This window comes from Sorangium sp. So ce590 (assembly GCF_051521365.1).
Taxonomy (GTDB): Bacteria; Myxococcota_A; Polyangia; order Polyangiales; family Polyangiaceae; genus Sorangium.
Genome location: NZ_CP150346.1, coordinates 9,755,001 through 9,812,671 on the forward strand (window position 1 = coordinate 9,755,001; position 57,671 = coordinate 9,812,671).

Annotated in this window: 45 protein-coding genes (1 of these 45 only partly in view); 25 read left to right on the plus strand and 20 right to left on the minus strand. The window is 71.6% G+C overall.

Annotated features, from left to right (window positions below; translation table 11 throughout):
- Positions 1-514 precede the first annotated feature (514 nt).
- Positions 515-1,060, minus strand: coding sequence for a DUF4920 domain-containing protein (locus WMF28_RS36965; RefSeq protein ID WP_437598240.1), 546 nt, complete (start codon positions 1,058-1,060; stop codon positions 515-517).
- A gap of 153 nt (positions 1,061-1,213) precedes the next feature.
- Between WMF28_RS36965 and WMF28_RS36970 the strand changes: the two genes are divergently transcribed.
- Positions 1,214-2,047, plus strand: a complete 834-nt coding sequence (locus WMF28_RS36970; RefSeq protein WP_437598242.1) for a hypothetical protein — start codon at positions 1,214-1,216, stop codon at positions 2,045-2,047.
- Positions 2,044-2,649 (plus strand): hypothetical protein, encoded by a 606-nt coding sequence (locus WMF28_RS36975; RefSeq protein WP_437598243.1) that lies wholly within the window; start codon positions 2,044-2,046, stop codon positions 2,647-2,649. The genes WMF28_RS36970 and WMF28_RS36975 overlap by 4 nt, the downstream gene beginning before the upstream one ends.
- A 19-nt stretch (positions 2,650-2,668) precedes the next feature.
- Here WMF28_RS36975 and nadA read toward each other — a convergent pair whose 3' ends face one another.
- Complete coding sequence (gene nadA / locus WMF28_RS36980) at positions 2,669-3,628, minus strand: quinolinate synthase NadA (RefSeq protein WP_437598244.1); 960 nt, start codon at positions 3,626-3,628, stop codon at positions 2,669-2,671.
- Between the two features lie 160 nt (positions 3,629-3,788).
- Between nadA and WMF28_RS36985 the strand changes: the two genes are divergently transcribed.
- The 4 genes from WMF28_RS36985 (at position 3,789) to WMF28_RS37000 (ending at position 9,647) form a co-directional block, all read left to right on the plus strand.
- On the plus strand, positions 3,789-4,142 hold the full coding sequence (locus WMF28_RS36985) for a DUF3634 family protein (RefSeq protein WP_437598246.1): 354 nt from the start codon (positions 3,789-3,791) through the stop codon (positions 4,140-4,142).
- Positions 4,143-4,185: 43 nt separating this feature from the next.
- Positions 4,186-5,577, plus strand: coding sequence for an ABC1 kinase family protein (locus WMF28_RS36990; protein ID WP_437598247.1), 1,392 nt, complete (start codon positions 4,186-4,188; stop codon positions 5,575-5,577).
- A 108-nt stretch (positions 5,578-5,685) separates the two neighbouring features.
- Complete coding sequence (locus tag WMF28_RS36995) at positions 5,686-7,743, plus strand: protein kinase domain-containing protein (protein WP_437598249.1); 2,058 nt, start codon at positions 5,686-5,688, stop codon at positions 7,741-7,743.
- A gap of 17 nt (positions 7,744-7,760) precedes the next feature.
- Positions 7,761-9,647 (plus strand): hypothetical protein, encoded by a 1,887-nt coding sequence (locus tag WMF28_RS37000; RefSeq protein WP_437598250.1) that lies wholly within the window; start codon positions 7,761-7,763, stop codon positions 9,645-9,647.
- Positions 9,648-9,731: 84 nt separating this feature from the next.
- On the opposite strand, the gene WMF28_RS37005 is transcribed toward WMF28_RS37000, so the two are convergent.
- The gene (locus WMF28_RS37005; RefSeq protein WP_437598251.1) at positions 9,732-11,678 is read right to left on the minus strand and encodes a ribonuclease R family protein; all 1,947 of its coding nucleotides are present in this window, start codon (positions 11,676-11,678) and stop codon (positions 9,732-9,734) included.
- A 358-nt stretch (positions 11,679-12,036) separates the two neighbouring features.
- On the opposite strand from WMF28_RS37005, the gene WMF28_RS37010 reads away from it, so the two are divergent.
- Positions 12,037-12,531 carry an FHA domain-containing protein gene (locus WMF28_RS37010; protein WP_437604349.1) on the plus strand — a complete coding sequence of 165 codons (495 nt, stop codon included), beginning with the start codon at positions 12,037-12,039 and terminating at the stop codon, positions 12,529-12,531.
- Positions 12,532-12,550: 19 nt separating this feature from the next.
- On the opposite strand, the gene WMF28_RS37015 is transcribed toward WMF28_RS37010, so the two are convergent.
- Together WMF28_RS37015 and WMF28_RS37020 are read right to left on the minus strand one after the other, a co-directional pair.
- A complete protein-coding gene (locus tag WMF28_RS37015) occupies positions 12,551-14,239 on the minus strand; it encodes a PEGA domain-containing protein (protein ID WP_437598252.1) in 1,689 nt (562 codons plus the stop codon).
- A gap of 161 nt (positions 14,240-14,400) precedes the next feature.
- Positions 14,401-17,169, minus strand: a complete 2,769-nt coding sequence (locus tag WMF28_RS37020; protein WP_437598253.1) for a serine/threonine-protein kinase — start codon at positions 17,167-17,169, stop codon at positions 14,401-14,403.
- Positions 17,170-17,541: 372 nt separating this feature from the next.
- On the opposite strand from WMF28_RS37020, the gene WMF28_RS37025 reads away from it, so the two are divergent.
- Entirely contained in the window at positions 17,542-18,939 is a 1,398-nt protein-coding gene (locus WMF28_RS37025) for a cytochrome-c peroxidase (RefSeq protein WP_437598254.1), read from the plus strand.
- A gap of 54 nt (positions 18,940-18,993) precedes the next feature.
- Here WMF28_RS37025 and WMF28_RS37030 read toward each other — a convergent pair whose 3' ends face one another.
- Entirely contained in the window at positions 18,994-19,311 is a 318-nt protein-coding gene (locus WMF28_RS37030) for a hypothetical protein (RefSeq protein ID WP_437598255.1), read from the minus strand.
- 116 nt (positions 19,312-19,427) lie between these two features.
- The gene (locus WMF28_RS37035) at positions 19,428-19,982 is read right to left on the minus strand and encodes a hypothetical protein (RefSeq protein WP_437598256.1); all 555 of its coding nucleotides are present in this window, start codon (positions 19,980-19,982) and stop codon (positions 19,428-19,430) included.
- Positions 19,983-20,271: 289 nt separating this feature from the next.
- Here WMF28_RS37035 and WMF28_RS37040 point away from each other — a divergent pair, with 289 nt between their 5' ends.
- Positions 20,272-20,982, plus strand: a complete 711-nt coding sequence (locus tag WMF28_RS37040; RefSeq protein ID WP_437598257.1) for a caleosin family protein — start codon at positions 20,272-20,274, stop codon at positions 20,980-20,982.
- Positions 20,983-21,494: 512 nt separating this feature from the next.
- Here WMF28_RS37040 and WMF28_RS37045 read toward each other — a convergent pair.
- Positions 21,495-21,992 (minus strand): M23 family metallopeptidase, encoded by a 498-nt coding sequence (locus WMF28_RS37045; protein WP_437598259.1) that lies wholly within the window; start codon positions 21,990-21,992, stop codon positions 21,495-21,497.
- Positions 21,958-22,416 carry a hypothetical protein gene (locus WMF28_RS37050; protein WP_437598260.1) on the minus strand — a complete coding sequence of 153 codons (459 nt, stop codon included), beginning with the start codon at positions 22,414-22,416 and terminating at the stop codon, positions 21,958-21,960. Before WMF28_RS37050 ends, WMF28_RS37045 begins: the two co-directional genes overlap by 35 nt.
- 361 nt (positions 22,417-22,777) lie before the next feature.
- Here WMF28_RS37050 and WMF28_RS37055 point away from each other — a divergent pair, with 361 nt between their 5' ends.
- Positions 22,778-22,984 (plus strand): caleosin family protein, encoded by a 207-nt coding sequence (locus WMF28_RS37055; RefSeq protein WP_437598262.1) that lies wholly within the window; start codon positions 22,778-22,780, stop codon positions 22,982-22,984.
- A gap of 76 nt (positions 22,985-23,060) precedes the next feature.
- Positions 23,061-24,428 (plus strand): glycosyltransferase family 87 protein, encoded by a 1,368-nt coding sequence (locus WMF28_RS37060; RefSeq protein ID WP_437598263.1) that lies wholly within the window; start codon positions 23,061-23,063, stop codon positions 24,426-24,428.
- Here WMF28_RS37060 and WMF28_RS37065 read toward each other — a convergent pair.
- Entirely contained in the window at positions 24,391-25,749 is a 1,359-nt protein-coding gene (locus WMF28_RS37065) for a hypothetical protein (protein ID WP_437598264.1), read from the minus strand. The two genes, WMF28_RS37060 and WMF28_RS37065, sit on opposite strands and share 38 nt — an antisense overlap.
- Positions 25,750-25,838: 89 nt before the next feature.
- On the opposite strand from WMF28_RS37065, the gene WMF28_RS37070 reads away from it, so the two are divergent.
- From WMF28_RS37070 to WMF28_RS37080, 3 genes are all read left to right on the plus strand, one after another.
- On the plus strand, positions 25,839-26,294 hold the full coding sequence (locus WMF28_RS37070) for a PIN domain-containing protein (RefSeq protein ID WP_437598265.1): 456 nt from the start codon (positions 25,839-25,841) through the stop codon (positions 26,292-26,294).
- A gap of 218 nt (positions 26,295-26,512) precedes the next feature.
- Complete coding sequence (locus tag WMF28_RS37075; protein WP_437598266.1) at positions 26,513-27,811, plus strand: putative metal-binding motif-containing protein; 1,299 nt, start codon at positions 26,513-26,515, stop codon at positions 27,809-27,811.
- A gap of 227 nt (positions 27,812-28,038) precedes the next feature.
- The gene (locus WMF28_RS37080; RefSeq protein ID WP_437598267.1) at positions 28,039-30,285 is read left to right on the plus strand and encodes a glycoside hydrolase family 2 protein; all 2,247 of its coding nucleotides are present in this window, start codon (positions 28,039-28,041) and stop codon (positions 30,283-30,285) included.
- A gap of 22 nt (positions 30,286-30,307) precedes the next feature.
- Here the strand turns inward: WMF28_RS37080 and WMF28_RS37085 are convergent, their stop codons facing one another.
- Entirely contained in the window at positions 30,308-31,162 is an 855-nt protein-coding gene (locus WMF28_RS37085; RefSeq protein WP_437598268.1) for a hypothetical protein, read from the minus strand.
- Positions 31,163-31,528: 366 nt separating this feature from the next.
- Here WMF28_RS37085 and WMF28_RS37090 point away from each other — a divergent pair, with 366 nt between their 5' ends.
- Together WMF28_RS37090 and WMF28_RS37095 are read left to right on the plus strand one after the other, a co-directional pair.
- Positions 31,529-32,296 carry an SDR family NAD(P)-dependent oxidoreductase gene (locus WMF28_RS37090; RefSeq protein WP_437598269.1) on the plus strand — a complete coding sequence of 256 codons (768 nt, stop codon included), beginning with the start codon at positions 31,529-31,531 and terminating at the stop codon, positions 32,294-32,296.
- Positions 32,297-32,514: 218 nt separating this feature from the next.
- A complete protein-coding gene (locus WMF28_RS37095) occupies positions 32,515-32,877 on the plus strand; it encodes a GFA family protein (protein ID WP_437598270.1) in 363 nt (120 codons plus the stop codon).
- Positions 32,878-33,653: 776 nt separating this feature from the next.
- Here the strand turns inward: WMF28_RS37095 and WMF28_RS37100 are convergent.
- Entirely contained in the window at positions 33,654-34,925 is a 1,272-nt protein-coding gene (locus WMF28_RS37100; RefSeq protein WP_437598272.1) for a ferritin-like domain-containing protein, read from the minus strand.
- Between the two features lie 490 nt (positions 34,926-35,415).
- On the opposite strand from WMF28_RS37100, the gene WMF28_RS37105 reads away from it, so the two are divergent.
- Entirely contained in the window at positions 35,416-36,195 is a 780-nt protein-coding gene (locus WMF28_RS37105) for a DUF4328 domain-containing protein (RefSeq protein ID WP_437598273.1), read from the plus strand.
- 54 nt (positions 36,196-36,249) lie between these two features.
- Here WMF28_RS37105 and WMF28_RS37110 read toward each other — a convergent pair whose 3' ends face one another.
- The gene (locus WMF28_RS37110) at positions 36,250-36,852 is read right to left on the minus strand and encodes a hypothetical protein (protein WP_437598274.1); all 603 of its coding nucleotides are present in this window, start codon (positions 36,850-36,852) and stop codon (positions 36,250-36,252) included.
- An 816-nt stretch (positions 36,853-37,668) separates the two neighbouring features.
- Between WMF28_RS37110 and WMF28_RS37115 the strand changes: the two genes are divergently transcribed.
- A complete protein-coding gene (locus WMF28_RS37115) occupies positions 37,669-37,791 on the plus strand; it encodes a hypothetical protein (protein ID WP_437598276.1) in 123 nt (40 codons plus the stop codon).
- A gap of 126 nt (positions 37,792-37,917) precedes the next feature.
- On the opposite strand, the gene WMF28_RS37120 is transcribed toward WMF28_RS37115, so the two are convergent.
- Positions 37,918-38,253, minus strand: coding sequence for a hypothetical protein (locus WMF28_RS37120; RefSeq protein ID WP_437598277.1), 336 nt, complete (start codon positions 38,251-38,253; stop codon positions 37,918-37,920).
- A 601-nt stretch (positions 38,254-38,854) separates the two neighbouring features.
- Here WMF28_RS37120 and WMF28_RS37125 point away from each other — a divergent pair.
- Entirely contained in the window at positions 38,855-40,474 is a 1,620-nt protein-coding gene (locus tag WMF28_RS37125; RefSeq protein ID WP_437598279.1) for a DUF4041 domain-containing protein, read from the plus strand.
- Positions 40,475-40,529: 55 nt separating this feature from the next.
- On the opposite strand, the gene WMF28_RS37130 is transcribed toward WMF28_RS37125, so the two are convergent.
- The gene (locus tag WMF28_RS37130; protein ID WP_437598280.1) at positions 40,530-41,375 is read right to left on the minus strand and encodes an AraC family transcriptional regulator; all 846 of its coding nucleotides are present in this window, start codon (positions 41,373-41,375) and stop codon (positions 40,530-40,532) included.
- Between the two features lie 148 nt (positions 41,376-41,523).
- On the opposite strand from WMF28_RS37130, the gene WMF28_RS37135 reads away from it, so the two are divergent.
- The 5 genes from WMF28_RS37135 to WMF28_RS37155 all read left to right on the plus strand — a co-directional run bounded on the left by WMF28_RS37135 (position 41,524) and on the right by WMF28_RS37155 (position 45,776).
- Positions 41,524-42,273 (plus strand): siderophore-interacting protein, encoded by a 750-nt coding sequence (locus WMF28_RS37135; RefSeq protein ID WP_437598281.1) that lies wholly within the window; start codon positions 41,524-41,526, stop codon positions 42,271-42,273.
- 66 nt (positions 42,274-42,339) lie between these two features.
- On the plus strand, positions 42,340-43,038 hold the full coding sequence (locus WMF28_RS37140) for an O-methyltransferase (RefSeq protein WP_437598282.1): 699 nt from the start codon (positions 42,340-42,342) through the stop codon (positions 43,036-43,038).
- Positions 43,039-43,634: 596 nt separating this feature from the next.
- Positions 43,635-44,708 carry a bifunctional DNA-binding transcriptional regulator/O6-methylguanine-DNA methyltransferase Ada gene (ada, locus tag WMF28_RS37145; RefSeq protein ID WP_437604350.1) on the plus strand — a complete coding sequence of 358 codons (1,074 nt, stop codon included), beginning with the start codon at positions 43,635-43,637 and terminating at the stop codon, positions 44,706-44,708.
- A complete protein-coding gene (locus tag WMF28_RS37150) occupies positions 44,612-44,860 on the plus strand; it encodes a 2OG-Fe(II) oxygenase (RefSeq protein WP_437598283.1) in 249 nt (82 codons plus the stop codon). Before ada ends, WMF28_RS37150 begins: the two co-directional genes overlap by 97 nt.
- Positions 44,861-45,008: 148 nt before the next feature.
- Positions 45,009-45,776: a hypothetical protein gene (locus WMF28_RS37155; RefSeq protein ID WP_437598284.1), complete on the plus strand. Its 768-nt coding sequence runs from the start codon at positions 45,009-45,011 to the stop codon at positions 45,774-45,776.
- Between the two features lie 36 nt (positions 45,777-45,812).
- Here WMF28_RS37155 and WMF28_RS37160 read toward each other — a convergent pair whose 3' ends face one another.
- The 3 genes from WMF28_RS37160 to ypfJ form a co-directional block, all read right to left on the minus strand.
- On the minus strand, positions 45,813-46,400 hold the full coding sequence (locus WMF28_RS37160) for a Uma2 family endonuclease (protein WP_437598285.1): 588 nt from the start codon (positions 46,398-46,400) through the stop codon (positions 45,813-45,815).
- 240 nt (positions 46,401-46,640) lie between these two features.
- A complete protein-coding gene (locus WMF28_RS37165) occupies positions 46,641-51,278 on the minus strand; it encodes a capsule biosynthesis protein CapB (protein WP_437598287.1) in 4,638 nt (1,545 codons plus the stop codon).
- A 336-nt stretch (positions 51,279-51,614) separates the two neighbouring features.
- Positions 51,615-52,451 carry a KPN_02809 family neutral zinc metallopeptidase gene (gene ypfJ / locus WMF28_RS37170; RefSeq protein ID WP_437598289.1) on the minus strand — a complete coding sequence of 279 codons (837 nt, stop codon included), beginning with the start codon at positions 52,449-52,451 and terminating at the stop codon, positions 51,615-51,617.
- Positions 52,452-52,872: 421 nt separating this feature from the next.
- Here ypfJ and WMF28_RS37175 point away from each other — a divergent pair, with 421 nt between their 5' ends.
- Positions 52,873-53,454, plus strand: coding sequence for a peroxiredoxin (locus tag WMF28_RS37175; RefSeq protein ID WP_437598290.1), 582 nt, complete (start codon positions 52,873-52,875; stop codon positions 53,452-53,454).
- A gap of 19 nt (positions 53,455-53,473) precedes the next feature.
- Here WMF28_RS37175 and WMF28_RS37180 read toward each other — a convergent pair whose 3' ends face one another.
- Entirely contained in the window at positions 53,474-54,487 is a 1,014-nt protein-coding gene (locus WMF28_RS37180) for an ADYC domain-containing protein (protein WP_437598291.1), read from the minus strand.
- A 136-nt stretch (positions 54,488-54,623) separates the two neighbouring features.
- A protein-coding gene (locus tag WMF28_RS37185; RefSeq protein ID WP_437598293.1) for an nSTAND1 domain-containing NTPase crosses the window boundary here: on the minus strand, positions 54,624-57,671 show its 3' portion. It continues 705 nt past the right edge of the window; 3,048 of the gene's 3,753 nt are visible here — the last part of the coding sequence; its start codon lies beyond the right edge, outside the window — the gene reads right to left on this strand; its stop codon occupies positions 54,624-54,626.

The window sequence follows — 57,671 nt, forward strand, 5'->3', positions numbered from 1 at the left end:
CGCCTGATTTGCTCGTCATTTTTGACGTGCGAGGTCGAGCTTACGCTCGCCTTTGGGACCCACGTCACTTCGTAGGCATACAACCCAGTTTTCAAGGACCGAGCCCGTTCGGCGTCCGGTATTCGCTACCGGCTTCCTTCGGGAGAACGGGGCGGTATATGCTACCACTTCCGTCCTTAGTCAACCCGTCATCGAAGTTTCTTTGAAGCGTCGCTTCGCTGAAACTGCCCGCCTGGCAAAAATCGCCGGTGGCGGGGTGACGGACAGCTCCGGTCGCTCGGCTCGCATGACGAGCCGCTCTCCCGAAGCTTTCCCGCCGGGCCGCCGCCGAAGCAGCGTGTCCCGAACAGGGCGCGCTTTCTACGTCTCCCCGCCGAGATGCGCAAGCACTTTTTTTGAGGCAGCGACCGACCTCTCCGGAGGGTCCCCTCGAGAGCCCGTTTCTGCTGCGATTTCAGCGAGCTCGGCCGGGCGGCCGGAGCTCGGCGCCGAGCAGCCGCGCTCGCCCGCGCCGTCAGTCCAGGAACTGCACGCCGGTCGCCTCGAGCTCGACCTTCGCGATCCGCCCCGTCTGCTTCTCCGCCTCGCCCCGGCAGTTGTCCTTCGCGCCGCACGCGGCGCCCTCCTCGGCCTCGGCGGCGACCAGGTTGCCCTGGACGACCGCCCGGTGGCCGGCGGCGTCCTTCGGGACGAAGAAGCTGTGCCCCGCCATCTTGATGTGGGCGCTGCCGGACTCGTCGGCGATTTCCATCCAGCAGCCCATCGACTTGCACACGGCCGAGACGACCCCCTCGGTCCGGACGGTCTTGCCGCTGAATTTGCTCGGGTCCTGGAGGAGCGCCGGCAGCGGCGTGGTGGAGGTCTCCGTGATGGGCGCGCCGAACTGCTTCTTCTCGAGCGGCGCGATCCCGGACGCCGACGCCTGCATCGGCGAGGGGCCCTCGGCGGCAGGAGCAGGCGCAGCCCCGGGTGCCGACTCGCTGTCGGGCTTGCGATCGGCGGAACAGCCGAGCTGCGCGAAGATCAGGACAGACAGGGAGGCGATGTGCTTTGCACGCATGCGCACGAGTTTGCCCGACAGGGCGGGCCCCTGCCACCCGCCCGAGGGGAACGACGCCGGGGCCGAGCGCGCCCGCAGCCCGGCGGCAGCGGGCGGGTCGCGCGAGCACAGCTCGGGGCTCGGCCGCCGCCAAAGCCTGCTACAAGGGCGGGCATGCGAACCGCTCGCGCCCTCGTGGGACGAGGCATGGCAGCGGGCGCGGTCGCGCTCGCCTGCGCCGCGACCGCGCGCGCCGAGGAGCCGACAGCCGCCGCGCCCGCCCAGGGCGCCGCTGGCGCCGAGGAGCCCGCGAAACCGCCGCGGCCGCCGCTGCCGCCCGCGTCCCCGCCACCGCGCTTGCCGTGGGACCGGCACATCGAGATCGGCGCGGACGCGGCCTTCGTCAGCTGGCTCGGGACGCGCGACGACGCGGGCCGTCTGACGCGCGTCCGCCTGGAGCCCGCGATCGGCCTCGGCATCCACGCGCGCTGGGAAATCCTCGAGCTCCTGCGCTTCTCCGCCTTCGTCGTGCTTTCCCGGCACGAGCTCGCCCTGCAGCAAGGCGCGCTGGGGCAGCCCGGCGCCATCACGGCAGAGCCGCGCGAGGACGGCGCGCCCGGGGTGCGCGCCCTCGCGCTCGGCGCGCGCCTCGCGCCGACGCTGTCGCTCGGCGAGCGCGCCCGCGCATGGGCGTCGGTCGGCATCGGCTACGACCGGTTCGACTTCGGCCGCATGCGCGTCTCCGACCCGGGGGGCGAGTTCACCATCCGCGAGCGCGGGGCCTCGTATGTCGCCGTCCCGCTGGGGCTCGGGGTGTCGTTCGACCTCATCCGCGACTGGCTCACGATCGAGCTGGAGACCTCGGGGGCCTTCGTGCTCGGCCGGGGCGGCGACGCCACGCGGGAAGGCCGGGCCATCGACGGCCTGGGGCTGCGGCGCACCATCGGCGCGCTGCCGCAGGTTCGAGGCTCGTTCACGCAGACCCTCGGCCTGTCCCTGGTGCTGTGATCACCCGCGCGCGCGGCAGGCGGGTGGTCCTCACCGCCGCGGTCGCTCTGGCGGCCACGGCGTGCGGCGGGTCGGCTCCGAGGGGACGCCCGCCAGCGCCGCCGCGATCGCCCGCTCTCACGGCGTCGTCGGCGCGCTCGCAGCACGGCGCCGGCGGGACATCGCACGCGGGAGGCCAGGGCGATGCCCCGGCCCGAGGCCAGGGCGACGAGCCGGCGGGTTCCAGGAAAGACGCCGCCGCAGCGCAGCCGCGGGAGCGGCCATTCCCGGCCGCCTGCGCGGGCGACGCGGACTGCGGTTACGATCCCGCGAGCGAGCGCTGCGGCGCCGATCCCCGGCTGAACCGGCAGCCGCCCGTCACGGATCAGGGGATCGTCTGCTACTGCGACGCGGGCGCGTGCGCGCGGCTCCGCGTGCTGCCCGTGCCGTGCGAGGGGGACCACGACTGCGCCGTGGCCCACGAGCCGCGCGCCCACCCTGTCCGCGCGACCCGGGAGCGGCCGCACGAGAAGGGGCGCCCCTGCCGCGACCTCACGCTGTCGACGACGTGCGAGCGGACCAATATCTGCACCCTGCACCGCCACGCGTGCCCGGGGCGGTGAGCCGCGTCGCCAGGCGAGCTCAGCTGAGGGCCAGCATGCGATCGATCGGGACGCGCGCGCGCTCGCGCAGCTCGGGCGCCATCTCGAGGCGCGGGGCGAGGTCGCGCAGCGCGAGATAGATCTTCTCGAGCGTGTTGAGCCGCATGAAGGGGCACTCGTTGCAGGCGCAGTTGCCCTCGGGCGGCCCCTCGATGAACTCCTTCTGCGGCGACGCCTTGCGCATCTGGTGCACGATGCCGCTCTCCGTCGCGACGATGTACTTCGTGGCGTCGTCCGCGATCGTGTACTTGAGCAGCGCGGTCGTCGAGCCGATGTAGTCGGCCATCCGCAGGATCGGCTCCTCGCACTCGGGGTGCGCGATGAGCTTCGCGTCCGGGTGGCGCTCGCGCAGCCCGATGATCTTGCGCAGGCTGAACGTCTCGTGCACGACGCAGCTGCCCTGCCACAGGCGCATCGGGCGGCCCGTCCTCTCCACGAGCCAGCGCCCGAGGTTCTTGTCGGGCGCAAAGAGGATCTCCTGCCCCTCGGGGATCGCGCGGACGATCTTCTCGGCGTTCGACGACGTGCAGATGTAGTCGCTCTCCGCCTTCACCTCGGCGGAGCAGTTGATGTAGGAGATCGCGACCGCGCCGGGGTACCGGGCGCGCCACGCGCGGAAGCGGTCGGCGGGGCAGCCGTCGGCGAGCGAGCAGCCAGCCTGCATGTCGGGCACCACGACGATGCGCTCCGGGTTCAGGATCTTCGCCGTCTCGGCCATGAAATGCACGCCGGCGAACAGGATGACGTCCGCGGTGGTCTTCTTGGCCTGCTGGGCCAGCTGCAACGAGTCGCCGAGGAAGTCCGCGAGATCCTGGATCTCTCCATCCTGGTAGTAGTGGGCCAGGAGGACGGCGTTCCTCTCCCGCTTCAGGCGGCTGATCTCGTCGTGCAGATCCAGGCGCGGATCGATGGCGGCAGGCTGGGGCGCGGCGCTCGTCATGGGGTCCTAGGGTAGGCACCGCGCGCCGCGCTGACCAGGCCCCGCGGTCCGGGCCGCGCTCGCAGGCGCCCCGGAGCCCGCCGCGTCCAGCGTTGACAACGGCCGGCACCGGTTCACGATCCTGGCCCGCGGTGAGCCTCTGGGGGGAGGCGCGCTCGTCGTGGGCGGCCCCCTCATGTCCTTCCTGATCCCCCTCGCCCTGCTCGCCGTCGTCGTGCCGCTCATCGTGGCCCTCCTCCGCGCGAATGAGCTCTTTTACGTGCGCGTCGAGGGGCGTAACGTCCGGCTGCTCCGCGGCCGGCTGCCGCAACGCCTGCTCGACGACATCACGGACGTCCTCCGCGCTGCGCCGGTCGGGCGGGGCGCGGTGCGGGTGGTGGTCGAGGACCGGCGGGCCCGGGTCCATGTGCAAGGGGACATCTCCCCGGAGCAGGCTCAGCAGCTGAGGAACACCGTCTCCCTCTGGCCGGTTCCGAAGATCCGCGCGGCCCCGAAGCGCCGCGTCGGCGCCTGACCTCTCCGCGCCGACCCACGCTACCCTAACGAGTCAGTCCCGCATGGCCGACGACAAGCCCAGAGACAAACCGCCGACCTCCAAGCTGGGGCGCCTCGCGCGCCTCGCCGGCCTCGCGCCCCGCACCATCCCGTTCGCCATCGAGGGCGCGCGGCGCGCCCTCGGCGCGACGCGGACCGAGGAGGAGGAGGCCGAGGCGCGGCGGAAGATGACCCGGGAGGTGAAGAAGACCGCCGAGGCGATGCTGAAGACGCTCGGCGAGATGAAGGGCCTGCCGCTCAAATTCGGCCAGATGGCGAGCTACATCGACGGGCTCGCGCCGCCGGGGTACGAGGAGAAGTTCCAGGCCACGCTGAAGAAGCTGCTCGACAAGGCGCCGCCCCTGTCGCCCGAGGCCGCGGAGCAGATGGTGCTCCAGGAGCTCGGCACCCCGCCGCACGAGGTGTTCGCGGCGTGGGAGCGCGAGCCGTTCGCCGCGGCGAGCATCGGACAGGTGCACCGGGCCACGACGAAGACGGGGGACCGGGTCGCCGTCAAGGTGCAGTACCCCGGCATGGACAGGGCCATCGAGAACGACCTGAAGAGCGTCTCGATGCTCGAGGCGATGATGGCGCCCATCGCCAAGAAGCTGCACGCCCGGCAGACCGTCGACGAGCTCCGCAAGGTCTTCCTGTCCGAGCTCGACTACGCCCGCGAGGCCGAGATGGCGGACCTGTTCCGCCGCATGAACGCCGGGGACGAGGACATCTACATCCCCCGGATCCACCACAGCCTCACGACGAGACGGGTCATCACGCTCGAGTTCGTCGACGGCATGAGCTACGCCGAGTTCTGCGAGCGCGGCAGCCAGGAGGCGAAGAACCGCGCGGGCCTCTCCATCTGGCGCTTCACCTTTCGCTCGATGCTCCGGTACGGCTGGCTCTACGCCGATCCGCACCCCGGCAACTACCGATTCCACGAGGACGGCCGGGTCGCGATCCTCGATTTCGGCTGCGTGAAGCAGCTCCCGCCCGACCTCGTGGAGGGCATGAAGCGCTACATGCGCGCCGCCATGGACGCGGACTGGAAGGAGTTCGACCGCGCCTGCGTGGAGGTGCTCGGCTACGACCCGAACGACGAGAGCTGGGATCTCTACCGGAGCTACACGATGGAGCTCATGGTCCCGCTGTGCGCGCAAGGGACATGGAAGTGCTCCCCGGAGAAGGCGCGCGAGACCGTGGCGTACCTGACCCGCGGCATCCGGGGGCTCGCCTTCAAGGAGGGAGAGAAGATGCCCACCATCCCCCACGTGCCGAAGATGCCGCAGGACTTCACGTTCGTGAATCGGCTGCAGTGGGGGCTCGCGTCCGTGCTGGCGGGGCTCCGGACCGAGGCGGCGTTCCGGCCGACCATCGATCCCTGGGTGCGCGACGGGGTGTACCCGATCCCCGATTGAGCCGGGGACGCTGGCAGGCTCGTCGGCACGGGGAAGCAAGACGATGTCGCCCTCGCCGCGGCTCTCACCTTGACCTTGATCCCGCGCGCTGTGACATTCGATCGGGGCATGGACGACGAGAGGGCGACCTGCGAGAGGCGCGTGGGGACGACCCTGCGGGGCAAATGGACGATCGATCGCCTCCTCGGGATCGGCGGGATGGCCGCCGTCTATGCCGCGACCCACAAGATCGGGCGGCGCGAGGCGATCAAGATCCTCCACCCCGAGGTCGCGCGCTCGAAGGACCTGCGCGCCCGGTTCGAGCGGGAGGCCCAGGCGGTCAATCGCTTCCGCCACCCCGGCGTGGTCGAGATCCGCGACATCGACATGGCCGAGGACGGCGCGCCGTTCCTCGTGATGGAGCTCCTCGACGGCGAGTCGCTCGCCGACCGGCTCCAGCGGCTCGGCCACGTCGAGACGGGCGAGATGCTGCGCCTGATGGACGAGCTGCTCGACGTGCTCGGAGAGGCGCACGATCAGGGGATCATCCACCGCGACATCAAGCTCGACAACCTGTTCGTCGAGCGGACCGGGCGCCTCAAGGTGCTCGACTTCGGCATCGCCCGCATGCGCGACGGCGTGAAGACGGCGATGCGGACCCGGACGGGCGCGACGCTCGGGACCGTGTCGTACATGGCCCCGGAGCAGGTGCGCGGCATCTCGGTCGACCACCGGGCGGACCTCTTCGCCGCCGGCGCGACGATGTTCCGGCTGATCGCGAAGCGGCGCATCCACGAGGCGCGCACGGAGTCCGAGCTGCTCGTGAAGATGGCGACCATGGCGGCGCCGCCGCTCGCGAGCGTCGCGCCGGAGACGCCGCCGGGGCTGTGCGCCCTCGTGGACAGGGCGCTCGCCTTCGATCGCGACCGGCGCTACCCGGACGCCCGCACGATGCAGGCGGACATGCGCGCGCTCCTGCGCGGAGAGCCGCCGCCGTTCGCGTCGGCGCGCCTCGCGGCGGGGGACTCGCCGTCGGCGGGCGCGCCGCAGGTCTCGCCGATGCTCGCGGCGGCTGCCGCCTCGATGGAGGCGGCCGAGCCGCCGCCGCGGGCGGCGGCCCCCTCGGGCGCGAGGTGGAGCGAGAGGGGCTCGGCGCCCGCGCTCGGACCGGAGTCCGGCTCCGGCGGAGCGACCGCGTGGGAGGCCCCCACGATGGCGGCGCCCGGGGCCCGGGGCGGGAGCGTCATGGATGCCGCCCAGGCGCACGGAAGCCACCCGAGCATGGCGCAGGCCGGCCCCGGAGCGCCGAACGGACCGCCGTCGTCCCTGCACAGCACGGAAGCAGGCCACGCCGGAATGCACGGCCCGCCCGCCTCACATCACGGCGCCAGCATGCCCCACAGCGCGCCCGCCTCGCTCCACAACACCGGCGCGTCCTACGGCGCGCCCGCCTCGCTCCACAACACCGGCGCGTCCTACGGCGCGCCCGCCTCGCTCCACAACACCGGCGCGTCCTACGGCGCGCCCGCCTCGCTCCACAACACCGGCGCGCCCTACGGCGCGCCCGCCTCGCTCCACAACACCGGCGCGTCCTACGGCGCGCCCGCCTCGCTCCACAACACCGGCGCGTCCTACGGCGCGCCCGCCTCGCTCCACAACACCGGCGCGTCCTACGGCGCGCCCGCCGCGCCGCACGCCGCCAGCGTGCCGCACGGCGCGCCCGCCTCGCTCCACAACACCGGCGCGCCCCTGCACAACAGCGGCTCGTCCTACGCCGCACCCTCGTCGCCGCACGCCGCCAGCGCCCCCTACGGCGAGCCGTCGGCTGCCGGCTGGGCGCCGCGCCGCGCGCAGCCGAAGCAGCCGTTGACGCTCATGATCCTGCTCGCGATCGGCGGCGTGGCCCTCGTGATCGCGAGCGTGGTCGCGGTGTGGGTGGCGCTCCGCGACGAACCCCAGAGCGACGCGGTTCGCCACGATCTGCTGCCAGCGCAGAGCGCAAGCGCCGGGCCGACCCAGCTGTCCCCCTCCGAGAGCACCGACGAGCCGCCGCGCGACCCGGGTGAGCCGGAGACGATACGCCCGAACCCACCGAAAGCCTCGGCGAGCGCGCCGCCGCCCGTCAACACCATCATCATCGATTTGCCCAAAAAAAAGCGCAAGACGAGAAAATCACATCAGGATTGAAGTCAGAACCGCCGAACATGGAGCTCCGCCCCCTGATGGTCACGAGGACAACCCTGCGCGCTCGATCGATGCTCGTCGGGTCTGCGCTCGTGCTCGCGGGCGCGTGCTCGGAGCCGGCGCCATTCAACCCGGGGCCCGGTGGCGGTGGCGGCGGCGGTGGCGGCGGTGGCACCGGAGGCGGCGGTGGCACCGGAGGCGCGCCGTTCTGCAGCGTCGGCGAGGAGCAGCCTTGCTATCCCGGCCCGGCGGACACCGAGGGCGTCGGCGTGTGCGCGGCGGGGGTGCAGAGGTGCCAGCCGGACGGCCAGAGCTTCGGCGAGTGCGAGGGCGCCGTGGTCCCGAGGCCGGAGGACTGCAGCACCACCCTGGACGACGACTGCGACGGCGAGACGAACGAGCCCGACGCGGAGTGCGTGTGCACCCCGGGCCAGATCGAGACCTGTTACAGCGGCCCCGAGGGGACGAACGGCGTCGGGCTCTGCGCGGCGGGGCTGCGAATGTGCGACATCTCGGGGACGTCGTGGCGGCCGTGCGAGGGCCAGGTCACCCCGGCGAGCGAGACGTGCGCGGACGACACCGACGAGGACTGCGACGGCTTCGCCTGCAGCGCGCCGCTCTGGTCCGCCCTCTACGGCGATTCGAACATCCAGAGCGCGACGAGCGTCGGCGTCGACGCGCACGGGAACATCTATATCGGCGGCACCTTCTCGGGGACCCTCAACCTGGGCGGTGAGACCCTGGTGGCCATCGGCACCGCCGACGTGTACGTCGCGAGCTTCGACGCGACCGGAGCCCACCGCTGGAGCGCGAGGTTCGGCGGCAGCGGCGCCGAGACGCTCAACGCGCTCGCGGTGACGCCCGACGGCAACCTCGTGTTCGGCGGGACGTTCTACGGATCCTTCACGTTCGGCAGCGCGACGTTGCGCAGCGTCAACGCGCTCGACAGCTTCGTGGCCACGCTGGGCGGAGACGGCACCCCCGGCTGGGCACGCCAGATCGGAAACAGCGCGGATCAGACGCTGCGCTCCATCGCGGTGGACAGCGCCGGGAACATCGTGATCGCCGGCTACTTCAGCGGGTCGCTGCTCTGCTCGACGGGGCCCGTCCCGGTCTGCGTCGACAGCCAAGGCGGCACCGATATCTTCGTGCGGAAGTACGATCCGCTCGGGGCCGTCCTGTGGACCAAGATCTACGGAGACACCTCGAACCAGTTCGCCACCAGCGTGGCCGTCGATGCCGAGGGCAGCGTGTTCATCACCGGCCGGTACAACGGCACGCTGGCCGTCGGGGCCCGGCAAGTGAGAAACACCGGGCTCGGGCCGAACCTGTTCGTCCTCAAGCTCGACAGCGGTGGGCTCGGCGTCTGGCTCTCGGACTACGGGGACACGGCCTCGCAGGCAGGCACCGGGATCGCCACCACCCCGTCCGGCGCGGTGCTCGTGACGGGGACGTACTCGGGCGAGCTCGACTTCGGCGCTGCAAACCGGATTCGTGCCAACGGCGCGCCGACAGCGTTCGTCGTGTCGCTCGACCCGAGCGGCACGCCTGTGTGGGCGCGGTCGTTCGTCGGTGATGGCTCGCAGGAGAGCACGGCGGTCGTCGCGGACGCAGAGGGCAACGCGGTGGTGACCGGCGCGGCGCAGGGCGTGATCGCCCTCGGCGACGAGGCGCTGCCGAACGGCGGCGGCTTCGACGCCTTCATCGCGAAGCTCGACCCGCAGGGCAAGACCGTCTGGGGGAAGATGCTCGGCGCCGCCGGCAACCAGAAGGCGAACGCGGCGGCCATCTCGCCCGGGACCGGCACCATCGTGCTCTGCGGTACGGCCGAGGGGAGGATCGACTTCGGCCTCGGCGAGCACGAGGCGAACGGCACCGACGCGTTCGCCGCGAGCCTGTCGCCGTAGCCGCCGCGGGTGCGCGCCGCGGCACCGGCGCGTTCGCCGCGAGCCCGTCGCCGTAGCCGCCGCGGGTGCGCGCCGCGGCCCAGGTCACGCGGCGCCGCGAGCGCCCGCAGGGACGAGGTCGACGCGCCCGAGCTCCTCGTTCGTCGACGCGATGGCCGCGCGGATCGGCTCGCCGATGCCGTAGCGACGGGTCGCGCCGATCAGCGCCTGGGCGGCGACGTCGAGCCGATAAGGGCCGTCCGGCAGCGCCTCCAGCGCGATCGTGCCCGTCGCGCCGGACTCGAGCATCTGGACGACGAGACCGAACGGCTTGATGGACACGATGTTGCCCTCGATCTCCTCGCCGATCCGGGTGGCGAACAGACGCGCCACGAGCATGCGGTGCCGCTCGGTCTCGGCCTTGCCGGCGCTGCGCGCCCGCGCGTTCAGGTGGTGGGCGAGCGACGCGAGCGCCTCGGAGTCCGCGCGCGGATCGCGGTGACCCTGGAGGTAGCGCTTGACCACGCGATGCACCGCGAGGTCGGCATAGCGGCGGATCGGCGAGGTGAAGTGCAGGTACAGCGGGGCGCCCAGGCCGAAATGCAGGCCCGGGGCGGCCGTGTAGCGCGCGGGGCCGAGCGCCTTGCCGAGCACGGTGCGGATGGCGGGCGCGAGCTCCGAGCCCCGGAACTGCGCCTCGAACGCCGCGAGGCCGAAGGGGCTCAGGCGCGGGCCGAACCCGGCCTCCACGCCGAAGTTGTGCGCGAAGTGCTCGAGCGTCCGGACGCGCTCCTCGGTGGGCTCGTCGTGGACGCGAAAGACGCAGGGGAGCCCGCGCGCCACGAGCCAGCTGGCCACGGCCTCGTTCGCCGCCACCATCAGCCGCTCGATGAGGCGGTGCGCGCCCGTGTCGGCGCGCGGCGAGACGCCGGTCGGCTCGCGCGTCTCGGCGTCGAGCGTCACATAGGCCTCCTCGCGGTCGAGCTCGACCCCGCCGCGCGCCCCGCGCACCGTCGACAGCCGCGCGGCCGCGGTGCGGAGCCAGCGCACGACCGGGCGGGCCGCCTCGGGGATGACGGCGGAGCGGCCCGTCGTCAGGAACTCCTCGACGGCATCGTACGAGAGGCGAGCGTGCGAGCGGATCACGCTCTCGTGAAGGTCGATCGAGGTGACGCCGCCCTCGGGATCGACGCGCAGCTCGATCGTGACCGCGAGCCGATCGATCCCCGGGAGCAGGCTCGCTCCCTCGCTGGAGATCGCGTCGGGGAGCATCGGGATGACGCGGCCAGCCAGGTAGACGCTCGTGCCCCGGGCGCGGGCCTCGAGATCGAGCGGCGAGCCCTCCGGGACGAACGCGTCCACGTCGGCGATCGAGACGAAGACGCGGAGCGCCCCGTCGGGCCCTGCCGGCAGCACGGAGACGGCGTCGTCGATGTCCGTGGTGACGGGTGCGTCGATCGTGACCGTGACGAGATCGCGCAGATCGCGGCGGCCGCGCGCGAGCTCACGCTCGACCGACGTCGCCGCGACCGCCGCGCGCGACGCCTCGACGACCTCGCCCGGGAACACGGCGCGCACGCCGTTGCGGGCGAGGCAGCGCTCGATGCCGAGATCGGCGCCCGGCGCGACGACCCGCGCCGGGACGACCGCCGCGCCCTCGATGAGGGCGACCACCGACGTGCCCTCGGCGAGGTCGTCGGCGGTGCCCGGCTTGAACGGCCAGTCCGTGTTGGAGACGAGGCGATCAACCCGGAGGTGCGGCCGCTTCGCGTGCGAGACGACCGTCCCGAAGAGCTCGGCGCGATCGCGATGGACGAGCGCGAGCTGCGACGCGCCGTAGCGACCGGGCTCCGCCTCCACGACCACCGCGTCCACGACGTCGCCGTCGAGGAACGGGTTCAGATCGGGCGGCGTGATGAAGGCGGTCGCCGGGGCCAGGGCAGCCCCGCCCGGCTTGCCCGGCGCACCGCCCTTCTCCGGAGAGGCCTCGATGTTCAGGAACCCGAAGCCGCGTGGGTTGACCGAGATGCGTCCACGAACCAGTGCGTGCATGGGCGCGGAAGGTACGCCAGGTTCCGGCGTTTTCGAGCGCAGTCTGTCCGGCGAGCCGTCGCGGCCGCCTCACCGGTGCTCGATGCTCACGAATTACCGCGCAGCGGTAATCAGAGGAGGCGCGATCCCAGGGCACCGCGATGCGCACACATCGGAGCACCGACTCGGGCTCACGGAGCTCCGCGCCGCGCCGCGGAGACGCGATGTGCCCTGGCTCGGTCACCGCGAGATCCACGCTGCGGAGATGTGGGTGATTCGCGGCAGCAAAGTGGGGCCACCAACATTCCGTTCCTCGGGTTCGGCTTATACTCGGCAGATCGTGGAAGAATCAGGGGACATCATCGAGCTTGCGCGTGTGATGCCTCGGGACCGCTTCGTCCGCAGGGTGACGAGCCTGCTCCTCGTGGTGTCCGAGGCGGGTCCGGACAGCCAGCCATTTGCCTTCCGGACCGTCGCCGCCTCGCCGGCGGCGCACCGGAAGCCGCCGCTTCCGCCCGGTCCGAGCAGCGAGGTGTTCGAGGTCGTCAAGGCGAAGGGCAATCCCTATCCCGATCAGATCTCGGTGGGCCGCACGCGCAATTGCGACGTGGTGCTGCGCCACCCGTCGGTGTCGAAGCTGCACGCGCACTTCCGGCGGCTGGATGCGCAGGGGCAGCTCGTGCTCATCGACAACGGCTCACAGAACGGTACCCGCGTGAACGGCGCGCTGCTCTCCGAGAACGAGCCGCAGGAGGTCGCGGTGGGCGATGTGATCCAGTTCGGCCGGCTCACGGCCTCGCTGCTCGACGCGTCGCGCCTCTTCGACCTCGTGCGCGAGCAGGCGCGCCTCGCGCGGGACCAGGCGAGCCGCTGAGCGCCGCGCGCGGCGGCGCTCAGAAGCGGTATCCCGCGGCGATGTTCGGAAAGAACATCGTGAACGTGCCGTGGGCCAGCTCCTCGAACACGACCTTCTTGCCCGGCGCGCAGTCGACCGTCGGGTCCGTCTCGTTACATTCGGCGTCGACCACGTAAGTGTTGCCCGTCTCGAGGGGCGGGCCGTCGACGAGGAAGAAGCCGACACCGAGGCCCGCGCTGGCGGTGAGCCGCCCGAGCTTCAGCCGGAGCCGGAGCTCCGGCATCGCGAACGGGGCGGCGGAGCGGACGGCTCTGCCCGCGTTGTACACGGCCACGCGGACGGTCCTCCGCGCGTCGGACGCCGTGCCGGTCACCTCGTCGCTCATCTCGGCCAGCACCACGCCGAGCCCGAGCGCTCCGCCGACGTCGAACCAGGAAGACAGCCCGTAATGGTAACTGCCGCCGACCATCACGGTCACGCCGGCCAGCTCGATGTCGTCCTGGAAGGTGTACCGGATGGGGAGCCGGTCCATGCTCCCGTCCGGCGCGGCGTACGTCGCGTCGAGCGAGCGCGCGAGCGTCGTGTGGAGGCTCAGGTATCCGGCCGTGAGCTCGATGGCGGCGCCGGTCGGGAACTCGTAGCTGCCGCGCAGGCCGGCGAGGACGCCGGAAGGGCGCGAGACGTTGGAGCAGCGGTAGCTGCCGCAGCTCAGCTCGGCGTCGCTCTCGAGCGACGGGGCGAAGGCATAGCCGCCGACCGTCTCCAGCCGGAAGACACCGACCCTCCGCCCCCAGCGCGGGTGGCCCTCGTCGATGGCGAGCGGCAGGACGATATCGCCCCTGGTCGTCCGGTCGACGGTCGTGCGGAGCGTGCGCGCGAAATAGCCCGGCTCGTGCGCCTCGAAGGTGTGGCGCCCGAGCGGCAGCGCCCCCCGCCACTGCCCCTTGCCGACCGGGACGCCGTTGATGGCCAGATCCGCGCTCAGCGGCTGGACGACGACGTGGACCTCGTCGCCGAGCGGACCCGCCTCGACCGTGGCGACGGCGAGCTGCCCCGCGACGACGTTCGCCTCGCGCGGCGCGGAGCCGAGGTTGCCCCGGCGCACCGAATAGAAATGCGGGCCGGGCGCGAGCGCTCCCTCCCACGGCAGCTGCCCGATCAGCGCGCCGTCGATGATGAGATCCGCGCCGACGAGCCGCTCGTCCTCGACCTTCAGCCGGCCCGTGTCGGCGAGCGGATCGAGCCTCGCGTCCACCGAGGTGGTCTCGGCGACCCGGACGGTCAGGATCGTCTCGAACGTGCGCCAGCCATCCTTGACGACGCGGAGGGTGTGGCCGCCGGGGAGCAGCCGGATCGGGCCGGAGACGGGGAGCTGGCCGCGCGACCTCCCGTCGATGAGCACCAGGCCATCGACATTCGACGAGACGAGGACGCTGCCGATCCGCCCCCGCAGCCCGGCGATCGTGGACGCGACGCCCTTGCGCTCCGGCTCGCCGAGCTCCGCGCGGAGCTCCGTGAGCAACGCCTCGTAGAGCTCGAGCGCCTCGTCGTAACGCCCGAGCTGATCGAGGCAGAACGCGGCGTTGAGGGTGTTGGGCACCGACGCGACAAGCTGGCGCGATCTCACATAGAGCTCGAGCGCACGCTGGCAGTCGCCGATCTTGCGCAGCTCGTTGCCCTCCTGAAAGAGCGCCTTGGCCCGGGCGAGCGTCTCGTCGTCAGACACGGAGGGCTCAGGCGGCGCGGAAGGCGCGGAAGGCGCGGGCGGCGCGGAGGGCGTTGCCGGCTCGGGCTGCGCGAGGGCCGGAGACGCAGGCGCCGCGAGCGCCGCGGCGAGCGCGCACACCGCGAAGGAGCGCCGCGTGGCGCGAGGGGCGGGCGTCCGGATCACCACCGGTCGACCGGCATCACCGCGGTCGGGGCCGGCGGGGCCACGGGCGCCCCCGTGGAGGACGAGGCGACACCGACCGGCGGGGAGGCGTTGCGTGGCGCGCGGCGCGTCCGGTCGCGGCGCGGGGCCGCCTCAGGGACCGAGGCCGAGGCAGAGGCCGGCGCGAGCGGCTGGAGCTCGATGCGATCGGGGCGGAGCCGGCCGTCGCTCAGCATGAACACCGTCTCCCTCGTGGTCGCGCCGTCGCGGCTCACCTCGAGCTCGAACGTGTCGCCGGCCTTGCCGGTCAGGTCGAGCCGGCCATCGCTCACCGGGCGCGCCGCGCCGTTGACCCGCACCGTCGCCTCCTTCGGGAGCGTCACGGCCGCGGTGAACGACGCAGGTGTCGGCGCGGGCGCAGGCGCGGGCGCGGGCGCGGGCGCGGCGGGCTCGCCCTGCGCGGCGACCGGCGCGCGCCCCTCGCCCCCCGTCGAGGCGCGCAGGGCGAAGCCGCCGCCGATCGCGGCGAGGGCGACCGCCGTGACCGCCGCCCCGACGAAGCGCCTCCGCGCGGCGCCCGCGGGCGCCTGCGCCGCCGTGAAGGAGCTGCCGCCGATCGAGCGCTCCTCCCCCTCGACGGAGCGGGCGAGCCTCGACTCGCGGCGCAGCGCGGCCACCGGGGTCGCGCCGGCGCGCCGCTCCGCGTCGATGCCACGCAGCTGGTCCAGCGTGACGATGTCGGTGCCCTCCGCGTGCAGCTCGAGCGCGACGATCAGCTCCTCCATGCTCTGCCAGCGCTCCCCGGGATCGCGCAGGAGGCCGCGGTGCACGACGGCGGCGAGGGCCGGATCGAGCCACGGCGCGGCCGCGGCCAGCGGCGGCACGCGCTCGGTGCAGATCGAGAGCAGGAGCTCGGCGAGCGAGGCGTTCGGATCCCAGGGGCAGCTCCCGCAGAGCGCCTGGTAGAGCGAGACGCAGAGGCTCCAGATGTCGGAGCGGCGATCGACGTCCCTCGCCATCTTCGCTTGCTCGGGCGACATGTAGATCGGCGACCCGAGCACGCCGCCGGCGCGCGTGAGCTCGTGCGAGACGCCGTCGCCGGTGCGCTTCGCGATGCCGAAATCGCAGACCTTGACCACGAGACGGCGATCGCTCGAGGACGGCGGGCGGATCGAGCCGGACGAGCGGCGGGTGGAGGACGGCGGGCGGATCGAGCCGGACCGACGCTGGCCGGACGGCGGCGACGCCGCCGAGAGCGGGGCGCGCTGGGTGGACGGCGGCGACGCCGCCGAGAGCGGGGCGCGCTGGGTGGACGGCGGCGGCGCGATCGAGCTCGGCGCCCGGTAGGTCGCGCCGTCGAACGGCGCGTGCAGGAAGAGGTTCGCCGGCTTGATGTCCCGGTGCACGACCCCCGCGGCGTGCGCCGCCGCGAGCCCGCGCGCCGCCTGGATGAACACGCGCACGACCGGCGCCGGCTCGAGCGGCCCGCGCATCCTGAGGAGCTTGGCGAGGTCGACCCCGTGCAAGAGCTCCATGATGATGAACGGGGTGGCGAGCGTGAGATCCGTCCCGAGCTCGAACGTCTTGACCACGTGCGGGCTCTGGTTCGCGGTCACCGCCCGCGCCTCGCGGATGAAGCGGCGCACGGCGTGGTCGTCCTGCCCGACGGCGCTCTTGAAGATGACCTTGGCCGCGACCCGCCGCCCCTCGGGCGACTCCGCCTCGTAGACGGCGCCCATCCCGCCGCGCCCGATCAGGCGGCGCACCGCGTACCGGCCGCCGAGCTGGCGGCCGACGAGCGGATCGGTCTCGGCGCCGGCGCGCTCGGCGATCGCGTCGCGCAGCTCGGGATCGAGCGGCCTCAGCATGTCGATCGTGATCCCCTCCTCGCCGCCGGAGGCAGCGCGCAGCGCCTCGGCGAACGCCTCGATCGACGGGTAGCGCCGGTCCACGTCGCTGTGCAGCGCGAGCGAGAGCGCGGTCGCGAGGCGCGCCTCGATCCACGGGGCGCGGTCCTGGATCGACGGGAGCTGCGCGAGCGTCGGCGGCGGCGCGTCCGCCCCCGAGTCCGCCGGGCCGAAGTCGGCGGTGTCCGGCGTGACGTCGAGCTCGGCCCACGGCGAGACGCCGCAGAGCATCTCGTAGAGCGTCGCCGCCAGGCCGAAGACGTCGCCCCGGACGTCCGCGGCGCGATCCCGCGGCCCCGATTCGTCGCGCGGGCGACCGGAGCTCCTCGCCTTGCCCGGGTCGGAGGTGGCCGTGTCGTAGCCCTTCGAGAGCCCGAAGCCGAAGACGCGGACAAGGATCTCGCCGCTCGGGAGGTGCTCCAGGAAGAGGCGCGGCGGGCGAACGTCGCGGTAGACGAGGCCCGCGGCGTGGACCGCCGAGAGCCCCGCGGCGGCCTGGAGCGCGATCCGCACCGCGACCTCGGGCGCGAGCGGCCCCGTCTCGGCGAGGAGGGCGGCGACGTCGGTGCCGTCGAGCAGCGGCATCACGAGGTAGGCGAGATCTCGCTCGAGGTCGTGCCCGGCGTCGGCGATCGGGACGACGTGGGCGTTGTCGAGCTTCGCCGTGACGCTCGCCTCGCGGCTGAGCCGCGACAGCGTGTCCTCGGTGACGACCTCGGGCCGCAGGACCTTCAGCGCGACGCGGCGGCCAGAGGAGCTCCGGGCCTCGAACACGACACCGAACCCCTGCGCGGAGAGGACGCGGACGATCCGATATCCGCCGGTGAGCGCGCCCCCCACGAGCGCCGTCGGATCCGCCAGAGTTGCTGTCCGGCCCATAGCGTCAAGCATACGACGGCCCATCGCTCCCCACAAAGCATGAGTCTCAGGCGACCTCGGAGGCGCGCTGCGCCAGGCCGCCGCACCGACGCGGAGCGCCGGCCACGCACCTACAACGACGCCAGGCCGCGCCGCGCCGCAGCGTCGCCGCCGAATGTAGGCACGACAACCGCAGATAGCGCGGTGACCAGACCCTCGGACACGCAGTAAGCCTGTTGAATCACGGAAGATTGTTCTTGCCGTCCACCGACTCGCAACATTAGATTCCCATCATCGGATTCACCGCCGCTCGGTCAGGCCCTGGGCAGGACTGGTTGATCTCACCGACGCACAGCGATGTGCGCCTCCCCCGCCAGGGGAGCTGGAGGCACCATGACCCTGCGATGGATCCGGCGGGCGCTCGCCGCCCTGGCGGCATGTCTCGTCGTCACGCTCCTCCTCGCGCGCCCGGCGCGCGCCAAGGGCTCTCCCGTCGATGAGCAGCTCGCGGAGACGCTCGCCCGACACGGCTTCACCGGAGAGATCGAGTCGACGCTGGAGTCGCGGCTCGGGCGGAAGCTCGACAAGAAGCTGGCGAGGCTCGGGCGTGAGCTGTTCTACGACAGCATCCTCGGCCTGAACGAGGACAACTCGTGCTCAGGGTGCCACTCGCCGACAGCGGGCTTCGCCGACACGCAGTCGATCTCGATCGGCATCGAGAGCAACGGCGTCGTCGGGCCGGGCCGCGCGGGGCCCCGCAACCAGCGCCGCGCGCCGTCGGTCATCAACACGGCCTTCTATCCCACCCTGATGTGGAACTCGCGGTTCTTCGCCGTGTCCGGCGACCCCTTCGACAACAGCGAGGGGTTCTCGTTCACCTCGCCGGAGGGGATGTCGCTCTCGTCCTTGTCGCACCTGCTCACGGCGCAGGCGTTCATCCCGCCGACCGAGATCACCGAGATGACCGGGTACCAGGCGCCGACGTCGCACGATGTCGTGCGCGAGGAGGTCGCGGCGCGCGTGAACGAGGTGAAGGCCTACCGCCGCCGGTTCGGCAAGCAGTTCAACGCGGTGAAGCGAGGAGAGCCCATCACCTACGAGATGATCGCGGCCGCCATCGCCGAGTTCGAGCTGTCGCTCACGTTCGCCGACGCACCCATCGACAGGTTCGCCCGCGGCCGCCGGAAGGCGATGACGCTGGAGCAGAAGCGCGGCGCGCTGCTCTTCTTCGGCGAGGCAGGGTGCGTCCGCTGCCACGCCGTGTCAGGGCCGTCGAACGAGATGTTCAGCGACTTCCAGCAGCACGCCATCGGCGTGCCGCAGATCGCGCCGACCGACGACCCGGCGCTCTCGAACGTGATCTTCGACGGCCCGAACGCCGATGAGGACTTCGGCCTGGAGCAGGTCACGGGCGACCCGGCCGATCGGTACAAGTTCAGGACGTCGCCGCTGCGCAACGTCGCCCTTCAGCCCACGTTCTTCCACAACGGCTCGTTCACGTCGCTCGAGGGCGCCATCCGCCACCACCTCGACGTCTACGAGTCGGCCACCGAGTACACGAATGCTCACCTCGCTCCGGACCTGCGGGGCGACATGGGCCCGCTCGCCCCGGTCCTCGCCGCCGTCGACCCGCTGCTGCAGGAGCCGATCGAGCTCACCGAGGAGGAGATCGGCTGGCTCTGCGCCTTCGTCGGGGAGGCGCTGCTCGACCCGCGCGCGACCCCGAAGCGCCTCGAGGCGCTCATCCCGGACGAGGTCCCGAGCGGGCATGCGGTCCACCACTTCCAGTAGCCGCGGCTGGGTAGCCGGTGCTCACCGGGCCCTCCAGCTCGCGGGAGGCTCCCCTCAGCGGCGAGCCAGGCAGCTGTTCAACGACTCCAGCTGGATGCTGCACTCTTCGTTGTAATTCTCCGGAATGCAGTTGTCGTCGGCGTGGTTGCGGCACTCGAGGTAGGACTCCCACGCGTCCTCGCAGGCGGCCTCCTCGGCCGCCTCCGTCTCGGCGCCGCAGGCGTCCAGACAGGCGTCCTCGGTCATGGGCGCGCCCGGGCACTCCACCGCCCGCTCGCAGAGCTCAGGGCACCCCTCCTCGCCGTGGCCGTCGCTGCAGCTCAGGGCGGCGAGGGCGAGCCCGACGAGCGCGATGCTGGTCATCACCTTCATCGGGCCATCGTACCATGAGCGCGACGCGGCGCGCGGCCCGCGCGGGCTCGGGGGGAGTGTCCCCGCCGCCGCGGCAGCGCCGGGGGCCGCGGCGCCCTCCCCGGAGAGGGCGCGGCTCAGGGCAGGAGCCGGGAGATGAAGCTCCACTTCGCCGAGCGGCCGGACTTCATGGCGAGGATCGTGGTCACGCCGATCACCCCCGCCGTGAGGGCGATGTTGAGCGGCCCCATGACATTGAGGAGCTGCTGCAGCCCCGCGGCCTTCGCGGGCGTGCGCGGCGACGGCGTGTCGCCGTCCCGGACCGGCACGGCGTGGCCGGGCGCCTGCTCGCTCATCTGACGTCCGCTCACCATGTTGACGAGGCTCGTCGCGAGCGTCGCGCCGAGCAGGACGTCCTTCAAGCGCACAAGATTGCGGGTCTCCTCGTCGATCGACCGCCCCGAGATCATCGTCCGCCCGATAAACCAGGTGGCCGCGGCGGTGCCGAGCGAGATCGCGTTGACGAGGTTGTATCGCTGCCAGGCGTCGGCGAGCACCTTGCCGCGCTCCGCCTCGGAATGGATATCCTTGACCGCCTGGTGCAACGCCAGCCGGCCGAAGAGAGGGCCGCCGAACCCCGCGGCGAGACCGAGCTCATGTAATACCCATGCAGACGTCGAGAGTGTAGCCATGTCGTTCCACCTCGTCGCGACGCACCAAGCAAGATCGTGCCCAGGGCCGGACCGCGCTCCGTGCTCCAAGCCGTCGCAGACGCGCCGGCTCAGCAGCGCCCCCGCGGTCACTCTGTGATCGTCGGCCACCCAGCGAGGCAATTTGTCTCACACGTCGGCGATCCGGCCACGCGGGCGCAGCAGATTGCGCCGCGCCGCCCCGTTCCGCACCGCGTCGGCCCGCGTCGTGCTTTCGCACCCGGGCCAGGATGGACGCGGCCAGGTCGCGCAAACGCGGGAGAGGAGCACCATGGACGAGCGAAACGGCAGGCTGAGGACCTTCGAACCAACGCAGCTATCGGGGTCGCCCTCGGCGGACGCGAGCCCGCCGCCCCACGGCGAGGGGCGGGGGCCGGAGCGGTTCGTGTCGGCGTCGGCGACCCGGGACGTGTACGGCACGCAGCCGGCGGCGCTCGGCGACAGGACGGCGCTCGAGTTGCACTCGGCCTTCTTCGACAGGAACCATGATGGGGTCATCACGCTCCGCGAGACCTACGAGGGGCTGCGCGCGCTCGGGATCGGGCGGGTGATCTCCGCGTGGTTCGCGCTCGCCATCAACGGGGCGCTCGGGCCCGCGACGTCCCGATCGTTCGTTCCCACGCTCTCGATCACCCTCGAGAACATCCACCGAGCGAAGCACGCGAGCGACACAGACGTCTACGACAAGGACGGCAGGTTCGACCCGCAGAAGTTCGACGAGCTGTTCGCGCGCTGGGACAAGGACCGCGACGGCGCCCTGAACGCCCGCGAGCTCGTGGCGCGCGCGCTGGGAGATCGCGACCTGGGCGATGTGCTCGGGTTCCTGGCGTCAGCAGGCGAGTGGTCGGTGCTCTACGCGCTCGCCGGCAAAGGGGGGAAGCTGACGCGCGAGCAGCTGCGCCGGATGTACGACGGGACGCTCTTCTACGAGCTCGAGCGAGAGGGGCGGGCCGCCCGAAGCAGCAAGAGCGCCGCGGCGTGATCCACGGAATCGGCGGAGCCTTCACCCCGACCAGGACACTTGACGTCCTGGATCGACACAACAGAACGTGAGCGCACGTGACAGCGCTCGCAGCCGCCGCCGAGAAGCGCATCTCGGGCAAAATCCCGTGTTATCTCGCGACCTTCGCGTTCTCCACGGCTGCCGCCTTGCCTTGCGCCCTCGACATCGTCCTCAAGCCGTCGGTCGCGATCGATTTCAATCGTGAACCACTATCCGAGCCACATCTGCGCGCTCGCGCGTGCGGGCCGGCTCGACGTGTTCTTCTGGATCTACGTGCTGATCAACGGCCTCTACCTGGCGAAGAGGTGGCTCGGACTGCTCCTCAGGTTCGGGCGGCCGTGGCTGGCAGGGCCGAGGAGCCGCGTGGACGGCGGTGAGCTCGACGGCTCTCGCCCGCGCCCCCGCGGCCCTCGCGCCGCTCCTATCGTCGTGCTGGGCGTCCGGCGCCTGGCGCGCCAAGCTCGACAGCGTCGCCGGACGCCGCGGCCCGACTACCAGGTCCCCGTCGTCGGCGCCTGTCCGGTGTTCCAGAGATCGATGCTCAGCGCGCCGGCGTCGATGCTGTACGCCCTCCAGCCCCACGGATCGAAGCCCGCCGGCGGATCGAAGCCGTAGGGCTCGATCACGTTGCGCCAGCCGTCGTTGCCGGCGGCGTCGATGGTGAGCGTCTCGGTGCGGTCGGTCGCCGTGTTGTTCATGCGGATGACGGCGAAGTGCAGGTGCGACTCCGACGAGCACCCCACCCACCCGACCTCGCCGATCTTCTGCCCCGTGGTCACCGTAGCTCCGTCCGCGACCGAGAGCACATTGAGATGGAAGTAGGCGGACGTGAACTTCTCGGTGTACGTCGACGGGGAGCGCGTCACCTCATGATCGATGTAGACCTCGCCCTGGGTCGGCGAATTGGAGTTGGTACAATTGGTAGTGAGCCACCGCGACTTGCGCACGACGCCGTCAGCCACGGCGATGATGTCTCTGCCTGCCGGCATGGTCCAGTCGTGGCCGTTCGTCGTAGGCAAGCTGGAGCGGCCAGCCGCCGGTGCTGACCCAGATCGTGACGCCGCCGTCGCAGCGGGCGACGACGTTGTTGACTCCGGAAACGGAGTAGACGCCGGCGCGGCGGATCGTGCCGCCGGGACCATATTGCCCGGTGGCCGTGGCGCACGGATCGCTGTTGGCGCCCGAATCCCACAGGAACACCCAGCCCCCGTTGGGCCAGGTCACGCTGCAGTAATGGCCCATTCCGGATACGGTGATGGGCTGCGCGGCCTCGGCGACGGGCTCATCGGCCTGCTCGTCGAAGAGGGCCGGCATCGCTTCCTCGTCGGTCCCATCGGCGGCTACGCAGCCTGCGAGCGGCCCGAGGGCCGCCGCGCCGATCGCCAGCGCGATGGAATTGAATCGTTGGTGCATAATCAACAACCTCCCTACGTCGCTCCACACCGTGTCATGGCATGAAAACGTTCCTTGATTCCCGTCTCGCGCGGCAATCAAGAGACATAGAGGCTCAGGCGCACGCGCTTTCGCTGGTGCGGAGACACGCTGCTGCACGAGGTCACTGAGGCGGACGGGCTGCGGTTCGAGCGCCGACACCACGTCGACGCCGAGAGGATAACCCGCGCAAAGCCATTTCGACCTGTTAAGAATTTTCCGCCAACGACCGGCATTTGACAAGAACGTACAAAAAGTACGGATCCACTGATCCGCCTACAAGAAACCAATAGATCCAACGAGTTCACTCGGCTGCGCAGTATTGCCTACACCACGCTGGCTCGTGGCGCGCGCGCTGGGAGATCGCGACCTGTTCGATCTGCTCGGGTTCCTGGCGTCAGCAGGCGACTGGTCGGTGCTCTACGCGCTCGCTGGCAAAGGGGGGAAGCTGACGCGCGAGCAGGTGCGCCGCATGTACGACGGGCCGCTCTTCTACGAGCTCGAGCGAGAGAGGCAGGCCGCACGGAGCAGCGCAAGCGTGCCGGCGTGATCCGCGGCATCGGCGGAGCCGGTCCCCGGCCAGGATACTTGACTTCCTGGACCGACACGGCAAAAAGGTAAGCACCGTGACAGCATTCGCAGCCGCCGTCAAGAAGCGCATCTCGGGCGAATTCTCGTGTTATATCGCGATATTCGCGTTCTCCACGGCTGCCGCCTGGCTCTGTGTCCTCGATATCGTTCTCAAGCAGTCGGTCGCGATGGATTTCAAGTCGTTCTACGCGGCCGCCGTCGCGGCCCGCCGGGACCTCGACGTGTACGACGTCAAGGTCCTCGGGTCGATCGCGAAGGAGATGCGGCTGCCGCACGTCCCGGTGTACCCCTACCTGTATCCGCCGTTCTTCGCGCACACCTTCTCGTGGCTCACCCGCCTGCGCCCGAACATCGCACAGCAGGTCTGGTCGAGCATCGCCGTGGTCAGCTACGGCCTCGCCGCGACGTTCGCCGTGGTCGCCGTCCGCCGCGCGACGCAGGACCCCCTCGGCGCGGCCCGCCGCATCGCGGTCCCCACCGTCCTCATCGCGCTCATCGCCTTCCTCACGTGGGGGCTCAACCTGCGCAACAGCCTCGGGATGGGGCAGGTGAACCCGCTCGTCCTCGCGTTCATCTGCGCCGCGCTCGCGCTCTCGGTCGCGCGCAAGGACACCGCCGCGGGGCTCGCCCTCGCGGTCGCCGCGGGGATCAAGGTCACGCCGATCCTGCTCGCGCTCCCCTGGATCATCCAGCGGCGCTTCCGCGCGCTCGCCGGCCTGGCCGCCGGGCTCGCCGCCCTCGTCCTGATCAGCTTGCCGTTCGGCGCCGCGCCGGCGTGGCTCGAGTTCCTGCGGCGGCTGCCGCGCATGTCCCACGGGGCCAAGATCCCGGGCCTCTTCGACGCGGGGTCGGCGCCGAATTTCTCGGTCGCCGGCTTCTACGCGCGGCTCTTCGGCGAGGACGCGGCCGCCATCAGGACCGCGTCGGTGATCACCATCCTGCTCCTCCTCGGCGGCGCGCTCGCGCTGGGCGGCCGCTCCCCCTCCCCGTCGCGCTCGCTGCGGCTGCTCCTGCCGCTGCTCGTCACGATGATCGTGGCGAGCCCGTTCACCTACGTACACCACGTGCTCTACCTCTTCCCGGCCGCGCTCTACGCGCTGGACCGCGCGGCGGAGCAGGAGCGCCGGATCGAGATGGGCGCGCTCGTGGTCCTGTTCTCGCTCGCCACCATCGATTTTCCGTACATCTATGACCGCTTCAAGGGGTCTTTGCCGCGGATCGCTCTCTCGGTGAACCTGTATGTGCTGCTCGTGATGTACGCGCTCGGCATGTTCCTGCTCTGGCGGGAGCGGCGCGAGACAACGACAGGGCGCGAGCCGCCCGCGCCGAACAGCCCAGGCGAAGGGGCGCTCCTCGACGCGAGCTTCACGTCGTCAGGTACGTCGTGCCAGCGCTCAGGATGACATTCCCGCAAGCGCCGCCAAGCTCTCGATCTGCTGACGGAAAGTGCGAGGCAACGAGCGCGGCGGCGGCCGGGCGGAGCACGTCGGCGATGGCCTGCTGTCGCATCCGGTGGAGCTCGTCGGCGGGCAGGAAGCCGTGGGACAGCGGGAGATCGCGGCCGGCGCTGCCGGGCGCCTCGGAGGCCACCTGGTCGAGCGCGCGCGCGAAGGCCACGGCGACGCGCGCACGAAGGCCCGCGCCGCCCGTGGCGAGGGCCCAGCGGACGAACGCCCAGGCGAGCTCCGCGTGGCGCGCCTCGTCGCGCGCGATCGCCTGGAGCGCCATGCGCACCGCCGGCGGCTGCGCCGCCTGGGCCGCGACCTCCGCCTCGATGGCCGAGAGGGTCTCTCCGACGCAGCCCTCCACGACGGTGGCAAGCGTGAGGGCCTCGAGCGAGCCGATGTCGTCGAGCACGCCGTGCAGGGGCAGCGGGCCCACGCCCACCGGCGCTCCTGCGTAGGCCGAGGCGATCGCCAGCGCGAGGCGCGCGTGCCGCACCTCGTCGACCGCGGCGCGGTGCGCCGCCTCGAGCAGCTGGGGAGGCGCGCCGTGCGCCATCAGCCCGAACGCGAAGCGGCCGAAGGAGGCGACCGAGGCGTGCTCGTTCTGGCCGCGCTCGGCCCAGCGCCTACCGAGCTCGCGGCGCTCGTCCGGCGTGAGCTCGCTCAGATCGGTGTCGGCGAGCTCGCGCTCGAAGCGCCGCAAGGCGGTGTGCGACCAGGCGCTCGGAGCGCGCGCGAGCGGCGCGACGCGAGGCTCGCCGCGGACCAGGAGAGGGCGCCCCTCACAGCTGATGGCTCCGACGAGATAGCAGCAGCTCGCGGGAGCCGACGCCGTGCGGTTCGCGTAGGGGCCCTGGATCGCCTCGGCCCCGCCCTCGCCGCCGCCGTCGCACATGCAGGTTCCCGAGCCGGGCGGGAGGTCGTCGAGGTGCGGCGCAGCCTCGGAGGCCGCGGGGCAGGCGCCGTCGACCGGCGCCGCGCAGTGCACCTCGTAACAGCACCGGCCGTAATAGCCGCCGTCGTGCTCCGGCCCGACGCAGGTCGGATCCGGGTAGGGATCGAGCGGCGCCGAGGCGTCGGGAGGGCCGGGCTCGCCGCCGCCCCCGGACTGCGACGATGCGCCTCCCGACGAGGTCGAGCCCCCGCCGGACTGCGACGATGCGCCTTCAGGCGGGGTCGAGCCCCCGCCGGTCTCGACTTGCGGGCCGCAGCCGGAGGCCAGAGCGAGGCTCGCGCCCCACTGGGACGCGACGAGAATGCGGAGGAGGAAGGTTCGCATGAGCGGTGATAAGCAAGGCATGTACCGTAGAAACACACGTGTTTCCGGCCGACAGGGGCCCCTCGCCGTGCCAGCGTGTGCCATCCATCATGCGGATCGTGCTCGACAGCTCCGTCGCCATCGCCTCGATGAAGCCCGCCGAGGCCGGGCACGCGGACGCGCTCGCCTTTCTCGAGCGCGCCCGCGCGGCCGTGGCCGCGGGCGCGGCGCGCGTGCTCGCGCCGCCCGAGCTGTGGCTGGAGGTGTACGTGGCCGAGCAACGGCTCGCGGCCTCGCGCCGTGGCGCGCCCGCGGCCGCGAGCGCGCTGAGAGGCCTCGAGGTCGAGCTGGTCGCGCCCGCGGACGAGGGCGCCGTCACCGAGTTCCTCGCCCTGCTGACGAAGCGCATGCGCGGCCGCAGGCCCTTCGCCAACGCCACCGACCTCGTGTATCTGTGGGCCGCCCACCGCACCGACGCGACCGTCGTGACCCTCGATGAGGGCCTGCTCAAGTACCACGGTGTCGTCTGCGACGTGACGCGGCCGCAGCACGCCCGGCTCGCGTAACGCGCTGACGCGTCGCGCCGAACGGCGACGCGCTCCGCGACACCCGCTGCCCCGCTGGCGCCGAAACGAGAACAGCGCTGGATGGTCGATGGTCGATGGTCACAGCACAATGTTTCGCTCTGCGCATACGCGCTTGTCGTGCCCAGCGAGGGCGGCTATCCCTGAGCTTCGCAGCGGAGCGCGCGGAGCTCGCGAGCCCGACCTGCGCGGCGAGACGCATGCGAAGTACATCGCTTTCTTCACCGGCCCTCTCGGTGAGCGTGGCCCTCTTGGCCACGCTGGTCGCGTCGCAGGCCCATGCGCGCCGCAACGGGACGGCGGTGGAGGGGTGCAACGGCTGCCACAGCGGCGGCGCGACGCCCGGTATCACCATCGACCATAGCCCGAAGAACCCGGCGGCCGGCGAGGCAGTGACTCTGCAGGTGCAGATCCAGGCCGCCAACTCGGGCGGCATCTATCTCCGCACCGGGACGGGTCGGCTCTCCCCCATCGCCGGTCAAGGCACCCGCCTCATCGACGAGCGGCAGCTCGTCCACGACGCGCCGAAGCGGGCGAGCGGCGGGGTCGTTCGCTTCGACGCGCAGTGGATCGCGCCGGGAGCGCCGGGCGGCGTCGTCGTCGAGGTGTGGGCCGTCTCGGCCAACGGCGACAACGGCTCTCGCGGAGACGGCGCGTCGGCCACCAGCGCCGCGTTCGCGTACGGATGCGAGGGAGTGACGTATTACCTCGACCGCGACGGAGACGGATACGGCGACTCCGGCGTGCCCAGGGTCGATTGCGTCCAGCCCGCCGAGCACGCCCCCCGCGGCGGGGATTGCGACGACTACAGGGTCGACGTCCACCCCGATCAGGTGGAGGTCTGCAACGGGCTCGACGACGACTGCGACGGCGAGATCGACGAGGACCTGGTGGTGACCACCCAGTACGAAGACGCCGACGGCGACGGATACGGGTCGCTCTTCGGCGCGACCGTCGAGGCGAAGTGCCCTCCCGCCGGCTACGCGCCGAGCGCGAACGATTGCAACGACAAGTCCCCTGACGTCCACCCGGACGCGGTCGAGACATGCAATCTGTACGACGACGACTGCGATGGGCGGGTGGACGAGGGCGTGCGCGAGGTGTGCGGCGTCGGGATGTGCGCGCGCGAGGCGATCGCATGCACCCCTGGGTCGTGCACGCCCGGAGAACCGAGCCCCGAGGTGTGCAACGGGGTCGACGACGACTGCGACGGCGAGACCGACGAGGATCCCGGCCTCTGCGCGCCCGGCGAGGGCTGCCCGAACGGCACGTGCAGCGGCGGGAACGGTGGCGGGACCCCCGGCAGCGCCGTCAGCGCCGTCAGCGCCGGTGTGGGGTCCTCCGGGGCCTCGGGCGGCGGCGCGCCCGACGAGGGCGGCACGAACGGCGGCGGCTGCGCCGTCGACCCCCAAGGCGGGTCGCCGTGGCGGCTGCTCGCCCTCTCGCCGCTCGCCCTCCTCGCGTTGCGGCGCCTGCGGAGGGCCGTCACGGCGCGGTAGCTCCTCCTCCCGAGCCCGAGGTGACACGCATGCTCTACCGCCGCGTCGGCAAACACTGAGTCTGGGCCGGCGCCGGCGCGAGGCGCGCGACCACGCTGACGCGATGTCCCCGCGTGACCGCGCGCGGCGCCCCCTGTGCGGCGTGCAGTGTGCGGTTTACCGTTTGCCGCTCGCCGATCTTCATCTTCCGGACGGCGCGGCGGAGCGCTATGAACGGGGCCATTCCCATGCCCAGCACCTCACGCTTCGCTTCGGAGCACGTCGCCGCCTCGTACCCGCTCGCCCCGCTGACGTGGGAGGTCGGGTTCACCAGGGATCCCTCCGTCCCTCCCGCGGAGCTCGTCCCCGCGAAGGTCCCTGGCGCGGTGCAGCTCGACTGGGCCAGGGCCAAGGGGCTCCCCGACTACACCGTCGGGGACAACTTCCGGCAGCTTCGCTTCGCCGAGGACGTGTACTGGGTCTATCGCGCGCGGCTCGAGATGCCGCGGGCCGGGGCGGGCGAGCGCGTGGTTTTCTTTTGCGGCGGCGTCGACTACCGCTTTCAGGTGGTCCTCAACGGCGAGCTCTGCCACGACCAGGAGGGCATGTTCACGCCGTTCGAGATCGATCTCACCGGTCGCGCAAAGACGGGGGATGAGCTCTCCATCGTGATCTTCCCCGCGCCCAAGGCCACGCCGTCTCCGGAGGACCGGACGCAGGCGCGCCTCTCGAACAAGCCGCCCGTGAGCTACGGCTGGGACTGGCACCCGCGGCTGATCCCGTGCGGGATCTGGCAGGAGACAGGCCTTCAGGTGCGCCCGGCGCGCCACTTCCGCTCGGTGGATTTCCGTTACCGCCTGTCGGACGACCTCACCACGGCCGATCTCGACGTGCGGATCGAGACGAGCGAGACCGGCGCGGGCGCGGCCTGCGCCTCGTATCGGCTCCTCGACCCGGAGGGGAACGAGGTGGTGTCGAGCGAGCGGCCCGAGGCGCGGCTCCCGGGCGTCCGGCTCTGGTGGCCGAACGGGGAGGGCGAGCCGGAGCTGTACACGCTCGAGGTGCGCCTCGGCGGCGCCGTCGTCCACACGCGCAAGGTGGGCTTTCGCCGGGTGCGGCTCGTGATGCACGAGGGCGCCTGGGACGAGCCGACGCGGTTCCCGAAGAGCCGGAGCCGGCCGCCGGTGACGCTCGAGGTGAACGGCCGGACGATCTTCGCACGCGGGTCGAACTGGGTCTGCCCAGAGATCTTCCCCGGGATCGTCGATGAGGGCGTGTACCGCCCGCTGCTCGAGCTGGCGCGCGACGCCCACTTCAACCTGCTGCGCACCTGGGGCGGCGCGATCATCAACAAGGAAGTGTTCTACGAGCTCTGCGACCAGCTCGGCCTCATGGTCTGGACGGAGTTTCACCTCGCGTGCAACCTGTACGAGGGCGAGCCGGGCTACCTGCGCGTGCTGCAGCAGGAGGCAGAGAGCACCATCCGGCGCGTCCGGCAGCACCCGTCGCTCGCGCTCTGGTGCGGGGGGAACGAGCTCTTCAACGTCTGGTCCGGCATGACCGACCAGTCGCTCCCGCTGCGCCTCCTCAACAAGCTGACCTACGAGCTCGACCGCGACACGCCGTTCATCCCGACCGCGCCGATCGACGGCATGGGGCACGGGGACTACCGGTTCCGCGACGAGCACGGCCGGGAGCCTCACCAGATCTTCGCCACGGCGAGCAACACGGCCTACTCGGAGTTCGGGTGCCCGGGGCCGTCGGACGTGGAGTACCTGAAGACGTTCATCCCCGAGGCCGAGCTCTTCCCGCCGCGGAAGGGCACCGCATGGGAAGCGCACCACGCGTTCGCCGCCTGGAGCACGGACCCCGGGAGCTGGCTTTGCCAGGCCACCCTGGAGCACTACTTCGGCCCCGCGAGGACGCTGGAGGAGCTCGTGGAGAGAGGGCAGCTCCTCCAGTGCGAAGGATACAAGTTCATCTTCGAGGAGGCGCGCCGGCAGAAGCCGGTGTGCGCGATGGCGCTGAACTGGTGTTACAACGAGCCGTGGCCGTCGGCCGCGAACAACAACCTCATCAGCTGGCCGCACCGGCCGAAGCCCGCGTACCACGCGGTGAAGGCGGCGTGCAGGCCCGCGCTCGCCAGCGCCCGGGCGCCGAAGTTCGGCTGGAAGAGCGGGGAGGAGTTCCGCGCCGATCTGTTCGTCCTCAACGACGCTCCGGAGGGCGTCGCGTCAGGCACCGTCGAGGCCCGCGTCGTCTGCGCGGGCCGCTCCGTGACGCTCGTCAGCTGGCGCTTCCCCGACCTCGCGCCGCGGCGCAACGAGAAGGGACCCACGCTCTCCTTCGTGCTCCCCCGGTTCGAGGGAGACACGTTCCGGCTCGATCTCGTCGTGGCGGGCCGCGAAGCGCTCGACTCGAGCTACACGTTCGCATACGCGAGCGTCTCCGAGCAGCGCAGGCCCGCGCCTGGCGAGCGGCTCCTCAACGGCTGAGCGAGGCGCCCCGCCGCGCCGGTCACGAGGCCCTCTTCTGGCGCTTCGGCCAGAAGACGTGGAAGGTCGCGCCGGCGTACGGCGCCGACTCGAGCGCCACGCGGACGACGAGGCGCGTCTGGGGAGGCGGCGCGTGGAGCTCGATGCAATCGGCGATGAGCGCGTGGGCGAGCTGCTCGGCCTCGGCGAGCGCCGCCTGCTCGCGCGCGACGAGCTCGGCCCGCTCCTCGGCGCGGAGGCGCTCTTCCTGGTAGGCCCGGGCGCCCGAGATCGTCGTGGCGATGTGGCCGGCCGCGAGCTCGAAGAAGTCGCCGTAGGCGGCGTCGAGCGCGCGGCGCGGGCTGACGCCGACCACGAGGAAGCCCTGGAGCGCGGCCTGCCCGGACCGCGAGAGCGGCAGCACGACCGCCTCGCGGCAGGGCTCGGGCCACCGGCCGCCGGGAGAGAGCCGCGAGGCGGCCGCGAGGCGGGCCGCCGCTCCGCCCGGCTCGATCATGTACACAAGCGCGAACGGCACGTCCGCGGAGCTCTCGGCGAGCGTGCTCACCGAGCGGGCGAGGGTCTCCTCCGGCGAGACCATCGCCGCCGCGGCGGACTGGGCGCCGAGGGCGCGCAGCGCCCGGAGGCGGCGCTCGCCGAGGACGCGCCCCGTCGTCTCGGCGCAAGCGCAGAAGATGCCTCCGACGGCGCCGTCCTCGATCAGGACAGGCGCATAGGAGAACGTGAAGTACGTCTCTTCTCGATAGCCATTGCGCGAGAGGATCAACTGGAAGTCTTCGGACCATGTCGCCTGCCCGGTGGCGCGCACCTCGTCGAGCATCGGGCCGATGACGTCCCATATCTCGCTCCAGCACTCGCGCCCCGGGCGGCATCTCACCGTCGCCGGCGAGGAACGGCGCGTCGCCGGGCCGGGCGGCCCCGGGGAGGTGGCTGTCCTGCATGGCTCTCGGTATACAATAGATGTATGTGAAGCCCTGTCACACTTCCTCGCCTGCCCCGATGAGACCTGCCCCGATGAGCCCGGCGGCGCCTGGGCGAGACCCGCCCGCTCGCGCTGAGCCCGCTGAGCCGCTGCTGGGGCCCGCGACACGAACATGCTAGAGAAGGCAGGGGCGGCGAGAGGCCCACGCCCGAGACGAGCAGCGAGCTGAAGGGCGCGAGCGGATCGCGGGAAGTGGGGAGTCACGCTCCGCGCGCCATCGCGGGGCGCGGAGGCACGACCCCGTGGAGACAGGAGGTCACCATGAGATTGCAAGGCAAGATCGCGCTCGTCACCGGTAGCAGCCGGGGCATCGGCCGCAGCATCGCTGTTCGCTTCGCCCGCGAGGGCGCCGACGTGGCGCTCACGTACCACAAGAGCAAGGAGGGCGCCGAGGAAGCCCGAGCAGAGGTCGAGGCCGCCGGACGGCGAGGTCATCTGTTCGCCGTCGACGTCGCCTCCGTCCAGAGCGTACAGCAGCTGATCCAGGACGTCGTCGCGCGCTTCGGCCGGCTGGACGTGCTGGTCAACAACGCGGGGCTGGAGAAGCGGGCGCCGTTCTGGGAGGTGACCGAGGAGGACTACGATCAGGTCGTGAACACAAACCTCAAAGCGGTGTTCTTCGGGAGCCAGGCGATGGTCCGTCACCTGCGCGCGGCGGGGCGCCCCGGCAAGATCATCAACATCAGCTCGGTGCACGAGGATCTGCCGTTCCCCAACTTCGCAGCCTACTGCGCCAGCAAGGGCGGCGTCCGCATGCTCACGCGCACGCTCGCGGTGGAGCTGCGCGGCACCGGGATCACCGTGAATGCCATCGCGCCGGGCGCGATCGCGACGGAGATCAACGCCGACCTGCTCAGGGACCGCGACAAGCTGAGCGCGCTGCTCGGGCAGATCCCGCTCGGCCGCCTGGGAAAGCCGGAGGACGTGGCCGGGCTCGCCGTGTTCCTCGCCTCGGCGGACGCCGATTACGTGACGGGCTCGACGTACTTCGTCGATGGCGGGCTGACCTGGAACTACGAGGAGCAGTAGGCGAGACACCGGCCCCGCGCCGAGAGTCGGGGATCGCTCGATCAGCCCGGCACCGAGAAAAGTTTTCGACAGGAGGCAATGCGTGACGGCGGAGCCTGGCGCCGGCGACCTGCCGCTGCGCCTCGGGCCCGCTTCCGCTTCCGACTTCCGGCCACAGGCAGCCGCGGCGGTTCGTGTTTTTGCGGCACGCGACCGGCCGCCTGTGGCACCATGCGCCCATGACGGAGCTCAAGACTTATACAGGTGGCTGTCACTGCGGAAAGGTTCGCTACGACGTAAGGGCGGACCTGAGCGCGCCAGTGGGCGTGTGCAACTGCTCGCGCTGCTCGAAGCTGGGCGTGGTCCTGGCCTTCGCGCCGGTGGACCAGTTCACGCTCAAGCAGGGTGGAGACTTCCTCACCGACTACCAGTTCAACAAGAAGGTCATTCACCACATGTTCTGCTCGGTCTGCGGCGTCGAGTCGTTCGCACGGGGAACCGGGCCGGACGGAAAAGAGATGTGCGCCATCAACGTCCGCTGTCTGGACGACGTCGATATCGATTCTCTCAAGACAATGAAGTTCGACGGCAAGAGCGTATGATCACGGCCGCGCCGGCCGGGTCCGGGCGGCCGCGGCCGGCGCGACCGGGGTCCGCGGGCCCAGGTCGCGGGGCCCGCGGCCCGGTCATCGCCGGCCCAGCCCCTCGCCCCCCTCGCCAAGAGCTGGTCGCCGTCAGCCTCGCTCGCGGCCGCGCGTGACACTCCGTGAGCTGCGATGACGGCGACGCGTGTACGCAGGTGGGTACGTGCCAATCGGGCGAGCTCATTTGCGCTTCATCAGTTTGTAGGCTCCGCCGCACTTCCGGCCTTCGACCTCGTTCTTCGCGTAGATGCCGCTCTGCGCGTTCTTCTCGCGCGTCTTCAGGATCTTTCCTTCCGCGGCCTCGACGATCAGGATGTCGTGGAAAGGTGCCCGCCTGCCGCGTTCGCTGGACGACGCCTCCGCCGCGCGCCGCGGGGTGCGGCCCGCGCGCCCTGGAGAAGGGCTGCGCGACCCTGGCCGGGTGCGGGGGGAGCAGGCGGGAGAAGGGCTGTGCGATCTTGGCTGGGTGCGGGGGGAGCGCGCGGGAAGAGGGCTGTGCGACCTTGGCTGGATGCGGCGGGCGTGCGGCCGGCGGGGCGGGCCTCTTCTTGATCATCGGCGCGATGATGAGCAGGGCGGCCGGCGCGGGCAAGAAGGCGCGTGGAGCTACCGATCCCCTGCTCACGACCGAGCGCCGAGGAGCCCGCTACGCCGCCGCGCAGGCGCGCAGATAACGATTCACGTGGTCATACGGGTTGCCGAGCCCGCGGAGGGAGAACGGCTTGTCGCGCTCATCATGCCGAGCGCGGCGCGAACGCCGGACGCGGCGTGGGCGACGTGGGCGACGTGGGCGACGTGGGCGACGTGGGCGACGTGGGCGACGTGGACAGGAGCGCCTGAGCGCACGGCCCGATGACCTCCCGTACGGCGTCGAGATGGCAGCGCGCCCGCTCCGCCTCGCTGAGACGGCCGTGGTCGCGCCACGCGGCGGCGTCGACCCCGGCGCGCTCCGGGCCGCGCGCGGCCCGCACCTCGGCGAGCGCCTCGTCGAACGCGCGCGCCACGGCCGCGCGCACCGGTTCGCCGCCGCGCGCCACGGCCCAGCGCACGAAGGCCCACGCGAGCTCGGCGTGGGCGGCCTCGTCGGCGGCGATCCGGTCGAGGGCGCGGCGGACCTCGGGGTCGCACGCGCGGCGCCGTTGCTCGTCGGCCTGCAGGGCGGCGAGCGTCTCGCCCACGCAGCCCTCGCGCACCGCGCTGGCCGCGGCGCTGGCGAGCGTGGGCGCGTCGAGCGCGCCGCCCGTGGCGAGCGCCCCCGGACCGAGCGACCGGCCGGCGTAGCGGCTCGCGAGCGTGAAGCAGTCCCGCGCGTGCTGGAGCTCGTCGGCGAGGGCGCGCTGCGCGGCGTCGATCAGGTCGGGCGGCGCGCCGAGGGCGAGCAGATCGAGCGTGAAGCGCGCGAACGACGCGATCGACGCGTGCTCGAGGCGCGCGTCGGCGAGCCACGCCTGCGCGAGGGCGGCGCGCGTCCTGGGATCGAGCGCCAGCGGCTCGTCCGCCGCGGCGCCGAGCACCCAGTCGGCCCGCGCATCGACGCCGGCCAGGCGCGGCTCGCCGCCGACGAGGAACGGGCGGCCGCAGCCGCCGACACCGGTATCGAAGTTGTCGTAGCAGCACTGGCCGTCCTCGAGCCGGCCATTCTCGTAGTGCATGCAGTACTCGGGCGCCTGCCGGAACTCGCTCGGACAGGCCTCGGCGTGTCCATTCTCGCCGCCGCCTCCGACGACCCCGCCGCTTTCACTGCCGTCACTGGCGTACTCCCAGGCATCTTCAGGAGAAAAGCACCGTTTCTCATAGAGGCCGCCGCCCGCGCCGCCGTGGCCGCCCGCGCCCCCGTGGCCGCCCGCGCCCCCGTGGCCGCCCGCGCCCCCGTGGCCGCCCGCGCCCCCGTGACCGCCCGTACCGCCGGCCCCCCCTGTGCCTGTTGCCGCGCCGCCATCGGTATGGCCCTGGCAGCCGACCGCCAACGACAGGCCTGCGAACATGCCGGCTCCCAAAACTTGCATGATGCGCGCATGTAATTCTCTGCTCATGATCATTGCACCTCCCTGATGCGCGGCGCGATTCGGCAACAAACATGCCAGCCCAAGCTCCCGCCCGGCCGCTGCCACGCTCGGAGGGACAGATGCCTTGCTGGAGCGAGTCCCCTCTGCTCTCGCAGAGATCATCGGTCGAGCGCCGGTCGATATGACCTCATCGAGCAGCACACCGGATCTCGTCGCCCGCGGGACCGCTCCCCGGCCGCGACGCGCGCGTGAGCCATCTTGGGCCGTTTTGCGTCAAGACGTTCAGGGCTCATGCCTGCTCCCGTTCCCGGCGCGTGGGTTCGCGCGCGCCCGGTGACCGCCCCCCGCGACAGGCGCCCGTCAGGTTCATGATTCCTACGAGCGTTCCTCTGCCACGTCGCTTGCGATGCGGCGAGAACTACCGATATCCTCGGTCGTTGTGAGGGGCTGGGCCGAAGCTCGGGAGGGGTGGAGCCGCGACGTCCGCGTCGTGCGCCGGCGCGCGCGTGCGGCGATTGCCGGGCTGGTCGCGATGGGGGCGGTGGCGGCGTTCACGGCGCTGGTCGGGGCCTGGCACATTGTGCTGCTCGGCTGGTCGGAGGTCTCGGCGTCGACGTGGCAGCTTGCCAGTACGTTCCGTGAGGCCGGGGGTTTGCTCGAGCTGGGGCTCGGGCTCCTCGCGGGTGTGTTGTTCCTGCGCTGGCTCGCGAGGGCGGTCGCGTTGGCTTTCGTGCTGGATCCCGTGCGGGGTTTTCACTGGACGCCGGCCGAGTCGGTTCTGGCGTTCTTCATTCCCGTCGTGAACCTGGCGCAGCCGTACAGGGTGCTGCGTGATCTCCACGACGGACTTGCTCCACCGGGCGTGCCCGAGCCTGCGCCGCGCCCTCTCCTGGACGGCGCGGGGGGTTATCGGCGCGTCGAGATGACGCACGCCCCGCGGGCTGGCGCGGTGCACCATGCCGCGCTCGGCGCGTGGTGGGGGCTCTATGTCGCGAGCCGCGGCTTCGGGTGGCTGGCCTCTGTCATGCCGGATCTGACCGTGGCGGAGTTCATCCGGTCCCGGTATGCGTTCATCGCGTCCGACGTGGCGTCGATCGCTGCTGCGTGGCTCGCGGTGCGCATGGTCCGCGCGATCGACAGCCGGGTCGCGGAGCGCCATCGAAGATTGGCGCACGCTTCCGACGAGGAGCTCGGTCGCCTCCTCGTGGAGCGTGATCTCCAGCTGCGCCAGGACCTCGCGAAGATCACCGACTTCGACGCTCCCGAGTAGGACCCACCCCTACCGCCGTTTCAGAGCGAGAGCTCGGCGCGGGTCCACATGGAGCTAGACGGCATCGTGTCGTGTTCTCGATCGATACCGCGACACGGCGGCGTCCACTCCTGATTGCGAGCTGCTCAGGACGGGGATCTCGAGGTGGCGGACCAGCTCGGCTGCGGGGGCCATCGACGCCTGCGCCAGGAGCACGAGATCGCCCGGGCGCGCTGTCGCTTCGATGGTCCTGGCGATCTCGCCAGCATAGCCAGGATGGTCACCCGTCTCGAAGAGCCGCCATGCTCGCCCGCACAGGACTTCGCCGACATCGATCGAGCGCCTCGCGTCAGACGCTATCTGGCGCAGCAACGCCACGGTGGGCTGGAATGTGCTCGGAAGCGCGGCCAGCACGAGGATCCGGCGGCCGCTCGCGACGGCTTGCTCTGCCATGGGGCGATCGACCCGCATCACGACACAGTCCGAGACGGGGACCGCCTCCGCGACGCCGCCGAGGGTCGAGCAGGTGCACACGACGACCTTCGCGCCGTCGTTCGCGAGCGCCTGAACGACCATGGTAGTCGCCGAACGGATGCCGTCCGTGATCGCGCCGGCCTCCAGCGCGTCCGCAAGGAGGCGCTCCTGGACCTCATGCCGCACCGGAATCGTGTCGTCCACGTTCCGAACAAGACGGCTGAAGGTCTCGACGTGGGCGCGGGCAGTATGAAGAAATGCAATCATGCTCCTCGGTGTACGGAAAATTCGGTGATCGCTCGCCCAGCGGCTCGCGGGTGTGCTGCGGGGCGCCGTGCCGTCCGCACCTTCGAGATCGTAGAGCGCGGGGCGCGTCGCCAGGCGAAGCAAGAGCTCGCGAAAGAGCGGCGTCACCGACACCGCGCAGCAATCCGGCGGGAGGTTCGGCGCCGCGCCGGGCTCGATGAAGACGCCGTAGCCCTCGAGCGGCGCGCGCGCGCGCGCGGATCCGATGCGTCACGGACCCGGGGATCCACAGCGCCGAGCGCGGCGGCACGATCCAGAGGGCGCTCGACGCTTCGCAGATCAGCTCTCCGCGCACCAGGTACACGAGCTGCGATTCGCGGTGCGCGTGAGGCTCGCTCTCGAGCCCGCCGCTCGCCATGCTGAGCCCGATCGCGTTCGCCGGTCGCGCGACCGCGGCTTGATCGTGCCGGTGCTCACGCCGGCGGCGCGCGCCAGCTCGACGGCGCTGTAGCCGCACGGGGCGACGGGGGGCGCAGGGACCAGGGGCATCGAGACATCCTAGCCAACGAACAAGACAAAAATCGACGAAATCTAGAGATTCGATCCTGGATTCTAGGTGTACGCAAGCTACATCCAGAGTTTCGTCGCTAAACTCTGGCTAAATAAAGGCTATATTCAGATAATTAACCCCAATATTCAGGCAAATTTACCCCGAATCCAGAAAAATTGCTCGAGAATCAAGCGAACTGGGCTGCTCCGAATCGAGCCCGCTTGATGCGCACACGCGCCTGGCTCGGCTTCCGGCTGCCGGCGTACCTGTTCTCGTCACGGATGGACGACAACTTCACGATCCAGGTCGCCGCCGCGGCCGCGGTGACGATCGCCAGCGCGGGCTGACATAAGCAGTCTTATGGCCAATCTCGAGCGCGAGGCGGTCGAGGTACTGTCTCATGAGCTCGGCCCGTCGCGCGTCTTCGCGGCGCCCGGCCGTGGTCCTGAGGCTCTCATCGGTCTTGGACAGCTTCACACAGCTCCTGGGCTCGATTCCGACGCTGTACCTGTGGCCTCGATGGCATGGGCGATATCCGCGAGCAGTCCTTCGGGGGAATCAATGCGCCGGAGGAAGCGCAGAGCCTCCTCCGCGGACAGTCGCGAGGCCTGGGAGCGCCTCGGACCGTTCTTGGGGATGTTCACGCGGTCGTGCAACCAGGCTGCGGGGACGAAGATCCCCGGCCTGGCCCGTTCGTCCGCGCTGAGAGCCTTGGCCGAGGCGACGACCCTGGTGAAATGGGCCAGATCGTGGGCCAGATCCTGGCCGAGGTCGGTCTCTCGAGCTTCTTTGCGAAGCTCGCTTCCCATCGATTCATGCGCTGCCTCTTATCCGCGGACGCGGGGGCGCACAACGGGGACAGGATGAGCAAACGCGCCGTCCAAGCTGGAGCACAATCTGCCAGCCCGGTGTTCGGGCGGGCCAACCTCTTGTGTCCAACCACGGCGCCCGAGGCATGGCGATGCATATCGAGCTCTGCGGATGCTCTCGGTAGGTAGGAGTGAGTATCCGCCCTGCTGCAGAGGTCGAGCTGCGGGTGTTCGCGAGCGAGCGCCACCGCGATGTGGCGTATGCTGGCGTAGGACCTGGTGCGCGCGGACGCGATGTCAGGCGATCCTGTAGCGATGAGTGTCGAGAGATGTTTCCACCCTCGGCAGGCGCGCACCAAACATCGAATTTGAGGTGGGACGCGCTACGCGGTGTTCAAGTACTCTGGAGGCGCGGCACCCAGCTGGCCGCAGGGGGAGCATCGTGGAGCTCGTTCTCATCGTCTTCGTCGTAGCTGCGCTCACGGCTGCGGCGTTCCTCGCGTCCAAAGCGCACAAGACCAGCGGCTCGCTCCGGCAAGTACAGAACGCGCTGCGGCAAGCGGAGGGCTCGCTGCGGCAAGCAGAGGGCTCGCTCCAGCAGGTGAGAGGCGAGCTCACCCTGGCGCTCGACACGAATGGAGATCTCAGCCGACGCATCGCGGGCCTGCAGGAACAGCTTCAGCGCCTGAGCCGCTACCAGACGATCGTCGATGTCGAAGCGGCCGCGGCCGCCATGCGAACGCAGACCGAGGTGTGGGCAGCGGGGTTACGGGCGCACGCGCAGGCAGCCGCGGCCGAGCTCGCTGCCGGCGCCCGCCGGGAAGCGGATCGCGTCGTCGCCGACGCGCGCGCCGAGCACGCGCAGGCGCAAGCCGCGGCCGACGCCCTGAAGGCGCAGGCCGTGGCGGAGGCGCAGGCCGCCCAGGCTGCGGCGCGCGCTTCCGTGCAAGCGACGCTCGCGCAGGCCGCCGCGGATGCGGCGCGGCTCGTCGACAACGCGAACCGACGCGCCGAGGAGGTCGCCGGCGCAGCGCTCACCGCGCAGAGGGAAGCGACGCGCCTCGAGCAGACCGCACACGCGATGAAGAACGTGATCGAGGGCTACGGCGACCGCTATGTGCTGCCGACTACGGGGCTTCTGGACGAGCTCGCCGAGGAGTTCGGATTCGCCGAGGCAGGACAACGCCTCAAGGCCGCTCGTGGCAAGTGCCGCGACATGATCAGCCTCGGTACCGCAGCGACATGCGACTACGTGGAGGTGAACCGACGCACCACGGCGATCTCCTTCGTGCTCGACGCGTTCAACGGCAAGGTCGACACGATCCTCGCTGACGTTCGGCACGACAACTTCGGAACATTACAGCAAAAGATTCGAGATTCGTTCCTGCTCGTGAACCAGAACGGACGCGCTTTTCGTGACGCGCGCATCCTGCCCGAGTACCTCGACGCGCGGCTCGAGGAGCTCCGATGGGCAGTGATCGCGCAGGAGCTGAAGTTGAAGGAGCGCGAGGAGCAGAGGCAGATCAAGGAGCGTATTCGCGAGGAAGAGCGAGCTCAGCGCGAATTTGAGAAAGCAAGGAAGGACGCTGAGAAGGAGGAGGAGGCGCTCCGGAAGGCGATGGAAAAAGCGCGCCGAGACGTGGAGAAATCGAACGACGACGAGCGCGCCAAGTACGAGCAGAAGCTCCTTGAGCTCTCCGAGCGGCTCCGCGTGGCGGAGGAGAAGAACCAGCGCGCCCTCTCGATGGCGCAGCAGACCAAGACCGGGCACGTATACATCATCTCGAACGTCGGGTCGTTCGGAGAGCACGTCTACAAGATCGGTATGACACGGCGGCTCGAGCCCCTGGACCGTGTCCGGGAGCTCGGCGATGCGAGCGTGCCATTCGAGTTTGACGTGCACGCGATGATCCCGAGCGCCGATGCTCCGGCGCTCGAGCGCGCGCTCCACCAGCGCTTCGTGCGGAACCAGGTGAACAAGGTGAACCCCCGCAAGGAGTTCTTCCGTGCTCCGCTCCACGAAATCCGTCAGGAGATTGAGGGGATGGCTGTGGAGGTGACGTGGACGTTGACCGCCGAAGCGCGAGAGTTTCGAGAGACGCAGGCCGTCGAGCGCGCGATGGCGAACAAGACATTCAATGAAACCGCCTGGCTGGAGACGCAAGCGAAGGCCGAAGCCGCATCCGCCTTCGAGCGCGATCTCGCCGAAGCGACCGTCTGACCCCGTCGCTCAACGGATTCTCGGCCAAGCAGTCGGCGCCCTTCCGTCGATAAAGTCAAGCTGGCGCGGCCAGGCGGCTCGCCATGTACCGCGCGGGCGACATTCCAAGAGCTTTGCGAAACATGGTCACGAAGCTGCTCGCGCTCTCGTAGCCGAGGTCCAGCGCCACGCTTTGCACGGTCGCGCCGCGGGAGAGCTTCTGGATGGCGAGGATGATGTGGAGCTGCTGGCGCCAGCGGCCGAAGCTCAAGCCCGTCTCCTCGACCAGGACACGGTTCAAGGTGCGCTCGCCGACGCCGATTCGCTGCGCCCACGTCTTCGTCGTCGCGCGGTTCGCCGGATCGGCGGTCATCGCATCCACCAGACGACGGAGCCGCGGATCGATCGGCATCGGCAGGCGATGCTTCTCGATCGAGACCGTCGCGAGCTCGTCGAGGAGCACGCTCACCAGGCGCGCGTCCGGTCCGTCGAGATCGTAGAGCGCGGGGCGCGTCGCCAGGCGAAGCAAGAGCTCGCGGAAGAGCGGCGTCACCGACACCGCGCAGCAATCCGGGGGGAGGTTCGGCGCCGCGCCGGGCTCGACGAAGACGCAGTAGCCCTCGAGCGGCGCGCGCGCGCGGATCCGGTGCGTCAGCGACGCGGGGATCCACAGCGCCGATTGCGGCGGCACGATCCAGAGGGCGCTCGACGCTTCGCAGATCAGCTCTCCGCGCACCAGGTACATGAGCTGCGATTCGCGGTGCGCGTGAGGCTCGCTCTCGAGCCCGCCGCTCGCCATGCTGAGCCCGATCGCGTTCGCCGGTCGCGCGACCGCGATCTTCCAGCGCCCGCGCGCATCGAGCACCACACGGCTCGCGAGCGACTCGAGCGACGCCGCCGCGCCACGGGGCTCGTTCGCCACCTGGACGTCTCCGCGAATCGTCCAGCCCGTCGGATGCGCAATCCGTGTCGCCCTCGAATTCCGCCGCTTCGCTGCCATGGCCGTCCTGAAAAACATTTTGTCCTGATTGCGCAATGCGGTCAACCGCGCCGGTCGCTATGTTCTTCTCGTGCCCCCACCTTCCACCGCGCCTTTAGGCGTCGTCGAGTCCGCGTTCCATCGGCTCGTCTCGCGCCGCGCCAGGGTTCGCGACGTCGAGCCCGTGGGCGATGCGTTCCGCCTCGTCACGCTCGTCGGAGAAGATCTCGAAGACCGCCGCTGGACCCCCGGCGACATGATCCAGATCGGCTTCGCCGGCCTGGCCGGGCGAGCGTACACGCCGCTCTCCTTCGATCTGCGAGCCGGCACCACCCGGTTTCTCGGTTACGTCCACGGCCACGGCATCGCGTCGAGCTGGCTCGCGTCGGCGACGATCGGAGAGCAGCTCTTCCTCGTCGGCCCGCGCTCGGCGCTGGACCTCGGCGCCGTGAATCGGCCGATGATCTTCTTCGGCGACGAAACCTCGTTCGGCACCGCGGCCGCGATTCGAGCGACGCCGGAGGGAATGCGAGGAGTTGCGTTCTCGTTCGAGGTGGAATCCGAGGGAGCCTCGCGCATCGCGCTCGAGCGGATCGGCGTCACCAACGGTGTGACGCTCACCACGCGTGAGCCGCAGGATCGTCACCTCGATCGCATCGAGAGTGACCTCACGAGCGCGCTCGGCGCTGCGCCGCAGACGCGATGCGTCTTCACCGGGAGGGCGTCGTCGATCCAGCGCCTCTACAAGGCGGTACGGCGAGCAGGCGTCCCCGCAAAGCAGGTCACCAACGTGGCCTACTGGGCCCCAGGACGGAAGGGGTTCTCCGGTGTTCAGCGCTAGCGGCAATGCCAGTGAGGAGGGCGAGCGAATGCTCCGAGAATATGTGTCCTTGACCCGAGGCCGACCATGAAGTCCGATCCCTTCGCTGTCCTGCCCGACGGGCGGGTGCGCGCCGTGCTGCGGCGCCTCCACGACGAGGCCGACCGGCAGGTGCCGGGCGTCCTCCTCCACTTCCTGCCGCAGCTCCCGCGGATGCTCCTCGGCCGCCGCGTCGACTCCCCGGGGACGGAGCTCGACTTCGCCGACAAGTACCTCGCGCTCGGGCGCGACCAGGGCGCCTTCTGCTACCTGACGGCGCGGGCGCTCCGCGCCAGGACGATCGTCGAGTTCGGCACGTCCTTTGGCGTCTCGACGCTGTGGCTGGCGGCGGCGGTGCGCGACAACGGCGGCGGCCGCGTCATCGGCACCGAGCTCCTGCCGGAGAAGGCGCGGCGCGCGCAGGCGAACCTGGAGGAGGCAGGGCTCGCGTCCTTCGCCGAGATCCGCGTGGGTGACGCGACGGAGACGCTGCGGGCGGACCTCGGCGAGGTGGACTTCATGCTCAACGATGGGTTTCCCCTGCGGGCCCTCGACGTGCTGAAGCTCGTCGCCCCGGCCCTGCGTCCGGGCGCCGTGGTGGTGACCGACAACGTCGGCGTCTTCAAGGCCGACTACCGCGACTACGTCGCCTACGTGCGCGACCCGCGCCACGGTTTCGCGTCGATGACGGTGCCCTTCCGCTCGGGCACCGAGTACTCGGTCCGGCAGCCGACGCGCCCGGGCTGACCACCGCAGCGAGGGCGGGGCCTGGATGCGGAGGGCCCGCAGGGGGCCTTTGGCGCCGGGGAAATGGCGCCGCGGCCCACACCGAACGCGTGCTCCTCAGCACGCCGTGCCGCAACCAAGGCGCCCGTCTGGGCACGTCACGCCGGGCGTGCCATCGGCGCCGCAGCTCACGTTGCATTGCGCCGCCTCGACGCACGTCACGACACAGTCCGCGTCGCACGTGAGGTCGCAGGTACTCCCGCCCTCACAGCGGATCGAGGCGCCCGAGCCCAGGTTGAGCTTGCACACTGGCGTTCGCCGAGTCGCCTCCTCCGAGCGTGGGGAGCTCGCAGGTTAAACGTAGACGGCGCGCGACTCAACCCGACAACGGCCCGCCGTGTCCGCTCAAGAGGAGCGGCGGCCCTCGGGCGCCACTGCTGAAGCCGCGCGGACGCGAGATCCAGGGCGAGCCCGGCGGCTCGCCGGGTCCGCCAGGTCGAGCTCCGACACCTCGCCGGCGTCGACGAATTCGAGAGCAAGACCCGGAGTGCGGCGATCTCGGCGCGGGTTAAGCTCGCCTCGTGACCCGCAAGAAGCGCCGGAAGGAGGCAGACGACATGCCGGGAAAGGCCCATGGGCTCGCCGTCGTGGTGGAGAGCGACCCTCGCTGGACAGCCGTGATCTCCCGCGACGCGAGCGCCGATGGCAAGTTCTTCTACTCGGTCAAGACGACGGGCGTGTACTGCCGCCCGTCGTGCGGCGCACGCCCCGCGAGGCCCGAGAACGTCGGCTTTCACCCGACCGCGGCCGCCGCCGAGCGGGCGGGCTTCCGGCCGTGCCTGCGCTGCAAACCGGACCAGCCCCCCCTGGCCGAGCGCCAGGCGGCCCAGGTGGCCGAGCTGTGCCGGCTCATCGAGAGCAGCGAGGAGGTGCCGAGCCTCGAGGAGCTGGCGCGCCACGCGGGACAGAGCGTGTTCCACACGCATCGTGTCTTCAAGGCCGTGACGGGGGTGACGCCGAAGGCGTACGCGGCGGCGCACCGCGCCCGGCGGGTGAGGGCCGAGCTCGGCAAGGACGGCACCGTGACCGCGGCGATCTACGCGGCTGGGTACGGCTCGGGCGGGCGCTTCTACGAGCAGTCGAACCAGGTGCTCGGCATGACGCCCACGAGGTACCGCGCCGGAGGGGCGCAGATGGAGATCCGGTTCGCGATCGGGGAGTGCTCTCTCGGCTCCATCCTGGTGGCCGCCACCGCGCAAGGCGTGTGCGCCATCCTGCTCGGCGACGACCCGGAGGCGCTGGCGCACGATCTCGAGCGCCGGTTCCCTCGGGCCGACCTGATCGGCGCCGATGCCGGGTTCGAGCAGCTCGTCGCGACGGTGGTGGGCCTCGTGGAGAGCCCGCGCGCCTCGGTCGAGCTGCCGCTCGACGTCCGCGGCACGGCGTTCCAGCAGCGCGTCTGGCAGGCGTTGCGGGACATCCCCGCCGGTACGACCGCGAGCTATGCAGAGATCGCCGGCGCCATCGGCGCGCCGAGGGCGGTCAGGGCCGTGGCCCAGGCATGCGCGGCCAACGCGCTGGCGGTGGCGATCCCGTGCCATCGTGTGGTGCGGAACGACGGCGGGCTGTCGGGCTATCGCTGGGGGGTCGAGCGCAAGCGCGCGCTGCTCGACCGGGAGGCGGGCGCTTGAGCGCGTGTGGCAAGGTCGTCCCCACCCGCGAACCGCGTGGACGAGCGCAGGGCACGCGGGGGGTGTACCGGGTCAATATGCGACACGGTGTCAGCCGTGTGCGCTCGGGACATCGTCACACGTCAGGTATCATCTTTCACGACGCCACATGAGGATACGCGAGAGGAGCGCGGATGAGCCCCTCGTGCGGCGAGCTCGTTGCTGTAGACCGCCGGTCACCTCGTTGTTGTAGCCTGCGATGGCTGGTGTCCGGTCGGCTCTCGCTGAGCCGGCGGGACAGGCGTGAGTCATCGAGGAGATATGAGCAAAAACTGGATGGTGGTGGGGGTTTGCGCGTGCGCCTTGCTCGTCGCTTGCGGCGGCGATGACACAGACGGGAGCGGCGGCGCCGGCGGGAGCGGCGGCGCCGGCGGGAGCGGCGGCGCCGGCGGTGAGACGCGCCTCGTCGAGCTGTACCAGGCGGCCGTCGCCGACGCCGAGATCGCCGAGGAGAGCGAGCGCGTGGACACGTTGACGGCGATCGACGACGAGAACACCGAGCTCCTCCGCGACGCCGACGATCGTGTGCTGATGGTCACCTGGACGTCGTACGCGGGCTATGACGAGCTCGTGGGCGAGGAAACCGAGCTCGCCGTCGAGGTCTGGACCTCGGCGGCGGCCGCGCTTCAGACGTTCTGCCGCGCGAGCGGCCTCGAAGAAGCGGAGCTCTCGCTGCGGCTGGAGCAGCTGCTCGGCCTGCCGCCGGGCAACGGCAAGGACCGCGTCGTGGCGCTCTGGGTACCGGCCGAGTCGATATTCCGCCCGACCCCGGACCCGGAGATCGACGACTCGACCGCCGATCTCGACTTCCCGGCCGGCACGCCACAGGAGCACGTGGACTGGTTCAACGCCCTGAAGGCGACGTCCTACGGCGAGAATGGGTATCCGTGGACGCGCCTCGGCTACACGTACGACTGGAGCCCAGAGGGCCAGAAGGTCGGCCTGAGCGAGTTCGTGATCAGGAAGGGCACGACCGTCGTCGTGGAGTCGGTCACCCCGCAGGACGAGTACTGCCGTCCAGCGCAATGACGCGCGCCGCGCCCGGAGCCCCCCGAGGAGAGCCGCTCAGTCGACCGCGGAGGGCGCGAGCGGCACCTTGCGGTAGAGGCGATCCACGTCGATGACGACGCCGACCGACTCGAGCTCGAGGTGCAGCCCGGGGCCCAGGATCGCGAGCAGCCACCGGCCGTCCGGCTGCCGCTGGAAGTGCTCGACGCGCACCTCCTTCTGGGAGACGAGCACATACTCCATGATCGACGGGACGCTCCGGTACTGCGCGAACTTGTCCCCACGATCGTAGGCCTCCGACGACTCGGAGAGCACCTCGACGATCACGCTCGGATTGATGAGCGTGTCGAGCTCCGCATCCTCGAACACGGGATCGCTGCAGACGACGGAGGCGTCGGGGTACACGTAACGCCCCGTGGACGTGATCTTGACGCGCAGATCGGAGGTGTGGACCTCGCAGGCGCGATCGAGCAGCGCATTGCCGAGCTCGCGCTGGATGTTCCCGGCGAGCAGGCTGTGCGCCCGGGTGCAGCCCGCCATCGCGAAGATCTCGCCGTTCGCGTACTCGTGCTTCTGCTCGGAGGCCCGCTCGAACGCGAGGTACTCCGCGGGCGAGAGCCCGGTGCGCCTGGCAGCCTGTCCCATGGCGGACAGCGTACGGCATCCGCCCGCTGGAGGCGAGGCGCCCGCCCCCTCCCCCCCCCCCGGGAGATCCGACGCGCACGCCGCCGCCCTCCTCCCGGCCCCTGCCCCTGCTCGCGCCGGTGCCGCCCGCTCTGCCGGCTCCTCTCCCCCCAGCCGCTCCTCCAGCGGCAGCAGCGCTCTCCTCCCCGCCCGTCTCCCCGCCCGTCCCCGCCCGCCCGTTCCCGCCCGCCCGCGCCCGCGTCACCCCTGCTCCGTCGCCGGCGCCCCCGGCGGCGCGGCGGCCTCGGTCTTCTTCGGCTTCTTCCGCCGGCTCTCCAGCCACGCCCGGCGCTTCTCGACCCACTTGGCGAGGTCCTTCGCCAGCCAGCCGCCCTTCTGCCGCCCCACGATCTCCCGCAGCAGCAGCGCGGCCTGGCCGTGGCCGATGCGCATCGCGAACAGGTCATCCATCACGATCTTCGCCCACCGCGTGCGGCGCACCGAGTCCATGTGATCGACGAACTGCTCTACCCGGAGCAGCACCTTCGTCCCGACCCCCGTCTTGCCCGTCACCACGAGCGCCGCCGTCTTCTCCTTGTCGAGCGCCTCGAGCCTGCGGATCGCCCCGTCGATCAGGTTCGCGTGCTCCGCCCACCCGGCGCCGCCCTGCTCCTTGGCCGCGCGCACCGCCGCGAGCGCCTCGCGGAGATCGATCAGGCCGAAATCCGAGTACGACAGGAAGAACGTCAGCACCTCGCGCCGCGCCGACGGGTTGCTCTGCAGCCGCTCGATCGCGGTCCGCACCCGGTCCATCGAGAGCCACCGGTAAACGAAGTCGAGCCCGGTCCCCTTGATGTTCTGCGATCCCATCAGCCGCGCGTCGAACCCCGGCGGGATCTCGCGCGTGAGGAAGTCGATCACCTTGTCCCCCTTCGCGTCGGCGTTCCACAGGACCGCGATGCGGTCGAGGGACAGCTCGCGAAACGCCGCCCGGAACGCCTGGTTGGCCTCGGCGTCCGCGCCCCGCGACAGCGCCGCCTCCACCTCCGCGCGCGCCTTGTCGCGCCGGGCCAGCCGCCGCGACAGCCGCGCGGCGTGGTGGACGATGTCCGGGCGGATGTCATCCTCGCCCGCAGGCGGCGCGTGCGCCTCCAGGGCCCTCTTCACCGCCGCCTCGATCGCCTCGGGCTCCCCCTTCTTCCCCGCCACCTCGGGGCCGCCCACGATCGCCGCCGCCGCCGCCTCGTCGAGCGTCGGCAGCGCGCGCAGCATCCGGGTGAGATCGTCCTCGAACGCGCCCGCGCGCGCCGGGACGCCCACCTTCTTCATCTGCTCGTCGAAGCGCTCGAGCGCGCGCTCCTTGCCCCCGTCGCCCGTGATCACCATGTCGCGCAGCCGCGCGTCGAGCCCCTCCGTGATGAACTGCATCATCCCGCCGAGGTTCGAGTTGATCAGCACCACGTGATCGACCCCGATGTCCTCCACGACGATCTGCGCGAACACGCGCGACCGCGCGACCCGGTCCGCGCGGTTGTTCACCACCACCACCGTCGCCTTGCCCGGCGTCGCGTCCATGTCGTGCTTGTCGAACGCGAGCCGCGTCCAGTTCGACATGAACCCGGCGCGCTCGTTCGCGCTCATCCCGTTCGAGAACGTCAGCTTCCGGCCCCGGTACTGCACCGTCGGGTACGTCTTCAGGACGCCGAGATCGAGGATCACGTGATCCGCGATCTCGACCAGCGCAAACTCGCGATCGACCCCGAAGTGATCCGCCAGCGCCAGCACCAGGGCCACGTTGCGCGGGTGCTCCTGGTACGGGAGCCGATCGAGGAGGTCGACCGGCAACAGGTCCGCGTCGATCGGCGGGATCGCGACGAGGTTCGTCCCCTTGCGCTGCGCCTGGTCCTTGAGCAGCGGGAGCATCTGCTCCTCCGTCGTGAACGACAGCCCGTCCGTCGGCATGAAGCGCGCGATCACCCGGGCGACGTCCTCGCCCCCGGGGCCCTGGATGTCCTCGTGATCCGGGTAGGCGTTCGTCAGCGTCGTGATCTCGTCGCGCATCCACTCGGAGCAGAGCGTGTCCACGAAGAGCGGCTGGAGCGCCATGCACTCCCACAGGAACACCTGCGCGCGGAGGTTCCTCCCGGCAGCGAGGATGTTCCGCTGCTCCCAGATCGTCGCCTTGTCGTAGGGGCGGTAGATGAAGATCTCCTGCGCCGGCATGTCGCGCATGGCGTGGATGAACATCGCCTCGCAGCCGGTCGTCTTCACGACGACGTCGTACCGGAGCGCGTGGAACAGCGCGGCCTTGAGCCGCTCCGAGCCGCTCTTGCCGCGCGTGCCCCAGCCGCCGATCGAGAGCGGGATGCCCCGGCGCGCGCGCTCGATCTGCGTCATGATCCACGCGGCCCGCAGCACCATGTACGCGAGGACGAGGAACACGACCCACGCGAGCTGCGTGGGGACGTTGCCCGCGGGCGACACGAGGTACGAGAAGAAGCTGTCGATCCAGACGGGCACCGACGGGCCGACGAGCCAGTCGCGTCCGATCTGGAACGCCGAGGGCAGCGCGACGGAGAGGTACTTGCCCGGCAGGTGCGGCTCGATCGCGTACGGGCGGCCGTCGACCTCGCCGCCGGTGTCGCCGAGCGCGACCGTGAAGCCGAGCTCGCCCGTCATCAGCGTGAACTTCTTCTGCTCGGCCGGCTCCTGCGCCACGAGCGCGCGCATGCGGGCCTGCGCGTAGCGGTCGTAGCGCAGCGTGAGCAGCGCGCGGGCGCGCAGCCGGTGCGCGAGCTTGGCCGGCGCGCGCACCGTGACCGTGCCGCGCGCCGTGATGAGGCGGATCTCGCGCTGGGTCAGGCTGGCGGCGGCGAGCAGGTCGTCGATGCGGGGGACGAACGGCCCCCAGCCGCCGACGGGCGGGTAGACGTGCCGCTCGCCCGGCACGCGCGTGGGCGTGACCTCCGCCATGCCGACCGGCGGCGCGACGAGCTCGCCCGCGAACAGGCGGCCGCTCGAGTGGATCCACCCCTTGCGCTTGTCCGGCATCGGGGTGCGCATCTCGTGGAGGAGCCGCCAGAGGCGGAAGCCGCGCGGCTCGCCGCGCGTGAGCACGTACCGGCCCCGGCCCCTGCGCCGGAGCGTGTAGGTCATGTCGCCGCGCGACGCGACCACGAGCGCGCGCTCGATATCGCGGGGCTCGGCGTCGGCCGGGATCTCGACCGGCGCGCTCTCGCCCTCCAGGAGCTCGGAGGCGACGGCGACGAGCGCCTGCCGGATGTCCTCGGCCACCGGGCGGCTCTCGACTTCGAGCAGCCGCAGCGCCGCGGCCGCCTCGTCGGACAGGTCCGGCGAGATCGCCGGGCGGCTCGCGAACTCGGCGAGCAGGTCGACGAACGTCGGCGGCGACAGCGGGGCATAGGGCCCGGCGCAGAGCGTGCGGACCGCCTCGAGGGCCGCGCGGGACACGAGCGGCGGACCGGGCTTCGCGAGGGCAAGGCGGACGGTGCGCTCGGCGTACGGGGCGGCGTCCGCGTGGTCGGTCGCGAAGCGCGAGAGCTCCCGCATGGCGTAGCCGCGGACGCGAGGCGACCCGTCGCCCTCGGCGACCTCGGCGAGCGCCGTGAGGGCCTCGGGGCCGCCGAGCGCGAGGAGCTGGCGCACGAGCTCCTGGCGGACGTGCTCGCTCGGGTCGTCGCGGGCGAGGAGCGCGATCGCGAGCGGGTCCGCGCTCGTGTGCGCCGCGCGGGCGGGCGGCGCGCCCGCGGCGGGCTCGGCGCTGAGCCGGGGCGCCGAGTCGGGCGCGGGCGCCTCGGGCGCCTCGGCGCCGTCGGGGCCGTCGAGGGCGCCCCCGGGGGCGGCGACCTCCGGCGCGACGCTCGGCCTGCTGCCGCGGCCGGCCTGCGCGCCGTTCCAGCGGCGCGGGTCCTCGGCTGCGCCGGCGCGGCGCGCCGGGCTCGCCGCGCGCGCGTCGCCGAGCGGGATCACCGGGGCGGACGGGCGCGCGGCCGCGCCGAGGAGGCGCAGGGCGTTGCGGCGGAGGATGGGGCCGTCCTTGTCCGCCGGGTCGCGGGTGCGGATGCGATCGGCGAGCAGCGAGAACGCCTCGTCCGGAAAGAGGAGGACGCCGATCTCGAGGGCGGCGATCTGCACCCAGCGGGACGCGCCCACGCCGCGCGCCCACGCCAGCACCGAGCGGGCCGCGTCGAGCCCGAGGTGGCCGAGCCGCTCGCGCGCCGGGATGCGGTGCAGGAGGGCGACGGCCGCGAGCAGGGCGGACCGGCGGACGGGCGCGGGGCGGCTCGGCTCGGCGTGCGCGACGGCGAGCCGGAGGACGCCGCCGTCGCGCACGACGTGCAGCGCGTCGGGCGGGTCGAGGTGCTGCGCGAGGTGGGTGAGCGCGTGGTAGGCGACCTCGATCTCGTCGAGGCGGTCGGCGATGGCCGTGGCGAAGCGCTCCTGGGCCGCCTCGAGGTCGAGGTTGCGGGCGAGCGCCGAGAGGTCGCCGGTCTGCTCGACGCGCGCGGCGGCCCAGCCGAGCAGGGAGGCGGCGCCGCCCTTCTTGCGCTCGCGCGCCCAGACGCGGAGCTGCCGGGCGAGGAGCTCGCGCCGCTCGGCCGGGGTGGCGGCCGACTGGTAGGCGAGCACGAGCGCGGACTCGGCGCTGCGCAGCCGATCGACCTCGGCGGCCGCGCCGTCGGCGCACCGGGCGAGCGCGGCGAGCAGCGCGGGCCGCGGGTGCTCCTCGTCGCCCAGGTCGGCCGTGACGCGCGCGACGACCGTGGCGATGGCGCGCGGGCGCAGGCGGACCTCGATCTGCGGGAGGCTGTCCTCGATGACCTCCGCGATCGAGCGCGGCGCGGCGGTCCAGGAGTCGGTCGCCTCGCGCAGGCTCACGGCGTCCCCTCGCGAGCACGATCGCGGAGGGGGCGGCCTTGCGGCGGGAAGCGCGGGACACCGTGCGGCGACACCATCGGCGGGCGAGCAGGGTACACCGTCGCGCGGAGCTGTCGCGAGCCGCTCTTCATGTGGTCTGGGCTCTCCCGGTCCGGACGAGGAAGCGCGAGCTCGGCAGGCCGTCTTCGTGGTTGTCTCGAACACACCACGACAGGACGGAGGCCGTCCGGCGCACGCGGCGCCCTGGGCTGGCTCAGCGGCTGTCGTTTATTGTGCAGCGCCGTTCAGCGCCGGCGGACGCGGGGGCTCGGGCCGTCTCGGGCGCGCGCCGCGCGCTCAGGGCGAGCCTTCTGCGAACGTATCGCAGTCCTCGACACGGCCGCCTTTCATGCCGCGCTTGAACCAGGCGACCCGCTGCGCCGACGAGCCGTGCGTCCACGTCTCCGGGTTGACCCTGCCGGTCGCGCTCTTCTGCAGCCGGTCGTCGCCGATCGCGGACGCGGCCTGGAGGGCCTCCTCGACGTCGCCCGCCTCGAGCAGGTCGCGCTTCGCCGTGGAGTTGGCCCACACGCCGGCGAAGCAGTCCGCCTGGAGCTCCATGCGCACGGAGAGCGCGTTCCGCTCGCCGGGACGCGCGGCTTGCTGCTGGCGCATGCGGCGCTCGATCCCGAGCACGTTCTGCACGTGATGGCCGATCTCGTGGGCGAGCACGTAGGCCTGGGCGAAGTCGCCGGGCGCGCCGAACCGCGCCTTGAGCTCGCGGTAGAAGCCGAGATCGATGTACGCTGTCCGGTCGGCCGGGCAGTAGAACGGCCCCATGGCCGACTCGCCGACGCCGCAGCCCGACCTCACGGAGTCGGTGAACACCGTCAGCTGCGGCGCCGGATAGGTCTGCCCCGTCCGGCTGAACGCCTGCTTCCACACGGCCTCGGTGTCATCGAGGACGAACGAGACGAAGTCGACGAGCCGCTCCTCCTCGGGCGAGCTCGCGCGCTCGTTCCCCGCGCCGGGGAGCGAGACGCCCTGGCCGAGCCCCGAGGAGAGGAGGTCTTTCCCGAAGACGAGCGAGAGCACGAGCAGGATCACCGTCCCGCCGACGCCGAGCTTCGCTCCGCCGGAGACGCCGCGGAGATCTCGTAGGTTCGCACTGCGTTTCCCGGGTGTCCAGCGCATGGCAGCCGCAGATATAGCGTGGACTGCGCATCGGGCGCCACCTTAGCTTTCGGTCAGGACGTTTTTGCATTGCTCGCTCGAACGTGGGGCCGGCGAGGTCAGCGTCGTTGGCGCCTGGCGCCTGGCGCCTGGCGCCTGGCGCCTGGCGCCTGGCGTATGTTGCGCGGCTCGTAGTCTTCTCGTCCGAGCACCGCTCTGGCGTGATGTTCGAATCGAGCCGCCGGACGCCCGAAAGGGAGATTGACTCACGGTGTCTTCAGGCATCCTGCCGGCGAGTCTCCTCGAGTCGCGCGCGCTCTCGCCAGCGCCCCTGGACCGCCTGCAAACGTCAGCATGGCGCTGTCCGCCTCGGCCGCAGCGCGCGCCGTCGTCCGATGCTCGCTTGCCGTCCGTGGAGGCCGGTGGGACCATGCGCCTCATCATGACGAGCAGAACGCACCTCGCCTCCCTCCTCGGCGTCGCGCTCGCGGCGCTGGCCCTCGCCGCCGGCTGCAACGAGCCTTCCAGCGCGCCCGGCGGGGCCGCCGAGAAGCCCTCGCAGGCGGGCGCCTCCGCCCAGCCCGCCGCGCTCAAGCCGGGCGACGCCGCGCCCGACGTGACCTTCACGCTGCACGACGGCCGAGAGGTGAAGCTCTCGAGCCTGCAGGGCAAGCAGGTGCTCGTCTACTTCTATCCCAAGGACGACACGCCGGGCTGCACCGTCCAGGCCCAGGGCCTGCGCGACGGCTGGGCCGATCTCCAGGCCGCCGGGCTGGAGGTCTACGGCGTCTCGACCCAGGACGCGCAGAGCCACCAGGCCTTCATCCAGAAATACGAGCTCCCGTTCCCGCTCGTCGTCGACGAAGGCGGCGCGGTCTCCAGCGCATTCCGCGTGCCGCTGCGCAATGAGTTCGCCTCGCGCCAGTCCTTCCTCATCGACAAGGACGGCAAGGTCAAGCAGGTCTGGCTCGAGGTGGATCCCAAGGAGCACGCCGCGGCGATCCTCGCCGCCGCGAAGAGCTGAGCGCGGCGCGGCGGTGCGCCTACAGCGGGCTCACGTTCGTCGTGAACGACGCGTTCCGCAGGATGCGCCGCTCGGCGAGCGGCGTCGTGAAGCCGGTCGCCTTGTGGAACGTCGAGGAGCTCCCGCCGCAGCTCGGGTCGCTCCCGGCCCATCGCTCCGGGCAATGCGCCATGACGTAGTCGAGGTCCGGGTTGCTGCCGCCGAGGCCCCGCCACCGCGTGTGCCGGATGCAGGCGGCGCCGTCCACCGTCCACTCGGCCTCGAGGCTCATGCCAGAGTCCGCGGTCTCGGTCTGGATGCCGAGCGCATCCCAGACGTCGATCGCCGTCCCGGGCTGCGTGTGCGGCGCGCCGTCGCCGCAGTAGTCCGCGCGCACCATGCGGATGCACGCCTGGTGGAAGTAGGAGAGATCCCTGCTCGCGCAGGTCTTCCCGTCGCACTCCGCCTTGGTTGCCCAGTCCCTGTAGCCCCACTCGGCGCACTTCGCGATCACCGCGCCCTGGCAGGCGAACGTGAACGAGCTCCCGTCATCCGAGAAGGCGCCGGTCACCGGATCCCAGGTCCCGTTCACCGGGATCGCCCCGAGGCCCTCGCCGCAGACGTTCGCCCAGATCCCGGGGGCGGCGAGGTACTTCACCGTGTAGTACGTGAGCCCGTTGCGCTCTGCGATGCCCATGATGCGGACAGCCAGCGTCGACCGATCGTCCAGGATCGCCTCGGCCTCCGCGCCGAGGAAATCGATCCCGTCGACGGGCGCGCCGTCGCTCGCGCGCGTCCCGATCAGCGTCGTCGCGTTCAGCGAGACGCCGTTGAAGCGGACCCCGTTGAAGCGGACCCCGTTGAAGCGGACCCCGTTGAGCTGGGAGCCGTTCAGGTACGTGCCGTTGAAGGTGAGGTCGTTGAGCGCCCGCGCGGCGAGCGCGCTCTCCGCTGGCTCCTCCTCATCCCCGCCGCCGTCGATCTCCGCGATGCACCCGACGCCCACGGAGATGAGCCCGACCATCGCCCCTGCCAGGAACCCTCGCTGAAACATGATCGCCTCCCAAGGCTGACGCTGAAGCCATGACGCCCGCGCATCGACGATCTCCCTCCCGGCTGTCGGGCTCCGGTCGCGCGAGTCACGCGGCCTGAGGCGGCGCTGCACGGGCGCCGCAGATCCTCGTCACCCTTTACGGAGGAGGAGGAAAGGAGGCACAGATGCGGAGCCCGATCACCGGATCGAGGAAGGTGCCGTCAACGACGGTCCGATTGTCACTGCGGACCGATGTTTGATCGTAGAGGTAAGCCCCGCCGCGCAAAAGAACTTTGTCGGCCTCTATCGACGAAATGGCCCACTCGAGGACGTTCCCCGCCATGTCGTCGACCCCGAAGGGGCTACGTGAGGCAGGGTGCGAGCCCACCTCATCTGGACCCATCGTGGAGCTCTCCTTGCCATAGGTCTCATCGAAGTTGGCGTCGCCGGGAGAGAGCGTGTCCCCGTGTGGGAAGATGCGGCTGTCGGCGCCGCGCGCCGCGCGCTCCCACTCGTGGTCGGTGCACAGCCGAGCTCCACGGACGCGGCCTGTCGTATGGAGCCACGCGGCATACTCGGTGGCCTGCGCGAAGGAGATGCCCGTGACCGGGAAACGAAGCCAGTCCTGCTGCGCCCGGACCGACCGCGAGGGGTAGACGAGCGGCTCGCCGGCGTGCGCCGTGTACGCCTGCACCGTGGGTTGAATCGTGAGCTGCCATACGCCGCTAGGCAAACGGCGCAGCCCGAGGGCGCCTGTCATGGCGCCGTTGCCCGCCTGGATGGAAGACGGCCCGCGGGACTCCCTCGGGAGCGCCTGGATGTAGTCGAGCCACTCCTGAAAGGTCGTCTCGTGCCGCGCGATGAGGTACGCGCCCGTGCTGATCTCGTGGAGGGGAACGGTGGAGAGGAACGCCCACCGGTACATGTCGTCCAGGGCGGCGCCGAAGAGGAACCGTCCAGGCGGGATGTAGATGAAGCCGGAAGGGACGTCCCCGGCGGGCGGCAGCGGGATGGAGAGGCGCAGGGACTCTCCGCGGCGGACCAGGAACGGATAGCGCACGATGGTGCGGTTCCGCGCCTCGCAGGTGAGCAGGTAAGAGCCCTGCGCGAGCGCGATGCCCGAGAGCGGCGCCGTCCCGACGATCCGCTGGCCGACCAGCTGCCGGCGCCCCTCCGCGTCGCTCTCGTACCGCTCCAGCATGAGCTCCGCGCCGGGGGGATCGGTCTCGATGGCGACCTCGGCGGGCGCGTTCCATCGCGCTCGGCGCTCGCCGTCAGGATCGTACGTGATCATGCGCTGGAGCAGCTCCTCGCGCAGCGAGGGGTGGCCCCTGCTGTCCGCGGCGAGCGCGCGCTCGTAGAGCACGTCGCCGAGCAGGTCGCGCGCGTCGCTGCGGGCGCCGTCGAGCGTGAGCACCGCCTCCAGCTTCTGGCTCGCCTGCAGGTGGAGCCGCTCGGACTCGGCGGCGCGCCGGCGCGCGCGCTCCCAGAGCGCCTCCCCCTCGTCGCGGCGCCGGCCGTCGAACGCCGCGAGCGCCTCGGCGCGGAGCGCCTCGGCCGCGGCGCCCTCGCGCGCCGCGGCGGCCGAGGTGGCCGCGGCCTCGTCGATCTTCCTGTCCGCCCGCGCGGCGATGTGGCGCGCCGCCCTGAGCTCCAGCGCGCCGTAGAGCAGCGCGGCGACGAGCGGGACGCCCACGGCGAGGGCCCACCGGGCCGCGCGCTGCGCCAGGACGGCGCCCCGCGACGCCCGCAGGAACGCCGCCTCGCGCGGCGGCAGATCGCCCGGGTCGAGGCCCTTCGCCTCCTTCAGCTGGCGCGCGCTGAACAGCGCGTCGCGGCGCCGGCCGAGCCGCTCCCACTCGGCGGCGGAGGCGTCGAGGCGCTGGCGCGTGGCGCGCTGCTCGCGCTGCTCCTCGAGCCAGTGGCGCAGCGTCCCCCAGCCGTGGATCAGCGCCTCGTGGGCGATCTCGTAGACCGTCCCCTGCTCGCCCTCGCGGGCGAACAGGAGGCGCCCCTGCACGAGCGCGTCGAGCGCGGCGCGCGCGGCCTCGTCGCCGCACCGCTCCGCGAGCTCGGCCTCGGCGCGCCGCGCCCGCGTGCCCTGCGGCGTGATGAGCTCGCCGAGCAGCCGCCGCGCGGCCGCGTGGACCGCGGGCGGCATGCGGCCGAGCACGCGATCGGCGTGGCGGGCGAGCGCGCCCTCGACGCCGCCGATCTGCGCGAGATCCGCGCTGCTGAGCGGCGCGTCGGGCGCGGCGCGGGCGTCCCACAGCTCGGCGAGCGCGAACTGGAGGAGCGGCAGCCCGCCCTCGGCGCGCGCGGTCGACTCGACGAGCGCGTCGACGACCGCGTCGGACTCGAACGCGACGCCCTTGGCCCGCGCCGGCCCTGTGATGGCCTCGCGCAGCTTGTCCGCCGACATCGGGCGGAGCAGGTAGAGCGCGCGCTCGATCTCGTCGCCCAGGCCCGAGATGCCGGCGACGCGCGCGAGGAAGTCGCCGCGCACCGTGGCGAGCAGGCGCAGGGAGGGCGAGCGCGCCGCGAAGGCGCTGAGGACCTCGCCGACGAGCGCCGCCTCGCCGGGGCTGCTGAGCGTCGCGAGCTCCTCCAGCTGGTCGATGAACAGCACGAGCCCGCCGCGCTCGCCGAGGCGCGCGCGGAGGTCGCGGGCGAGCGAGCCAGGCGCCGCGCGCACCGCCTCGGCGATGCGCTCGGCGGGCGCGCCGAGGACGGGCTCGAGCGCGGCGGTCAGCGCGGCGAGCGGGTGGCGGCCGGGCACCATCATGGCCGCCTGGAAGGCGCGCCCGCCGCCGAGGGCGCCCTCGAGCACGAGCGAGAGCACGCCGGCCCGGCAGAGCGAGGACTTGCCCGAGCCCGAGTCGCCGGCCACGACGATCATGGGCTCGGAGCGCAGCCGGTCGAGGATCGTCCCCGTCTCGGAGCTGCGCCCGTAGAACACCGCGCGGTGCTCGACGTCGAAGACGAGCAGCCCGCGGTAGGGGTTGCCCTCCGGCGCGATCGAGGCGTGCCGGCTCCGCGCGAGCAGCTGCTCCAGCGCGTCGCGCAGCTCGTCCCCCGAGGCGAAGCGGGCGGCGGGGTCGATCTCGAGGCACCGCTCGATGACCGCCGCGAGCCGCGCGTCGACGCCCGGCGCGAGGGCGGCGAGGGGCCGGGGCCGCTCGCTATGGACGACGTACGAGAGCTC

Coding starts and splice junctions, on each gene's coding strand:
- WMF28_RS37045 (WP_437598259.1), bottom strand. CDS start 21,992: ATGCCGGCAGGCAGAGACATCATCGCCGTGGCTGACGGCGTCGTGCGC.
- WMF28_RS36970 (WP_437598242.1), top strand. CDS start 1,214: ATGCGAACCGCTCGCGCCCTCGTGGGACGAGGCATGGCAGCGGGCGCG.
- nadA (WP_437598244.1), bottom strand. CDS start 3,628: ATGACGAGCGCCGCGCCCCAGCCTGCCGCCATCGATCCGCGCCTGGAT.
- WMF28_RS37000 (WP_437598250.1), top strand. CDS start 7,761: ATGGAGCTCCGCCCCCTGATGGTCACGAGGACAACCCTGCGCGCTCGA.
- WMF28_RS37115 (WP_437598276.1), top strand. CDS start 37,669: ATGCGCACACGCGCCTGGCTCGGCTTCCGGCTGCCGGCGTACCTGTTC.
- WMF28_RS37100 (WP_437598272.1), bottom strand. CDS start 34,925: ATGCAAGTTTTGGGAGCCGGCATGTTCGCAGGCCTGTCGTTGGCGGTC.
- WMF28_RS37160 (WP_437598285.1), bottom strand. CDS start 46,400: ATGGGACAGGCTGCCAGGCGCACCGGGCTCTCGCCCGCGGAGTACCTC.
- ada (WP_437604350.1), top strand. CDS start 43,635: ATGCCGGGAAAGGCCCATGGGCTCGCCGTCGTGGTGGAGAGCGACCCT.
- WMF28_RS37005 (WP_437598251.1), bottom strand. CDS start 11,678: ATGCACGCACTGGTTCGTGGACGCATCTCGGTCAACCCACGCGGCTTC.
- WMF28_RS36995 (WP_437598249.1), top strand. CDS start 5,686: ATGGACGACGAGAGGGCGACCTGCGAGAGGCGCGTGGGGACGACCCTG.
- WMF28_RS37010 (WP_437604349.1), top strand. CDS start 12,037: ATGCCTCGGGACCGCTTCGTCCGCAGGGTGACGAGCCTGCTCCTCGTG.
- WMF28_RS37120 (WP_437598277.1), bottom strand. CDS start 38,253: ATGGGAAGCGAGCTTCGCAAAGAAGCTCGAGAGACCGACCTCGGCCAG.
- WMF28_RS37035 (WP_437598256.1), bottom strand. CDS start 19,982: ATGGCTACACTCTCGACGTCTGCATGGGTATTACATGAGCTCGGTCTC.
- WMF28_RS37025 (WP_437598254.1), top strand. CDS start 17,542: ATGACCCTGCGATGGATCCGGCGGGCGCTCGCCGCCCTGGCGGCATGT.
- WMF28_RS37040 (WP_437598257.1), top strand. CDS start 20,272: ATGGACGAGCGAAACGGCAGGCTGAGGACCTTCGAACCAACGCAGCTA.
- WMF28_RS37095 (WP_437598270.1), top strand. CDS start 32,515: ATGACGGAGCTCAAGACTTATACAGGTGGCTGTCACTGCGGAAAGGTT.
- ypfJ (WP_437598289.1), bottom strand. CDS start 52,451: ATGCGCTGGACACCCGGGAAACGCAGTGCGAACCTACGAGATCTCCGC.
- WMF28_RS37075 (WP_437598266.1), top strand. CDS start 26,513: ATGCGAAGTACATCGCTTTCTTCACCGGCCCTCTCGGTGAGCGTGGCC.
- WMF28_RS37050 (WP_437598260.1), bottom strand. CDS start 22,416: ATGCACCAACGATTCAATTCCATCGCGCTGGCGATCGGCGCGGCGGCC.
- WMF28_RS36990 (WP_437598247.1), top strand. CDS start 4,186: ATGGCCGACGACAAGCCCAGAGACAAACCGCCGACCTCCAAGCTGGGG.
- WMF28_RS37175 (WP_437598290.1), top strand. CDS start 52,873: ATGACGAGCAGAACGCACCTCGCCTCCCTCCTCGGCGTCGCGCTCGCG.
- WMF28_RS37020 (WP_437598253.1), bottom strand. CDS start 17,169: ATGGGCCGGACAGCAACTCTGGCGGATCCGACGGCGCTCGTGGGGGGC.
- WMF28_RS36965 (WP_437598240.1), bottom strand. CDS start 1,060: ATGCGTGCAAAGCACATCGCCTCCCTGTCTGTCCTGATCTTCGCGCAG.
- WMF28_RS37065 (WP_437598264.1), bottom strand. CDS start 25,749: ATGCGAACCTTCCTCCTCCGCATTCTCGTCGCGTCCCAGTGGGGCGCG.
- WMF28_RS37070 (WP_437598265.1), top strand. CDS start 25,839: ATGCGGATCGTGCTCGACAGCTCCGTCGCCATCGCCTCGATGAAGCCC.
- WMF28_RS37155 (WP_437598284.1), top strand. CDS start 45,009: ATGAGCAAAAACTGGATGGTGGTGGGGGTTTGCGCGTGCGCCTTGCTC.
- WMF28_RS37180 (WP_437598291.1), bottom strand. CDS start 54,487: ATGTTTCAGCGAGGGTTCCTGGCAGGGGCGATGGTCGGGCTCATCTCC.
- WMF28_RS37140 (WP_437598282.1), top strand. CDS start 42,340: ATGAAGTCCGATCCCTTCGCTGTCCTGCCCGACGGGCGGGTGCGCGCC.
- WMF28_RS37030 (WP_437598255.1), bottom strand. CDS start 19,311: ATGAAGGTGATGACCAGCATCGCGCTCGTCGGGCTCGCCCTCGCCGCC.
- WMF28_RS37080 (WP_437598267.1), top strand. CDS start 28,039: ATGCCCAGCACCTCACGCTTCGCTTCGGAGCACGTCGCCGCCTCGTAC.
- WMF28_RS37090 (WP_437598269.1), top strand. CDS start 31,529: ATGAGATTGCAAGGCAAGATCGCGCTCGTCACCGGTAGCAGCCGGGGC.